The sequence below is a fragment of the Novosphingobium sp. PhB165 genome (assembly GCF_004341845.1).
In the GTDB taxonomy this organism is placed as follows: domain Bacteria; phylum Pseudomonadota; class Alphaproteobacteria; order Sphingomonadales; family Sphingomonadaceae; genus Novosphingobium.
The window spans coordinates 507122-559548 of the sequence record NZ_SLVB01000004.1 but is presented as its reverse complement, the minus strand read 5'-3'; the positions used below and the strand labels follow the sequence as shown (position 1 = coordinate 559548).

Here is a 52427-nt window from a genome sequence, read left to right as displayed (position 1 = left end):
CTGCCCATGCGCAGGGTGAAGCCGATGATGATCGTCCACACCCAGAGGCTCGCGAGCAGCAGGCCGACCATGATCGCCTGCACGACGATGTCGGCATCGAGGAACAGCTTGACCGGGTTCAGGTGATTGGAATCGCTGCCGATGGAGATGGCGGAGGCGAGCATTTCGAACGTCATTCTAGTCCTTCCGGGCCAGTCTTAAAGTCCTGCGAGGAGCTTTGGAGGATCTGGGCGAAGGCCTGTTGCCAGGCCTCGGGTTGCCTGCGCGGTCGTCCTTCAGGGCTGATGAACCCGACCTTTACCGTGGCTTCGGCAAGCCGGGTTTTTCCGCGCCGGGCGACCTGGCGCAGGGTGCAGCTCACCCGGCCGACCTGCAGGGCGTGGGTATCGATCACCACGCCGTCGCCAAGGCGGGCGGGCGAAAGGTAGCGGATGTTGACTTCCGCCACCGTGTAGAGCCCCTCACCCGATTCCAGAGCGGCGCGCTGGTCGATGTCGAGCAGGTCGAGCAGGTCCGAACGCGCGCGCTCGAACCAGCGGATGTAGTTGGCGTGATAGACCACCCCTCCCGCGTCGGTGTCCTCATAGAACACGCGCAGGGCGTAGCGATGCACCGGGCCGTCGAAGCTGCCGCTCTGGGGCCGGGGATCTGGAGATTGGGGATCGTCGCTCATCCGGGCGGTTGTGTAACGGCAGGGGCCCGCGCTGGGAACCCCAAGGGGGGAGATTGCCGTTCTGACGGCCTGGGACCGGGGTGAATTCCCCGGTTATCCCCCAAAAATCCTCAATCCGCGATCATCTGGAAGAACTGGCGACCGCCGAAGATGTGGACGTGCAGATGCGGCACTTCCTGATGGCCGTTGGTGCCCATGTTTACGAGCAGGCGGTAGCCCGGCCCGTCGAGTTCGAGCTGCCGGGTGACATTGCCCACCGAGCGCATGAAGCCCGCGATCTCGGCATCGTCGGCCTTGGCGGTGAAATCGTCCCACGAAACGTAGCGCCCCTTGGGGATCACCAGCACGTGGACCGGCGCCTGCGGGCGGATATCATTGAAAGCAAGCGCGAATTCGTCCTCGTAGACCTTGCTGCACGGCAGTTCGCCGCGCAGGATCTTCGCGAAGATGTTGGCATCGTCGTAGGGCTGACGGGGATCGATCGGCATCACTGTCTCCGCTGGTTCAGTCGTTGGGGCGGGCGGCCTTCTCGGCAATTCCCGAGATTCCCTCGCGCCGGTCAAGCTCGGCGAGAACGGCACCTAACGGTACATTGCGGGCACCTAGCAGCACCATGAGGTGAAAAATCAGGTCCGCCGCCTCTCCGGTGAGCGCCTGCGCGTCCTCGGTCAGTGCGGCGATCACCGTCTCGGTCGCTTCCTCGCCGAGTTTCTGCGCAATCTTGCCCAGACCCTTGGCGTGGAGCTTCGCCACGTAGCTGGACGCGGGATCGGCATCGCGGCGCGCGGCGATGGTCGCTTCGAGGCGGGCCAGAGTGTCAGAGCTGCTCATGGCGCGCAGCCATGCGCAAGCACGCGCGCCGGGTCAAGCGTGGCGGGCCCTCCGTCGCGGACCCGGACCTCTTAATCCTTGTCCTTGCCGCGCGAAAAACGGCGGCCGAGCCAGACCCCGGCGACGCCGATGCCCAGCAGCACAAGGCCGCTCGGTTCGGGCAGGACGGCAACGTCGGCAGCGAACGCGGGGCTGGGCGCAAGCACGGCCGCCGCGATCAGACAGAAATGGCAGGTCAAGCGCGGCAACGGGGGGACTCCGGCAATTCCAACAGGCTGCTAACGATTGCGGGCCCGCGGCCCGTCCGGCAAGCTGTCATGGGGCACCGTCCCGTTACGGGCCAGCTATTTAGCGAATGGTTACGATCTAACCCCGCGCCGGAAGCCCCGCCGCGCGCAAGGCGGCGTGCGCTTCCGAAATCGAGTGCTTGCCGAAGTGGAAGATCGAGGCGGCCAGCACCGCGCTCGCCTTGCCCTCGGTCACGCCCGCCACGAGGTGGTCGAGATTGCCGACCCCGCCGCTGGCGATCACCGGCACCGAGACGCTCTCCGCGATCAGCCGGGTCAGTTCGAGGTCGTAGCCGTTCTGCGTGCCGTCCCCGTCCATCGAGGTGACGAGCAGTTCGCCTGCGCCGTAATCGGCCAGCTTCACCGCGTGTTCGAGCGCATCGATCCCGGTCGCCTTGCGGCCGCCGTGGGTGAAGATCTCCCACTTGCCCGGTGCCACCTTGCGGGCGTCCACCGAGGCGACGATGCACTGCGAGCCGAACCGCTCGGCGATATCCGCCACCACTTCGGGGCGCGAGACGGCGGCGGAATTCACCGCCACCTTGTCGGCCCCCGCCAGCAGCAGCGCGCGGGCATCTTCCACCGCACGCACGCCGCCGCCGACGGTCAGCGGCATGAAGCAGACCTCGGCCGTGCGCTGCACCACGTCGAGCAAGGTGCCGCGCCCTTCGTGGCTGGCGGAAATGTCGAGGAAGCACAGCTCATCCGCGCCGGCCCTGTCATAGGCGCGCGCCTGCTCGACCGGATCACCGGCATCGATCAGGTCGACGAAATTCACGCCCTTCACCACGCGCCCGTTGGCAACGTCGAGGCAGGGGATGACGCGGATACGAACGGTCATGAAATCACCCTTGGGGCTTGATGATGAGATAGAGACTGCCGGCGATCCCCACCAGATAGACCGCCGCATTGAACGCGCAATAGTGCTGGAAACGGCGCGGATCGGTGGCCCGCTCGATCGAGACCGGATTGCGGCGACGGCTGAAGATCAGCAGGCGGGCCTTGCCCTCCCGCCAGTCCTGCACCGTCAGCCATACCGAATAGAGAAGCACGGCAAGCGCCATGATTCCCGCCACGCGCGCGTCGTTCATACCAGGACCACCAAGGCGGCGCTTATCGCGCTCACCCCTCGCGCTCGGCCATCTGGATGGCGGCGGCAAGGTCCAGACGCCCGTCGTAGAGCGCGCGGCCGGTGATGACGCCTTCAATGCCGTCGCGGGCGTGGAGCGCCAGCATGCGGATATCGTCGAGGCCCTTCACGCCGCCGCTGGCGATCACCGGCAGGTCGGTCTGGCGCGCGAGATCGACGGTCGCCTCGATATTGCAGCCCTTGAGCAGGCCGTCGCGGCCGATGTCGGTGAACAGCAGGCTGGCGACGCCCGCATCCTCGAACCGGCGGGCCATGTCGACGATCGAAACGTCGGAGACTTCCGCCCAGCCCTCGGTCGCGACCATGCCGTCGCGCGCGTCCACGGCGACGACGATGCCGCCGGGATATTCCTTCGCCATATCCTTGACGAACTGCGGGTCCTTCAGTGCGGCGGTGCCCATGACGATGCGGCTGACGCCGAGGTCGAACCAGCCTGCAACCGCTTCGCGGGTGCGGATGCCGCCGCCGAGCTGGACGTGGCCGGGGAACGCTTCAAGGATGGCTTCCACCGCCTCGCGGTTCTCGGCCCGGCCCGCAAAGGAACCGTCGAGATCGACCACGTGGAGGTATTGCGAGCCCGCCTCGGCAAACATCATCGCCTGCGCGGCCGGGTTGTCTCCGTAGACGGTGGCGCGGTCCATATCGCCTTCGGCAAGGCGCACGACCTGACCTTGCTTGAGGTCGATGGCGGGGAATACGATCATCTTGCGATCCTGAGGGTCTGAGGGCGGCGGATGGGCTTCGACAAGCTCAGCCTGAGCGGATTTTGGGAGTATTCCGGATTTCCCGGCAAAGCACCGCTTGCGTCCCGCTCAGGCTGAGTGCTGAGCCCGTCGAAGCATCGAAGCCCCCTGAGGCAAGGCGCGCTCACGGCTTCCATTCCAGAAACCGCGCCAGCAGCGAAAGCCCATAAGCCTGACTCTTTTCCGGATGGAACTGCACGCCCACGACATTGTCCTTCGCCACTGCCGCGACAAGGCCGCCGCCATGGTCGGTCATCGCCGCCACATGCGCGCCGTCGTCGGGCTGGAAGTGGTAGGAGTGCAGGAAATAGGCCTCGCCCGGATCGATCAGGCCCTGCGCCGGGTCCTTGCGGCCCAGCGAGACATCGTTCCAGCCCATGTGCGGGATCTTGATCGCGGGATCGGTGCGCTCGATCAGCTGGACTTGCCCGCCGATCCAGTCGAGCCCCTTGGTCACGCCATGCTCCAGCCCGCGCGTGGCGAGCAGTTGCATGCCCACGCAGATACCGAGGAACGGCGCGCCGCCCACGTGAACGCGCTCGTTCATCGCCTCGACCATGCCGGGAATGCCCCAGAGCCCTTCGGCGCAGGCGCGGAACGAGCCGACGCCCGGCAGCACGATGCGGTCGGCCGCGCGCACGACATCGGGATTCGCCGTGATCGCCACGTTCTCGGCCCCGGCCGCGTGCAGCGCGTTGGCCACCGAATGCAGGTTACCCGCGCCGTAATCGATCAGCGCCAGAGTCTGCCTGCCTCCCGTCATCCGGCCAGACCGGCCACGCTGTCGTCCAGGAAGCCCGGCGCCCATTCGATCACTTCGACTTCGGCAACGACGCCGGCCACGAAGGGATCGGTGGCGGCCAGCGCGACCATCGCCTCGCGGCTGTCGCCCTTGGCCAAAATGATGCCGCCTTCACGCGGGACCTTGCGGCCCCAGCCAACGAAGCGACCGGCGGCGTGGTTGGCCCGCAGCCAGTCCACGTGCTCGTCCAGCAGCGCATCGACCTGTTCGACGGGCGCGATGTAGCGCAGCGAGAAGATGAAGAGTGCCATTAGAGAGTGTCTCCGCCGAGAATGCCCTTGGTCGAGGGGATTGCCCCGCCCTTGCGCGGGTCCAGTTCCACCGCCGAACGCATCGCGCGGGCAAAGCCCTTGAAGATGCCTTCGCAGATGTGGTGGTTGTTGGTGCCGTAAAGCTGCTCGATATGGAGCGTGATGCCCACGGCCTGCGAAATCGAGTGGAACCAGTGTTCGACCAGCTCGGTGTCGAACTCGCCCAGCTTGGGCTGGGTGAATTCGGCCTTCCAGACCAGATAGGGACGCCCCGAAATGTCCAGCGAGACGCGCGAAAGCGCCTCGTCCATCGGCGAGTGGACATCGCCGTAACGGCCGATTCCCGCCTTGTCGCCCAGGGCCTGGCTGATGGCCTGGCCGATGGCGATGGCGCTGTCCTCGGTCGTGTGGTGCTGGTCCACGTGGAGGTCGCCCTGGATATGGCAGGTGATGTCGATCAGCGAATGGCGCGAGAACTGCTCGATCATGTGATCGAGGAATCCGATCCCGGTCGAGACGTCATAAGTCCCGGTGCCGTCGAGATTGACCGAGACCGCAATCTGGGTCTCGTGGGTCTTGCGATTGATCGAGGCGGTGCGCATGCGAAGGGCCTATAGACCTCTGTCGCACGGAATCAATTGTGCGCATGGCCGCCCGCGCAAGCAATCTTCGTTCCCGCAAATCATCCCCTGCACGGCCCTTCCCTCAAAACGACCTAGGGAAAACCCGACGGGTTATGCTATTTTATAGTCGAACATGCTTGACCGACCGGTGAAGCATAAGCACCTAGGGCGCGATGAACGATACGCCTCAAGACAGCCTGATCCCCTACGACGAGATCGTCCAGGAGGCCCTGCGCGCCGTCGTCGGCCGCGTGCTAGGCCAGGTCGAAGCCTCTGGCGGCAACCTTCCGGGGGGCCATCACTTCTACATCACGTTCAAGACCGGAGCGCCGGGAGTCTCGATTCCCACGGAATTGCGCGCCCGATTCCCGGACGAGATGACGATCGTGCTTCAGAACAAGTTCTGGGACCTTTCGGTGGGTGAACAGGGCTTTTCGGTCAGCCTCAGCTTCAACCAGCGGCCGTCGAATCTGGTGGTGCCGTTCTCGGCGATCACCGCTTTCGTCGATCCGGCGGTGGACTTCGGGCTCCAGTTCCAGGCGATCTCGGACGACGAGTTCGACGACGAACCCACCGTGGAACCCGGCAACGACGCGGAACGGGACGTCGCCGCGCGCATTACTCCCAGTGAAGACGGTTCGAACGTCGTTTCGGTCGACTTCGGGAAAAAGAAGTAACGCAGCGGGCCGGCAGCCCGGGAAGGCGAAACGATGGCCTCGGGTAAATTGCAGCGTGCGATCGAGGACGAAACGGAGCGGCGGGCCAACGGGGCCGTAGCCGCTCCCGCCGATGCTGCTACCGGGACCGCTCCCGAGGGCGGAAAGCCCAGAAAAAAGCGCCGGATCCGGGGCAAGGCGGATGACCTGCATGGTCCCAGCCCCAATCCTGCCACCAATCTCGTCATTGCCGATATCGCCCTGCGCGGGGGCGCCGCCATTGCCCGCCGCGCGGTGGAGCATGCGCTGCTGCGGCAGGACTATGCGCCGAAGAAGGCCGCATCGATCCTCAAGGGCCGCTCGCTCGGCGAATCGCTGGTTCAGGGCCTGCTTGCAAGAGTCGCACTGACTTCGGTGCCCGGCGCCATCGTGGTGGTGGGCGGGCTTGCCGCGAAAACACTCTACGATCGATCACGCGCCCGCAAGGCCCGGGCAAGGGGCGAACTGGCGCTGGCCGAGATGGCAGAGGACGGCAAGGAAGGCTGAGATTCGCCGCGGCACCGGCCCACTCCCCTCTTGATTTGCAAGTCATGCATCGGCATCGGGGTGCATGGTCAATTCTCCCGAAAACCCCGCCGATACGCTGGCCCGGCGCGGCCTTATGCTCATCATGTCCTCGCCCTCCGGCGCGGGGAAGACGACGATTTCGCGCATGTTGCTTGAGCACGATTCGCACATCTGCAACTCGGTTTCCTGCACCACGCGCCCGCCCCGGCCCGGCGAAGTCCATGGCAAGGACTACTTTTTCGTCTCGCAGGACGAGTTCGACCACATGGCGGACGAAGGCGAGTTCCTCGAATGGGCCACCGTGTTCGGCCATTCCTACGGCACCCCCAAGGCACACGTGAAAGCCGGGCTGAAGGACGGGCAGGACTACCTGTTCGACATCGACTGGCAGGGCACGCAGCAGCTCTACCAGAAGCTCGAACGCGACGTTGTCCGCGTGTTCCTGCTGCCGCCCAGCATCGATGAACTGCGCCGCCGCCTGACCGGGCGCGGGACCGACAGCGCCGATGTGATCGCCGCCCGCATGGAGCGCGCCCGCTCGGAAATCAGCCACTGGGACGGCTATGACTACGTTGTCGTCAACGACGATATCGAGGCCTGCTTCGAGAAGGTGAAGATGATCCTCGCCGCCGAACGCATGCGCCGCGCGCGCCAGACCGGCCTGATCGGCTTCGTCCGCGAGCTGATGAAGCCCTGACGTAAACAGCGGCGGAGGGGATGCTTATCACTCCCCCACCCTTCTTACTTGTCCTGCCCGGCCGCAGCTTCTAGGCGCGCGGACGAACAGAATTCAGGAGACGCGAACATGTCCGAACTCGAAACCGCGATCGAAGCCGCCTGGGATGCCCGCGACACCGTCACTCCCGCCAGCGCGGATGTCCGCAAGCTGGTCGACGAAGCACTCGGCCTGATCGAATCGGGCGCCGCCCGCGTCGCCGAGCCGGACGGCAACGGTGGCTGGAAGGTCAACCAGTGGCTGAAGAAGGCCGTGCTGCTCTCGTTCCGCCTGAACGACAACGCCCCCGTCGCCCACGGCGCCGGCGGTGCGCCTGCGTTCGACAAGGTGCCGGTGAAGTTCGACGGCTGGGCCGACGAAGACTTCCGCAAGGCCGGTTTTCGCGTGGTTCCGGGCGCCGTCGCCCGTCGCGGCACCTTCATCTCGAAGGGCGTCGTGCTGATGCCGAGCTTCGTGAACATCGGCGCCTACGTGGGCGAAGGCACCATGGTCGACACCTGGGCCACCGTCGGTTCCTGCGCGCAGATCGGCAAGAACGTGCACATCTCGGGCGGCGTCGGCATCGGCGGCGTGCTTGAGCCGCTTCAGGCTGGCCCGGTCATCATCGAGGACAACTGCTTCATCGGCGCCCGTTCGGAAGTGGCCGAAGGCGTCGTCGTCGGCGAAGGCGCAGTGATCTCGATGGGCGTGTTCCTCGGCGCCTCCACCAAGATCGTCGACCGCGCGACCGGCGAAGTCCACATCGGCAAGGTTCCGCCCTACTCGGTGGTCGTCCCCGGCTCGCTGCCCGGCAAGCCGCTGCCGGACGGCACGCCCGGCCCGTCGCTCTACTGCGCGGTGATCGTCAAGACCGTCGACGCGCAGACCCGCTCGAAGACCGGCATCAACGAGCTGCTGCGCGACTGATCCGCCTCAGCGCGAATTTCGAAAAGGCCGGATGCCGAAGCATCCGGCCTTTTTTATGTCCGAAACCCACGGAACGCCCCGTCTCTCAATGCGTTGAACACGCAATGTGGCCTCCGGTCAGAGAGGCCCACGAACGGGATTCGCATCCATGGACACAGGCGGTAAAGAGGCTCGCCATGAGGACATGCGTCGAAAACAGCAACTCCCGCGCGCCGAACCCATGCCGGCGGCGGTTCGCACGGTCCTGCTTCTCAGCTTCACGCTCTCCGTCGTCGTGCTTGCGGTAATCGGCGTGATCCACGCGATGCGGGTGCTGGACGAGTCCAACGAGCGCGCCGTCGAACAGGAAGACGGCCTTGACCAACCGGCCGCGCACAAATCGAAACCTTCCAAGACCTTGCTTTCGAGCGCCGGTCTAAATGGCTGACCTCGAACGCTTCATCGCGGCGCAGGCGGCCATTTATCCGGACATCGTTGCCGAATTGGAAAACGGCGCCAAGTGCAGCCACTGGATGTGGTTCGTGTTCCCCCAGATTGCCGGGCTGGGCCGGAGCGAGACCGCGCGCCGCTATGCGATTGCAGACCTTGCCGAAGCCCGCGCCTACCTCGCGCATCCGGTGCTGGGCGCGCGGCTGGACGAATGCACCGACACCATGCTCGGCTGGGCGGGCGAGCGCAGCGCGGCCGCCATCCTCGGCGAGATCGACGCGATGAAGTTCCGCAGTTCGATGACCCTGTTCGAAGCGGCGGCCGGGCCGGGGAAGACGCCCGGAAACGAGCGCTTCGCCCGCGCCCTCGATGCCTTCTGCGCGGGCCGCCGCGACGAGCGCACGCTGCACCTGATCGACCGGCCGCCCGCCGCCTGAAAACCGCGTGCGGGAACCCGGGAGCATGCACGCGCGTTTATCGGTCGGCCCATGATGCACTGTGGCCACTTGGCCCCGGCACACGCGCCCCATGTACATAGACTTGTACACTTCGGCAGCCCTTGAAGGCTGCCAGCCTGCGGGAGAGCCTTGATGCAACGCTTGGGCGAAGAAGTTCACCTCGACGACGACGAAGCCCGTTCGGGCAGCACGCCGCATGTGGTGCGGTGGATGTTGATATTCGGACTGATTCTGGCAGTTCTGGCGATGTCCGCGATCTGGATCAGCCGCGCGATCTGGGACCAGCCCCGGCAGGGCGACCCGGTGACCGCCGAGGAACATGCGCTGGGCAGCTAGCCTACTTTCCAAAATCGATGGGGAGCCATCCACGCCGTCGCCCCCCGCGAAAGCGGGCCCCCAGCTTTTTGCGATTCACGCAGAGACGCAGAGGGGGCGTGCGACATCGCCTTCTCTGCGTCTCTGCGTGCTTAAAAGGAAGCGGGGCCCCCGCCTTCGCGGGGGCGACGGGTTATAAGCTGCCGTTTTCCCGTTCGGAAAAACCGGGCCTGTTAGAATGTTGTCGGCGATTCAGTTGGCGGATCGCTGCGATGGGTTGCGGCGTACGCTTCGGCGGTCGCCTCCACTCCGTCGCCCCCGCGAAGGCGGGGGCCCCGCTTCTTGGCGACCTCGCGCCCTGCACAGAAGAAGCGGGATCCCCGCCTCCGCGGGGATGACGGGGTTTTAAATAGGCGACGGTTGGCGTGGGGCGGTCTTGAGGGGGCAGTCTTACGCTTTGCCCCCCTTCAGAACGTCGTCGGCGATTCAATCGGCGGATCGCCGCGATGCGCTGCCGCGTAAGCTTCGGCGGCCTTCATCACCCGCAGCATGTTGCCGCTCGAAATCTTCTCCAGATCGGCCTGCGAATGGCCCCGCCGCGCCAGTTCGGCGAAGAGTGCAGGATACGTCGAAACATCCTCCATGCCGACAACCGTGGTCTCCACCCCGTCGAAATCGCCGCCAAGGCCGACATGGTCGATCCCGGCCACGGCGATGATGTGATCGATATTGTCGGCAACGTCCTTGATCGTGCCGCGCGGCATCGGATGCGCGGTCTCCCAATCCTTCAGCGCCGCTTCCGCCGCCGCCGGATCGCCGATGTTGAGCGCGTCCTGCCGCGCCTTTTCCCCGGCGCGCGCGGCGAGCCACTGGCGCGTTTCCTCGACCACGTATGTCGGGAAGATATTGACCATGACGATGCCGCCATTGGCCGCCACCGCCTTCAGCACCGGGTCCGAGACATTGCGCGAATGGTGGTTGATCGCGCGCGCGTTCGAGTGGCTGAACATCACCGGCGCTTTCGCCACCGCCAAAGTGGCGCGCATGGTCGCCTCGCTGGTGTGACTGAGATCGACGAGAATGCCGATGCGCTGCATCTCGCGCACCACGTCGCGGCCGAAATCGGTGAGGCCGTCATGCTCCGGCTTGTCGGTGGCGCTGTCGGCCCAGGCGGTGTTCTTGAAATGGGTGAGCGTCATGTAACGCGCGCCCAGCGCGTACATCTGCCGCAGCACGCCGAGCGAACCGCCGATCGAGTGCCCGCCCTCCATGCCAAGCAGCGAGGCGATCTTGCCTGCCTTCATCGCCTTTTCGACATCGGCGGCGCTGGTGGCGAGCTGCATGTCCTGCGGGTATGACGCGATCAGGCGCTTGGCGACGTCGATCTGTTCCAGCGTCGCCTGCACCGCGTGCGGATCGTCGAGCGAGGCCGAGACGTAGACCGACCAGAACTGCGCGCCCACATGGCCCTTGCGCAGCCGCGTGAGGTCCGTGTGCATGGTCTGCCAGCCCTTGGCGGGATCGGCGGTATTCGTGGTGTCGCGGAAGTCGAACCCGGCCAGAATGTTCTTCCGACGCGCGCGCAACTGTTCCGGCACGTCGTTGTGGCCGTCCCAGACCGGCGCAGCGCGCAGCGCGGCCTCTGCCACTTGTTCGGGAGACGGCGCGGCCTGTGCCGCGATCGGTGCCATCGTCGCTATCGCCATCAGGGTGAGCGCCTTGCCCGCCCGCCGGAATTCCTTGCCCATCGCTTGCCGTTGCCCCCGTGTATCATTGTGCGAACCGACACGCAGAAAACGCCATGACGCGCCATTGTGCAAGTGCAGCAATAGTTAAAATCAGCAGCTTGGGATCAGTGAGGAAAGGTAAGGAAGAGCCGCCGGTGAAGGCGGAGCACGTGAGGCGACCCACTCATGCCCGATCACCCTGTCCACACGGTTCGCCCCCCGACGACCAGCAGACCAAGCACCGACGGCTCCCGTTAAAATGGCGACTCATCGCCATCCCCTATTCGCTTAACGCTTAGGTTTATTCCCTGCGCCATTGGTTAAATCACCACGGATTCCCCGCAAGATCCCTCGCGGATTAAATTCCTGTAATCGGGGAACCATAATTTGCGGACCTGCAAGAGGAGGCTTCCGTGCGAGGCCCTTTCCGGCCCTCCGCATCGCCCGGGCGGGTTTAGACCCCGGCTCCCCCTACCCCCGGCTTGATCACCCTTCCCATGCGGCCTAGCCCCGAGAAATGGGAGAGTTCGACTATATCGTGGTGGGCGGCGGCAGCGCCGGCTGCGTGCTCGCCAACCGGCTGAGCGCGGATCCGCGAAACCGCGTGCTCCTGCTGGAGGCGGGCGGGAAGGACGATTACGTCTGGATCCGCGTGCCGGTGGGCTATCTCTATTGCATCGGCAATCCGCGCACCGACTGGTGCTATGCGACCGAGGCCGAGCAGGGGCTGGGCGGGCGCACGCTGAAGTATCCCCGCGGCCGGGTGTTGGGCGGCTGCTCCTCGATCAACGGCATGATCTACATGCGCGGGCAAGCGGCGGATTACGACCAGTGGCGGCAGGCGGGCAATCCGGGCTGGGGCTGGGACGACGTGCTGCCCTACTTCACCCGCGCCGAAGACCATTTCGACGGGACGAGTGCCTACCACGGCTCCGGCGGCGAGATCCGGGTGGAAAAGCAGCGCCTGCGCTGGGACATCCTCGAAGCCTTCCGCACCGCCTGCGAGGAACAGGGCATTCCGGCGAGCCACGATTTCAACACCGGAGACAACGACGGCGCCGGTTTCTTCCAGGTCACGCAGCGCCGGGGCTGGCGCTGGAGCGCGGCCGACGCTTTCCTCAAGCCCGTGCGTACCCGCGCCAATCTCAAGGTGGAGACCGGCGCGCTGGTCGACCGGGTGCTGTTCGAGGGAACCCGCGCGGTGGGCATCGCCTATTCGGTGGACGGCCAGCCGCGCGAGGCGCGGGCGCTGGGCGAAGTGGTGCTGGCGGCGGGCGCCATCGGCTCGCCCGCGATCCTCGAACGCAGCGGCATCGGCGATGCCGCGCATCTCGCCGGGCTGGGCGTGGTGGCGCGGATTGATCGGCCCGAGGTCGGCGCCAATTTGCAGGACCATCTGCAACTGCGCTGCGCCTGGCGCGTCACCGGCGTCTCCACGCTCAACCAGCGGGCCGCCACGCTGTTCGGCAAGGCGCTGATCGGGCTGGAATATGCCCTGCGGCGCAGCGGCCCCATGGCGATGGCGCCCAGCCAACTCGGCGTTTTTACCCGCAGCGATCCGCACTATGCGACGCCCAATCTCGAATATCACGTCCAGCCGCTGAGTCTTGAGGCCTTCGGGGGGGCGCTCGATCCCTATCCGGCCTTCACGGCGAGCGTGTGCAACTTGCGGCCGGAGAGCCGGGGCACCACGCGCATCGCCAGCGCCGATCCCGCCGCGCCCCCGGCGATCCGGCCGAACTACCTTTCGACCGAGGAGGATCTTCGCGTTGCCGCGCAGGCGATCCGGCTGACCCGTGCGATCGTCGCCCAGCCCGCGCTCGCCCGCTACGCGCCCGAGGAAATGCGCCCGGGCGCCGATTTGCGCAGCGAGGAAGACTTGCGCCGGGCGGCCGGCATTATCGGCACGACCATCTTCCACCCGGTCGGCACGGCCGCCATGGGCCGCGTGGTCGACGGGCGGCTGCGGGTGACGGGGCTCGACGGGCTGCGCGTGATCGATGCTTCGGTCATGCCGACGATCACCTCGGGCAACACCAATGCGCCGACGATGATGATCGCCGAGAAAGGCGCGGAAATGATGCTGGCGGACGCGAAGGGCTGAGGGGCTGAGGGCTGAATCGTTCAGCTCGCGCATCTCCTACCGTCATCCCCGCGAAGGCGGGGATCCCGCTTTCTTGCGCTGCCGTTCAAAGAACAAGCGGGGTCCCCGCCTTCGCGGGGACGACGGGGACTGAGAGGGTTAAGCGAGGCGGCTGAGTCAGACCAGCAACGCCCGCGTACGCGCCACGATCTCGCCCACGTAGTCCTTCGCCGCTTCGTAGCCGATCGCGGCTTGCGGCAGGGTCACGTCGATGCCCAGCGTCTTGCCGCGCGGCAGGGCGTCGACGAATTCGCGCAAGGGCAGTTCGCCCTGACCCGGGATCAGGCGCGGGCTCTGGGTGTCTTTCTTCCCGTCCCCGAACGCGCCATCGCAGATGCGGACGTGGCCGACCAGCGCCGAGTCCAGCTCGGCGATCTGGCGCACCGAGCCGCCGGTGCGGAAGAAATAGAGCGCATCGATGGTAAGGCTCGCCTTGTCCTCCCCGATCTCGCGCACGAGCGTCAGCGCTTCGGGCAGGCTGCGCGTGGTCAGCACCGGCGCGAAGATGATCGAGAGGTCCATGCCCCGATCCCGCGCCATCGTCGCCAGTTCGGCCAGTTGGTCCCGCGCGCGCTCGCGTTCGAGGCCGTTGTCGTGCGCGCCCAGCCGCTTGGCGCCGAGTTCGGCATAGAGGTCGAAATCGGCCGCCCGGGCAGCCGGCGCGACCATGTCCGAGGCCGCCAGCCCTTCGCCCAGCTTGATGCAGATGCCGTTGTCCGCCAGCGCGGCCTTGACCTCGCGCCGCAGCCCCGCGTCCTCGCGCAGCGACCAGGCGGGATAGCCGGACTCGCTGCCCGGCACTTGCTCCAGCCCCAGCGAAACGCGCGTGCAGCCCAGTTCGGCGGCGAGCCGGATGTGCTCCACCGGTCCCATTCCGGCAACCGTGCGCGACTCGATACCGAGCGGATGGGGCATGATCGAATCCTCTCGTCCCTGATGGACCGTAACCTGTAACGCGGGCGCCGACGCGGGCTGTACAGCGGCCGGCGATTGCCCCCAATATCGCGCCCGAGACGCCATTGCACGCACGAAAGGCTTTCATGACAGAACCGGACGAAACGCCAGCCGGGATCATTGCCCGCCTCGGACTGGAACCCCACCCCGAGGGCGGCTGGTACCGCGAGACCTGGCGTGCCGAAGCCGCCGAAGGCGCACGGCCGACAGCCACCGCGATCCACTTCCTGCTTGAAGCGCACCAGCGCTCGCACTGGCACCGGGTGGATGCGGCAGAATTGTGGTTCTGGCATGCCGGTGCGCCGGTCGCGCTGTCTATCGCACCCGAAGATTCGGGCCCGGTCACCCGTACCGTACTGGGCGCACAAGTGCTGGAGGGCGAGGCGCCGCAAGTGCTCGTGCCGACCGGGCACTGGCAGGCGGCCGAACCGCTCGGCGGCTGGGCGCTGGTGAGCTGCGTGGTCTCTCCGGGCTTCCACTTCGGCGGCTTCGAGCTGGCCTCGCCCGGCTGGTCGCCCGGCTGAGTTAGCCTATCGAGCAGCCGCCGCCCTCGCTCGTCTTGGTGCCGTCGGGCCGATACCATGTCGCGATCGGGCCCGCCTTCTCGTCATAGTAGCAGACCGAGGAGACGCGGTTGGTCGCTGCGTCGACATGGACGGCGTAATTGCGCGCACCGCAGTTGTGGAGTTCGCAGCGCGACGCGGCGATCTCGTCGCCCACGCGCTTTACCGGCCCCACCGGCCCCTTCATCGCGGCAATGGCGGCGGCGGCCTTGGGATCGGTGACGGCAGCAGCCACGCCCGAGACCACCACCGGATCGTCAAAGAAAGCATGAGCGCCGACTTTGTCGAGCGGATAGGTGCCGATATAAACCGACATGTTCGCCTTGGAACGCGCGGCCGAAGTGGCGACTGGCGCAGCGGCGGGCGTGGCCGCGCCCGTCGCCATGGCCACCGGTTCGACCGTGGCGGCAACTGCGGTCGTGGCCGTGACCGCCGGTTCCTTGCTTCCGCAACCGGCCGCCAGCAGCAGCATCGCCGCCACCACGCTTGAGTGCCAGCTCAGTTCATATCCCCGGTTCAGGTCGTATCCGTGCAAATCGCGCATCGTCGTCTTCCGTGCGAAAGGATGGCCCGGCCTTAAGCCCCTGCCTCCTTTGGCAAACGTCGCCGATCCCCATCGGCTCCATCCGGAAGCGCGCCCCACACAAAAGAATATGCCTCCGCGCCTGTGACCCTGTCCAGCCGCACGCGCAGACCGGCAGGCCGCGCTAGCCCCGGAGGGCAGGCCGCAGGCGCAGCGCCATCATGATGATCAGCGGCCAGAACAGCGTGGCGATGGCATCGCCGATGGTGTCCGGCCAGCGCCATGACCCATGCGCGAGCCGATCCATATATTCGTTGGCCGCTTCGGCCACCGCCACCACCACGACCGGCCAGGGCGAGCTGAGTTTGCGGCGCATCAGAATCGCGGCGATCAGCCAGATCGTCAGGCCGGCATAAGTATGCGCGAACTTGTCGGGCTGGGGGCATAACGAGACAATCCAATCGATTGCCCGCTCATATTGGTGAACCAAGTCCATGGCGCGGACTTATGCTGCAAGGCACCATCGCGGTCCAGTGCGGACCGTCGCGTCCTGTGCACGGCCGGTGCTCGGCAGTGATTGGAGGCCCGCCCCCGTTTCCGTTCAGACCTTGCGTTGCAGCTTTACCAGCGCGCGGTCGATGGCATCGCGCGCGGCGGCATCAAGATTGCCCGATACCACCCGGTAGACGATCCGCCGCCCTTCCAGCGAATAGGCCACTGTCGCCATGTCGTCATTGAAGCTGGACAGATAGAGAGCGGGCTTGCGCTGGATAAGGGCGAGATCGTCCGCCCGGGGAACCAGAGTGTCGCGCAGGAAATACGCGCCCGTCATCGCATCGGGATCGACCGCGCCGGCTGCAGCGGGCAGCGGCTGCTCCAGGCTCTGGGCCGGACTCTGGCCCGGCCAGACCAGCGCCAAAGCCGCCAATCCTACGTGAAATGCCGTCAGGAATTGCTTCATGACACCATCCTCTTCCAGTGACGGTGCCGTCAGGCGGCCCGCCTTATCCGAACCCCGGACGATAACAGTCGATTAAGCAAACCCCAAGCGCTCAAGAGCCGGTGGGGCGATATCGGGATCCCGCGAAATTCCGCCGAATTTCGCCGTGGAATGCCGCTGCGTTCCATCGGGCCAGACCACTGTCATGACTCGGCCGCCTTTTCATGCGACACATCGCGGCCCGCGCATCGCGCCGGGCAGCACCGAAAGGACCTCCCCGATGACCACCAATTCCGCTTCCGCCCGCTACGAAGGCCTCGGCAAGGAAGGCAAGGGCTCGATTTCCACGCGTTCGGGCGTGCTTTCCAGCCAGCCCTACGGTTTCGGCACCCGCTTCGAAGGCAAGCCCGGCACCAATCCCGAGGAACTGATCGCCGCTGCCCATGCCGCCTGCTTCACCATGGCCACGAGTTTTGTCCTAGCGCGCGAGGGCTTTGCCGAAGGGACGCTGGACACCCAGTGCACGATCACCCTCGATCAGGCCGACGGCGGTTTCGCGGTGACCAAGTCGGCGCTGGTGCTCAAGGGCGCGATTCCCGGCATCTCGGCGGAAGATTTCGCCCGATTCGCCGAGGAAGCGGAGAAGAACTGCCCGATTTCCAAGCTGCTCGATTGCGAGATCACGCTGGAAAAGTCGCTCGAAGGCTGACGCGATGGCGTGCGGGGGGCTGCCCCAGAGCATTTTCAAGTCAGGTGGGATCACCTGACGACTCGGAAAATGCGGCAAACAAAGAATAAACAGAGCATGATCCGAAGGGATCATGCTCTGGCGGCCTCCCTCATACTTCGGGGGCGCTTACGGAGTGGGGTCGACCTGTACGCCCTTGATGGCCTTGTCTTCGGGCCATCCGCTCTCGGCGCCTGCGGTGGCTCCGCCGATCTGGAACTGCCGGTCCTCGATGATTCCCGATTCGGCCGCCGAGCGTGACGGTTCGCCGGGCTTGGTGATCTTGGCCGGATGCTGGTCGCTCCACGCGCAGCCCTTGCGGACTTCGTCTCCCACGCGCAGCAGGGCATTGAACGGATAGCGCCGGTCCGACATGCCATCGCTGCACGGCCCGGGCTCGATCGCGATCGTGTATTCCTTGTCCAGCAGCGTGCCGCTGAATGAAACCCCGCCGCGCCCGGCGAAGCGGGCCACGGAGACCTGGTCGCCGCCCGGCCGTTCGGGCGTACGATAGGTGAGGAGATTGTTGCGAATCTCTGCATTCCAGAACGGCTCGGTGCCGACCACGCGAATCCGCTCGGCAACGGCAATCCCGCTCCATGGCTTGTGATCGTCGCGGTCGCCCGGAACGCCGTGTCCGGCATCGTTGCCGCCATGGCAGGCGGCGAGAAGCAGGCAGCCCAGCGTGGCCGCCGGGAGGCTGGTTTTGATGCGGCGCGGCATGCAAGTCACGGAACCCATTGGCATCCTGAGAGCGTAACCGGGGTCAGCCACCGCCGCAAGAAGGAACGATTGCAGCCTCTGCACGCTGTCCGGAATAGCCAAAAACCGGGGGACGTTGGCCTCGCAAGCCGCAATTTTTTCTCCGGCCGGACGCTTTTCGCCCGATGTTGTCTAAGCGCATAACTTGTCGGAGTTTTTCCACTATGTTGCGTTTTCCTCAACATAGGTGGCATCTATTGCCATTGCGAAAAGGGGGCCTCCCATCCATGTTGCACTGCAACAAGAGGTTGGATGCCCCTTAGGCGATCTCCTTCCTCACCAGTTAGGGATTTTGCCATGTTCAAGACGATCTTTGCCGGTGGCGCCGCCATCGCCGCTGTTGCCCTGGGTGCCGTTTCCGCTCACGCCGAAGACGCCCGCGACTTCCAGCACGACGGCGTGCACTACAACTACACCACTGCCCAGAAGGGCAACGTGACCGTGATCCAGGGCACCGCTTCGGGCCAGGTTCCGTTCCGCCTCTACGTGAGCGGCAACCGCGTGACCGGCACCTACAACTCGCGCAATGTCGATTTCCGTCTGGCCGATGCGCGCAACGCGCTCGCCGGCGCTGCCGACAAGAGCAACTGATTTCGCGGCGGCCGGGCTTTGGCCCGGTCGCGGTGAATGAAACGAAAAGGGCGCCGCCCCGGCCGGGGCGGCGCCCTTTTCGTGCGCGCAGCTCGGGACGGCGCCCTCGCCCCTAACGGAAATGCGGCATCAATGCCGCTTGCCCAGGATCGCCGCGTGGCTGACAAGGCGGACCTCAAGGTCTCCGCCCGGCTCGATCCCGTGCTGCGCGCAAAGCCGGTCGCGCAGCGCCTCGATGGCCTCTTCGTCGCTGCCTTCGGGCAGGGGGTAGCGGGCGATCACCACGCCGTCCGCCGCATCCACCACGCTGAAGTGGCTCGACATGCAGGAGGCGGCCAGCGCGTCGAGATCCAGACCCTCGGCCAGATTCCAGACTTTGCCCTCTCGCGATCGGATCTGCTTGCGGCAATGGCGGCAGGTGCAGAGGATCGATCCGTCCTCCTCGCGCTCGCGGCGGCCGTCGGGCTGGTGCACACCCCGGTACCAACAGGGTGTCATCGCAAAGGAATCGCGCCGCGTGTACATCTGCTAAAATAGCCTCATGGGTATGGCTTAACCGTCTCATAATCCTGATTGCCGGATCGTTACCGGCACCCTCCGGGGAAATACGCAGATGCGCGTTTCGCCGTTCACCGCCCTCCGTTCACCGACCGGACAGGGCAGACTGTCTAGGCGGCGCGCGGGAAGCGGCGGAATCATACGGGACGTGAGTGACGATGGGTGCGGGTAAGTGGATGGTTCTCCTGCTGGTGGCAGGCACGGGTACGGGCTTCGTCGCTGGCGGCATGGCGGCGGGCGGCATGCGGCAACTGACCGAGCGGTTCGCCCCGCACGACAATGCGGCACCGCAGGGCTATGTGGCGTTCAACGCCGGTCCCGACAGGTCACGCAGCGACAGCGCGATGGCGGAGCGCCATGTCTATAACGATCAGGAAGGCTATCCGCTTGAAGGCAACGACGGCGACGAATACGCCTATGCGCCCCAGCCGGACGGTCCCGCCTTCCGCGCGGCCCCTGCTCCCGGCCAGATCGTGATCCTGCGCGGAGACGGTTGGCAAGGTCCGGACTGGCAGAGCGACGATGGATCGGACGACAGCAATTATGCGCAGGCCGCGCCGCGTGGGCGGGCCTATGCGCCCTCACCGCAATACGCCCCTCAATATGCGCCCGACCGGCAGATGCGTGCGCCCGCGCCCGCCGGACCGCCGGTTCAGGACGCCGCTTCGGCCGCCGCCGCCCGCGCCCGCGCCGCTGCGGACGACGTGACCGCCGCCGAGCACGGCACCAGTTAAGCCAGCGTCAGGAAGATCTCGGCCTCGATCACCCACTCGCCGCCGAGTTCGCGCCACTTGGCGCTATAGCTGCCCGAAGCGACCATGGCGCCCGCAGCGTCGAGGCCCTGCCAGCGGCCATGCTCCATGGCGATGGGCTCGACCGGCGATATCTCCAGCCGCTCCGGCGTGCGCACATAGACCATGCGCCCTGCGGCAGCGAATTCGCGGCGCCAGACTTTCACTTGCCCCATGCGTCCGGCGATCACCGCGCTGTCGGTGCCGGTCACCATCACGCAGTCGCGCGCGAGAATCGGGCCGATCGCGGCGGCATCGCCCTCGGCAATGGCGCGGTTGAACGCGGCGCGGCGCGCGCGGATCGCGAGTTCGGCGGAAGCGCTCATGGAACCGCTCATGGATGGGCCGGATTCGCCGCCTGCGAACCCACCACGGTGTTCCAGCGGCGCACGGTCCAGCGCTGCACCAGCCCCTCCGTCACATAGGGATCGGCCGCGGCGAATGCCTCGGCCGCTTCCGGTCCCGCGCCTGCGAACAGCAACATGGCGGCATCGACCGGATCCTCGATAGCGCCGCCCAGCAGCAGTTCGCCGCGCTCGGCGGCGGCCCAGGCCAGCGCCAGATGCGCGCCGCGAAATTCCGGGCGCCGGTCGAGATAGTCGGCGGCGAGGTGATAGGTGAGCAGATAATGAGCCATGCGCGCCCTTCTGCCACCGGCCGCTGCGCAGTTCCAGCGCCACGGAATCCGGGCGTTCCAAGGCATCCCCAGGAAATCGGAACGCGCCCCGTTAACCTCGGGTTACAAAACCCGCGTCCATGGGGTAGAGAGCGCTCGGACCGCCCGGTCCACATAAGGGATCTGCACCTAGAAAATGGCCAAGAATACCGGCCGGAGCCGCTCGTCCGGCGGGCCCTCCTCCTCGAATCCGAAAGAATCGTCGTTCTTCGGTCGCCTCGTGCGGCGCGTGCTCGTGTGGGGGGGAGCGCTGACGTTGCTGGCCGCCATCGGCATCGGCACCGCCGTTGCCGTGACGATGAGCCAGTTGCCCGCTTTCGACGCCCTCAAGAGCAGCCAGAACGGCCAGATGATCGTCGTGCGTGCGCGCGATGGCAGCGAACTCGTCTCGCTCGGGCCGAGCTATGGCAAGTGGCTGTCCTATAACGAGATTCCGCCCGTCATGCGCGGCGCCATGGTTTCGGTTGAGGACCGCCGCTTCCGCGATCACGTCGGTGTCGACGCGCTCGGCCTTGTCCGCGCGGTCTATGTCTCGCTGACCACCGGCGGCCGCGCCAAGGCGACCTCCACGATCACCCAGCAGCTCGCGCGCAACGTGTTCCTGAACAACAGCCGCTCGATGGGCCGCAAGGTGCGCGAAGCCGTGCTGGCGCTGGCGCTGGAGCGCAAGTTCACCAAGGACCAGATCCTCGAACTCTACCTCAACAAGGTCTATTTCGGCGGCGGCGCCTATGGCATCGACGCGGCCAGCCGCAAGTTCTTCGGCCACCCGGCCACCGAACTCTCGACCGCCGAGGCCGCGATCATCGCCGGTCTGGTGAAGGCGCCTTCGAACTATTCGCCCACGGCGGACCTCGATGCGGCCAAGGGTCGCGGCGAAGTCGTGCTGGGCCTGATGGTCAAGAACGGCGCGATCACGCAGGAAGAGGCCGACAAGGCGGACATCGCCGATGTCGCCGTGAACCATGAAAAGGGCCAGAACTCGGTCCGCTACTTCACCGACTGGGCCCTCCCCCAGCTCGACACGCTGCTGCCCGATACCAACGAGCCGATCGAGGTCTGGACCACGCTCGACCCGAAGATGCAGCAGGCCGCGACCAGCTCGATCGCCGCCAATGCGCCGCAGGGCGCACAGGGCGCGCTGGTCAGCCTTGACCGCGACGGTGCCGTCCTGGCCATGGTCGGCGGCACCGACTACGTGAATTCGAACTATAACCGCGCCACCAATGCCGTGCGCCAGCCCGGCTCTGCGTGGAAGCTGTTCGTCTACCTTTCCGCGCTGGAAGCCGGCTACACGCCCGACGACCGGGTGATGGACGAACCCGTCACCATCGACGGATGGAGCCCGCAGAACGACGGCCGCAACTTCGCCGGCCAGATCGACGTGCGCACCGCCTTCGCCTATTCGAAGAACACGGTGGCCGCGCAGCTCGGCAACGAAGTGGGCTTCGGCACCGTCGCCTCGATGGCGCGCCGCTTCGGCATCAGCACCCCGATCAACACCAAGCCCGCGATGGTGCTTGGCACGTCGGAAGTGCGCGTGATCGACATGACGCGCGCTTTCGCAGCGATCTCGGCAGGCGGCACCTCGGTCGAGCCTTATGGTATCGTCAAGGTCACCACCACGTCCGGCCAGGTGCTCTACGAGCACAAGTCGGTGCGCGGTCAGGTCCTCGTGCCGCCGAACGTCGCTGCCGGCATTACCGACCTGCTGCAGACCACCGTTGCCACCGGCACCGGCCGCGCCGCGCAGATCGGCCGTCCGGTCGCAGGCAAGACCGGCACCACCAGCTCGAACAAGGACGGCTGGTTCCTCGGCTTCTCCAGCGGCATCACCACCGGCGTATGGATGGGCCGCGACGATGCCCACCCGGTTCCCGGCCTCTCCGGCGGCCACGCCCCGGCGCGCGCCTTTGCCGATTACATGAAGGTCGCCGTCGCCGGCCGCCCGGTCGAGCAGTTCCAGACCGAGGTCAAGCTGCCCGAATGGCAGCTGGAACCCGACGACGAGGCCCTGCAAGGCAGCCCGGACGACTACTATTACGTCGACGAGAACGGCAATGTGGTGCACCCCGGCGCGAACGATCAGGGCGACGGCCAGCCGCGCTACGAAGACGGCACCGTCGGCCCCGGCCCCGGTCCGGGCACGCCGCAGATGCCGGACTACGGCCCCGGCGGCGCTGCCGCTCCGGGAGCGGCGCCGGGCTCACCGCCCGAGCGCGCGCCGCGCGCACCGGGGGGCGGCGCTCCGCCGGCCGCCAACGATGACTTCCTCAGCCGCGCCACCGGCCGCCCCGCGCCGGATGACAGCGCACGCGGCGGACAGGGATCCGGCGCCGCGCGGCCCAGCGCGACCCGAACGCCCTCTCCGGTGCGTACACCGGGCGTCTGAGGCCGATCGATACGAGAAAGGGACCGGATTTCCGGTCCCTTTTTTGTTTGGGCGTGAGGCTGAATGCGCCCGCACCCTTCTTGCGAAACAAAACCGCGTCGTCCCCGCGCAGGCGGGGACCCCGCTTTTCTTGAGGCGTAGCGAAAAGGCAGCGGGGCCCCCGCCTTCGCGGGGGCGACGAGGTGCTATTGGTCCACCGTATCTACCGCATTGCTGCCATGGGGCGTGCCAGTTTCAGCCGCTCCCCCGCAACACCCCAAAACCTCAGCCCTCATCCTCGGGCTTGAAGTCCAGCGAGGCACTGTTGATGCAGTAGCGCAGGCCCGAGGGCCCGGGACCATCCGGGAACATGTGACCAAGGTGGCCTTCGCACTTGGCGCAGCGCACTTCGGTACGGACCATGCCGTGCGACACGTCCCGGTGCTCGTCAACCGCCTCGGCGTTGACGGGCGCGGTGTAGCTCGGCCAGCCCGAGCCCGAATTGTACTTGGTTTCCGACGAGAACAGCGGCGCCCCGCAGCCGGCGCAGAAGTACATGCCCTCTGCCTTGTTGCTTTCGTATTTGCCGGTGAAGGCGCGCTCGGTCCCGGACTGGCGCAGCACCTGGTACTGCTCGGGGCTCAGCTTTTCGCGCCATTGTTCTTCGGTGAGATGGATCTTGTCGGTCATCGGCTTCTCCTTGCGCCCGAATATGGGAGAAGCGGCCCCCGCTTTCCAGTATCCCTTCCTGTCTCGGAGCGGTTTACAGCGTCGCGTAGAGCGCCAGCATCCGCTGCCACGCCTTGTCCGCCGCGTCCGGGTCCCACGAGGGGGAATCGGGCACGCACCAGCCATGGTCGGCGGGATAGACCTCCACTTCGGCAGCGCGGTTCGCAGCCTCGGCGGCCTGTTTCAGGTCGGTCTTCTGGTTGGGCTGGCTGGCATCGTCGTTGCGGGCGATGGCGAAGAGGAACGAGGCCTGCGTCTTTGCGATCAGGCGGTGCGGGCTGTCGGGATCGGCCGTGACCAGCCCGGCGCCGTGGAGCGAGGCGGCGGCGCGCACATGGTCCGGCTCGGCAGCGGCGGCGCGCACGGTGAAGGGGCCGCCCATGCAATAGCCGTTGCTGCCGATGCCGCGCTTGGTGTCGACCGCCGGATCGCCCAGCAGGAAGGCGACATAGGCCCGCGCATCGCGCGTGATCGCCTCGGGCTTGAGCGCGGCGCGCAGCGGGGCGACCTTGGCCTGCCCCTCAGGCGTGCGGTAGTCCGAGAAGCTCTCGAACGTCGGGGCCGGGCCGCCGCGATAATAGGGGTTCACGCATAGCACCGCGTAGCCCTCTGCCGCGAGCGTGCGGGCCATGATCTTCATCGCCTCGCGCAGGCCGGCAATGTCGGGCCACATGATGATCCCGGGATGCGCGCCCTTGCCGGGATGGACGAAGAAAGCGTCGGCCACACCGTCGGTGGTGGTGATCGAAACCATCTTCTCCTTGACGCCGCTGCCGCCGGTCTTGGGCAGGATGCTGCCCCCCGTGCACCCGGCCAGCGCGGCGCTGGCGCCCAGCGCGGCAAACGTGCGGCGGTCGAGCCCGCGGCGTTTCAGGTTCTCGTCTTCGGCCAGAGCGGTGAAGTCGTCACACATCGAACGGATGCTCCATAGTTACCCGGCCGCAGTTGTTTTCGGGATGGAATTCAGGCTAGCGACCATCATGACGCATGGCGAGTCCCCTCCTTCACGAAAGGCACGGAATCGATGGACGACCCCAAGGACATCGCCTGCTGGCAGCGCATCGACGCGCGCCTCACCACATCGGGCAAGCTGGTCGAGGGTGATCCGGGCCGGTTGGCCGCGCTGGGCGTGCGGCGGGTGATCAACCTTGCGCTGGCCGACCATCCCGATGCCCTGCCCGGCGAGGCGGCCGAGCTGGCGGCAGTCGGGATCGATTACGTGCACATTCCGGTCCCCTTCGACGCGCCGGGCGAGAGTCACTTCGCTGCCTTCGAAGCTGCGATGGCAGACGCGGGAGAGGTGCCGGTGCACGTCCATTGCATCTTCAACTGGCGGGTTTCCGCCTTTCTCTATCGCTGGAACCGCACGCGGGGCATGCCAGAAACCGAGGCCCGCGACCTGATGCGCGTCCAGTGGGAGCCGGAGACGAATTCCCACAACGACGCGCCCGTCTGGGCACGCTTCATCGCCGGGGATTAGGGGACGCTTCGCGGAGTACGGTGAGACTCTCTCTCCCTCTCCCTCTCCCTCTCCCTCTCCCTCTCCCCACCCACTCCGCTCATCCTGAGCTTGTCGAAGGATGGACACCTCGCGCCTCGCCCGCAGGGGCTTCGACAAGCTCAGCCTGAGCGGGTGAAGGAGATGACGGGGCGACCCGGAAGCCAGCGCCGCGCCCTACAACGGGCGCCTTCAGCTCAGGACCAACGCAGGAACGCCACTCGCGCACTGGGTGGATGCCGCATTCGCCCAGTTGGCCGGGTGCTGGCAGCCAACTCCACCAGCCGCCTAGGCAGCGCCGGGGAAATTCAGTTCGATATTCACGGCGTTGGGATCGACCAGGAATATCTGCGCCAGACCCAGCGAGGGATGCTCCATCGCCCGGTGCGGCACGCCCATCTCCTCTATCCGCGCGCGCATTTCGGCAAAGCCGGTGCAGCGCAGCGCCACGTGGTGGAGCGCATTGGTCGGCAGCCCCGGAACATAGCCATCGTAGCGTTCCCGGGCCGTCGTGCGGTCGACAAGGTGGACGATGGCATTGCCCGCCGAATCGCGCATCCAGTAGCCGGCGATATGCGAGGCCACCGTCGAGTTGGGGCTGCGCGTCAGGCCCAGCAGGTCCTCGTAGAACCGCGCGGTGCCTTCAAGGTCCTCGGTCAGGACATTGACGTGATCGATACCGCTGACCTGCATTGCAACCTCTCCTATCCTCTGAACACCACCGTGCGTGCGCCATTGAGCAGGACGCGATCTTCAAGGTGGAGCCGCACGGCCTCTGCCAGCACGCGCCGTTCGATGTCACGGCCCTTGCGCACCATGTCCTCGGGCGTGTCGGCGTGAGTCACCGCTTCCACATCCTGATGGATGATCGGCCCTTCGTCGAGGTCTGCCGTGACATAATGCGCCGTGGCGCCGATCATCTTCACCCCGCGCGCATGCGCCTGATGATAGGGCTTGGCACCCTTGAAGCCCGGCAGGAACGAGTGATGGATGTTGATGCAGCGGCCCGAAAGGAACGCCGCCATCTCGTCCGAGAGGATCTGCATATAGCGCGCCAGCACCACCAGTTCGGCGCGCGTCTCGTCCACCAGCGCGCGGACCTGCGCTTCCTGCGCGGACTTGTTGTCCTTGCTGACCGGCAAATAGTGGAACGGCAAGTCGCCGATCATCGCCGAATCGATCGCCTCGCGCGGGTGGTTGGAGACGATGCCCACCACGTCCATCGGCAGCTCGCCGATGCGCAGGCGGTAGAGCAGGTCGGCCAGGCAGTGATCGAACTTGCTGACCATCAGCAGCACGCGGCGCGGCCGGTCGCGGCGGGTCATCGACCAGGCCATGCCGTATTCGTGCGCGATGGGGCCGAAGCCCTCGCGCACTTCCTCGCGATCGGCCGAACCGGGATCGAAGGCCACCCGCATGAAGAACTTGTCTTCATCCAGGTCGTTGAACTGCTGCGCCTCGATGATGTTGCCCCCCGCTTGCGCGAGGTAGCCGGTCACCCGGGCAACGATGCCCGGGCGATCGGCGCAGGACAGCGCGAGGATCAGCGGTTCTGCCATGGGTCGATCCTCAGGCCGCAGCGCGGTTGGAAAGCGCGGTCTCGGATTCGGCCATGAGCGCGGCGATGATGTCCGTCACCGGCTCTTCCTTGCTGACCATGCCGACCGACTGGCCCGCCATGATCGAGCCGTTCTCCACGTCGCCGTCGATCACCGCGCGGCGCAGGGCACCGGCCCAGAAGTGCTCGATCTTGAGCTGGGCCTCACCCATGTCGACCTCACCGGCGTCCAGCAGGCGCGCCACTTCGATCTGCTTGGCGGTGAATTCCTCGGTGCCCTTGTTCTTCAGCGCGCGCACCGGGATCACCGGCAGGCGCGGATCGACCTGCACCGACGCCACGGCATCGCGGGCCGAAGCGCGGAAGAAGGCCTTCTTGAAGTCCGGATGCGCGATCGATTCGGTGGCGCAGGCAAAACGGGTGCCGAGTTGCACGCCCGCCGCGCCCATTTCGAGATAGCCGGCCATCGCCTCGCCCCGGCCGATGCCGCCCGCCACGAAGACGAGGTGATCGCCGGCGAGCGCGGGCAGGATTTCCTGCGCCAGCACCGAGGTCGAGACCGGGCCGATGTGGCCACCGGCTTCCATGCCCTCGATCACCAGCGCGTCCGCGCCGGAGCGCAGCAGCTTCTTGCCCAGCGCCAGCGTCGGCGCGAAGCAGATCACCTTGGCGCCCGATGCCTTGATCGCTTCCACGCTGCCCTTGGGCGGAATGCCGCCCGCGAGCACAACATGGCTGACCTTGTGCGCCGCGCAGACCTCGATCAGGTCGAACAGCTGCGGGTGCATGGTGATGAGGTTGACACCGAAGGGCTTGTCGGTCAGGGCGCGCGTGGCCGCGATCTCCTTGTCGAGAAGATCCGGGTTCATCGCCCCGCAGGCGATCACGCCGAAACCGCCGGCATTGCTGATCGCCGAAACCAGATTGCGTTCGGACACCCAGGACATGGCGCCGCACAGGATCGCATATTCGCTGCCGAGAAATTCGCATCCCCGCGCCATCAGCGCAGAGGTCTTATTGGTGGCGGCCATCGAAGCTCCCATAGCCCGCATTCATGAACGAACGAGCGCCATAGGGTGCGGAAACGCGCGGCACAAGCCGCGCCTTTGCGAACCTTCCGCCATCACGCCCTTCCCCAACCTCCCTTGAACGATCCAACCACCGGACCCTTGCACGGTATGACCAATGCCCCCCGTGGCGCCCTGCGCCAGCCTTCCATTCTCTTCCTCCTCGCCCTGGTGGTGATCGCGGGCGTCGCGCTCGCCGCCACAGTGGTCGCGCGGCCGCATGTCGCCGCGACCGGCATGACGGCCACGCCCCGTTTCGCCAGCCTTGCCGATGGCGACCGCAAGGCCTTGCTCGACATCGAGATCATGGCAAGCAACGTCGCCGCGCGCCTCGACGGCACCAGCGAGGATCGCCAGCTTGCCTTCGTGCAGCTTGGCGTGCTCTCCGCCTCGGTCCACACGCTGGACGCGGGCGTGCCCGTCAGCCTGCGCCGCCATATGGCCGAGCAGGTCAGGCTGGCGCACGAAGCCGTCAAGCAAGGCCATACGGATGCGGCAGCGACCACCCTGCGCGAACTCAGCAGCCATCTCGCGTCCGGCCGGGCGGTTTAGGAATTTTCGCGAGGCTTGATCTCGTCGCCCGGGGGTGAGACCCATGGGCGATGGATGTCCGCAGCCTCTACCAAGCCAAGCTGACCACGGCCGACATGGCGGTGCAGGCGCTCGAAAGCGACAGCGACCTTGCCATGGGCATGGCCGTGGGCGAGCCGCCGGCACTGCTGGCCGCCATCGCCCGCCGGGCCGAGGCCGGCACGCTGCGCGACCTTCGGGTCTGGTACCTGCTCTCGCAAGTCCATGCCGGATCGACCATCCTGCGGCGCGACCTGCTGGGTGCCATCCGCCCGCAATGCCTGTTCATGAGCGGCATCGAACGCGCGCTGATAAAGGCCGACCCGGCGGCCGAGGCGCTGATCGACTTCGTGCCCTGTGCGTTCTCCGGGTCCGCGCGCCTGCTGCGGGACGAGATCGAACTCGACGCCTGCGTGCTCACGGTCTCGCCGATGGATGCGGACGGCTATTTCAGCTTCGGCGCGGCGAACGACTATACATCGGTGGCCGCGCATTGCGCCCGGATCGTGATCGTGGAGGTCAACCCGGCAATGCCGCGCGTCGCCTGCCCGCGCCCGCTCCACATCTCCGAGGTAACCGCCATCGTGGAAAACCACGTCCCGCTGCTCTGCTTCGGTGAGGCGGCGGGATCGCCGGAGGACGAGGCGATTGCCGCCTCCATTGCCGAGCTGATCGATGACGGCGCCTGCCTGCAGATGGGCATCGGCAACCTGCCCGCCGCGGTCTGCCGCCGCATCGGCAATCGCCGCGATCTTGGCATCCATACCGAACTGCTGACGCCCGCGATGGCCGGGCTGGCCCAGTCCGGAGTCGTCACCAACCGGCTCAAGACCACGCAGCCGGGCCTTACCGTCTATTCCTTCGCGATGGGGGATGAGCCGTTCTACCGCTGGATGGACGGCAATCCCGAGGTCTATTCGATGCCGGTGGACGTGGTGAACGCCCCTGCCGTGATCGCGCTCAACGACAAGGTGGTCTCTGTCAACGCGACGATCCAGGTGGACTTGCAGGGCGCCTGCAATTCCGAATTCATGGGTGGGCGGCAGTTCTCCGCCGCCGGTGGCCAGCTGGATTTCGTGCGCGGGGCCTATGGCTCGAAGGGCGGCGTTTCAGTGATTGCCTGCCGCTCTACCGCGCTGGGCGGCACGGTGAGCCGCATCGTGCCCAAGCTGGACGGGCCCGTGACGACGCCGCGCAACGATGTGCACTGGATCGTCACCGAGCATGGCGCCGCCAACTTGCGCGGCAAGTCCCTGCGCGAGCGGGCGGAGTTGCTGATCGGGCTGGCCGATCCGAAGTTCCGGGACGAGCTGGCCAAGGCGCTCTAACCTTATCGCTGCAAAGCAGACTTAGCCTCAAAACAGACTTAGCCTAAAACACCCGTCGCCCCCGCGAAGGCGGGTGCCCCGCTTTCTGGTTTCACGCGGAGACGCGGAGACGCGGAGAGATCGTGCAGCAGTCCACCGTTCTCTCTGCGTCTCTGCGTCTCTGCGTGCTGAAATAAGAACAAGCGGGGTCCCCGCCTTCGCGGGGACGACGAGGTGGTTTTGGTTATCCTTGCGCTCAAATCGGGGCTTGCGCCTAAATCGCCATCGCCCCGAGCCGCTCGACCCAATCCGCATGGCGCTTCTTGAGTTCCCGCCCCAGCCCAAGGCCGAGTTCCTCGGCATCCAGAACTTCCAGCACCTCGAACGCAAAGGCGTCCGCTCCATGCGCGTTCCATGCCTCCTGCAACGCGCGCTGCGGCGTCGTGCCCTGTCGCAGCGTGAACGACAGCCGGTTCCAGATCGTCGCAAGATCCGGCGCGCGGCCGACCCAGGCCTCCCCGCTCGCCGTGCAGCGCAAGGCGTAGACGCCCGGATCAACTTTGCGTTCGCGATATTCGGCAATGGCGGCCTTGCGGTCCTGACGTTCCATGGTTCGATTCCCTATCGTATTTTCACCCGGATAAATTGACTCGCACGCAAATTCAATTTACCCGGGCAAAAATATTGTCAGGACCCACGATGACCCAGACTTGCACCGCCTTCATCGGCACCACCCGCGCCGCGCGCGGCACGCCCGCCGAACTGATCGGCGCCCTGCACGGCCGCGAGCAAGGCGTGCTCGTGTTCGACGATGCCACCGGCCGCCCGGTCGATCTCGACTGGCGCGGCGTCGCCGCTCCTGCCCCCGAAGAGAGCGAAGCCCCGCGCCGTCGCGGCCGTCCGAAGCTAGGCGTGGTCGCCCGGGAAGTGACGCTGTTGCCCCGGCAGTGGGACTGGCTGTCCCAGCAGCCCGGAGGCGCCTCGCAGGCGCTGCGCCGCCTTGTCGACGAGGCCCGCAAGGCCGACCACGGCCGCACCGCGCGGCGCATGGCGCACGAACGCGCCTACCGCGTCATGTCCGCGCTCGGCGGCGACCTGCCTGGATTCGAGGAAGCCAGCCGCCTGCTCTTCGCGGACAGGCTGGAGGATTTCGCCAAGGCCCTCGCTCCGTGGCCCGGCGATTTACGTGATCACGTGCTCGAACTGGCCCAGCCCTCACTGGAAGACTGATACGAAAAAGGCGGCGCTCACCGCGCCGCCTTTCTCTAATTCACACTATTCCGACCGCTCACCCTGAGCTTGTCGAAGGGTCAGGCCGCAGCGTCGAGCCCGTAAGCCGTGTGCAGCACGCGCACCGCCAGTTCGGTCTCGTCGGTGTCGATCAGGACCGAAACCTTGATCTCGCTGGTCGAGATGGCGATGATATTGATCCCGCGATCGGCCAGCGTCTTGAACATGGTCGAAGCGACACCCGCATGGCTGCGCATGCCGACGCCGACGACGCTGATCTTCGCCACGCTGCTGTCGGCGATCATGCGGTAATAGCCGATGGCTTCCTTGCGCTCTTCCAGCAGCGCCTGCGCGCGGACGAGGTCGGCCTGCGGCACCGTGAAGGTGACGTCGGTCTCGCCCTTATCCTTGGCGACATTCTGGATAATCATGTCGACGTTGATGTTCGATTCCGCGAGCGGCGCGAAGATCGCGGCCACGGCGCCCGGACGGTCGGGCACGCGGGTAAGGGTAACCTTGGCTTCGTTCTTGTCAGCGGCGATGCCGGTGATCAGCTGGCGTTCCATGTCGCTTCCTTCAAGTTCTTCGTCGCTGACGATCATCGTTCCGGGGAGGGTGTCGGCCGCAGGGGCATTCTCGTCAATGAACGAGGACAGCACCTGAACGCGCACGTTCTCCTTCATCGCGAGGGAGACCGAGCGGGTCTGCAACACCTTCGAGCCGACCGAGGCCAGTTCGAGCATTTCTTCGTAAGTCACCAGCGGCAGCTTGCGTGCCTTGGCAACGATGCGCGGGTCGGTGGTGTAGACGCCGTCGACATCGGTGTAGATGTCGCAGCGGTCGGCCTTGACCGCCGCCGCCACGGCCACCGCCGAGGTATCCGAACCGCCACGGCCCAGCGTGGTGATGCGGCCATCGGGCGAAACGCCCTGGAAGCCCGGGATCACCGCGATTTCACCGGCAGCCATCGAGGCCAGCAGGGCGTCCGAATCGAAGTCTTCGATACGGGCCTTGGCATGGGCGTCGTCGGTCTTGATCGGCAGCTGCCAGCCGAGCCACGAGCGCGCCTTGCAGCCCATCGCCTGAAGCGTCAGCGCCAGCAGCCCCGAGGTGACCTGCTCGCCCGCGGCCACGACCACGTCGTATTCCGCCGGATCGTAAAGCGCATTGGCCTCGCGGCAGAAGTTCACGAGACGGTCGGTCTCGCCCGCCATCGCCGAGACGACGACCGCCACTTCATGGCCCGCTTCCTGCTGGCGTTTGACGATACCCGCCACGCGCCGGATTCGCTCGGTGCCGGCCATCGACGTGCCGCCGAATTTCATCACGATGCGTGCCAAGGTCTGGTTGCTCCCCATCAGGATTGTGCGCATGACGGATGCGCGTGTGGATAACGGTCGGGCGCGCTGTTAGGGGGGAGTCATGGACAATGCAACTGCTTCGAACACGCCTTCCGGCGCAACAATCGATCCGAAGGAAGCGGCGCACTTCGGCGCCATGGCCGCCGAGTGGTGGGATCCGAAGGGCTCCTCGGCCATGCTCCACCAGCTCAACCCGGTGCGCCTGGGCTTCATTCGCGCCGCGATCGATACGCATTTCGGCGCCGATTCGCGCGCGTTGAAGCCGCTTTCCGGCAAGCGCGCGCTCGATGCGGGCTGCGGTGCCGGGCTGCTCTGCGAACCGCTCGCCCGCCTTGGCGCGGCGGTGACGGGCGTGGACGCGGCGGCGGAGAACATCGCTGCGGCAAGCGCCCATGCCGAGGCGATGGGCTTGCCGATCGATTACAAGCACGGGGAACTGGGCGCGCTGGGCCTCTCCGGTTTCGACCTCGTCTGCTCGCTGGAAGTGATCGAGCATGTGACCGACAAGGCGCTGTTCATCGGCCAGCTTGCGGATGCGCTGGCGGACGATGGTCTGATGCTGCTCTCCTGCCCCAACCGCACCGCCGCCTCGCGCCTGCTGCTGGTCGAGGCGGCCGAGCGGCTGGGGAAAGTCCCGCGCGGCACGCACGACTGGAACCAGTTCGCGACGCCCGACGAACTGCGCGAACTTTGCGAAGGGGCAGGTCTGGTGATGGGCGAGCCGAAGGGCATCGCCTGGTCGCCGACGCGCGGGCTGCACTTGTCGGACGATCTTTCGCTGAACTTTATCGTGACGGCGCGGAAGGGCTGAGGCCTCCAAATTCCTCCCCTGCAAGGGGAGGGGAACCGCCCGAAGGGTGGTGGAGGGGTGTAACGCTCTCGCCATGGCGCGCCATCGAGAGGCTGATACCCCTCCGTCAGCGCTCCGCGCTGCCACCTCCCCTTGCAGGGGAGGATCTGGAGCCCGCGCTCTAACTCGATTACCCGCTACATCTCGTCGTCCCCGCGAAGGCGGGGACCCCGCTTGTTCTTGCGTCGTGGGGAAAAGGAAGCGGGGCCCCCGCCTTCGCGGGGGCGACGGGACTGCTGTTAGAACTTCTTCGGTTAGAACTTCTTCGGTTAGGGCTTCGGCGTTTACGGCCCTACGCCTGCAAGAAGCTCCCCGATAGCCGCCCGCACCTGAGCCTCCCGCTCCTCCCACGAACCGCCGATCCGCGTGAACGAGACTCCCGCCCGCACCAGCATCTCCTCGGCCAACCCGGCAAAGCGCGCCCGCGCCTCGTCGGTGCCGAAGAACCGCGTACCATCGTCCCGCCACGGCACGTCGGGCGAGAACAGCAGGTAGTGATCCGCCTTCGGGTAGTTCATCAACACATCCGGCACCTCGCCGAACAGCATCTCGGCCCAGGCGGCGGTCATGAGCTGATCGGTATCCAGCACCAGCAGCGGCGGACGCGCGGCCATCGCCAGCCGGTTCTCGTCCGCCTGCCCCTCGGCAATGGCGAGCAGGTCGGCCATCGTCAGGTCGGTCCCACGCTCCTCGCAGTACGTGCGGCCATACTCGGGCACCCACGGATGGCCGAGCCGCGCGGCGAGCACCGACTTGCCCGTGCTTTCCGCCCCGTGGAGGCAGACCGTGATCATGCGATGGCTGCTGCCGCTTCCCGCTCGCGCTCGCGCGCGTTCTGGGCCTTCTCGGCAGCGATCCACTCGCGCAGGCCCAGCACCGACATCGTCAGCATGACCAGATAGAGCACCACTGTCGGCCAGAGATCCTTGTAGACGTAGACCCCGATCGACCCCAGATCGATGGCGATCCACAGCACCCAGTTCTCGATCCGGCGATAGGCCAGCAGGACCTGCGCGGCGATCGAGGCCCCGGCGATGGCGGCATCGGCATAAGGCAGCGAGGCATCGGTGAACTTGTGCATGACCCAGCCGAGGTTGAGCGTCAGCGCCACTGTCGCCACCAGCCAGAGCATGCGGCTGAACACGTCGAGCCGGCGCACCGGCACCCGCGTTTCGCCCCCTCCCGCACGCACCCAGAGCACCCAGCCCCAGACCTGCGCGGCCAGGAAGAACACTTGCAGCCCCGCCTCGCCATAGAGCTTGGCCTCGAAGAACACGAAGAAGTAGAGCGCCACCATGGCGATGCCGAACGGGAAGTTCCACACGCTGCGCCGCACCAGCAGCGCGATGTTGGCAAGCCCCAGCCCTGCCGCAATCCATTCGACCGTGTTCATCGTCGCCCCTTCAATCGTCCCTTCAATGTGCAGTCCCGACTCCGCTCAGCCGGACCGCACTCGGGTAAATCCATTCGTTCAGGACAGCGCCGCGTCCCATTCGTCCTGCTTGAAGCCCACCAGCAGCCCGCCCGGATATTCGACGACCGGGCGCTTGATGGTGCTCGGCTGCGCCACCATGATGGCGATGGCCTTCGCCGCATCGAGGTCGGCCTTGTCCGCCTCGGGCAGCTTGCGGAAGGTAGTACCCGCGCGGTTCAGCAGCTTTTCCCAGCCCGCCTCTGCCACCCATTTTTCGAGCCGGGCCGGATCGGCGCCTTCCTTCTTGTAGTCGTGAAACGTGTAATCCGTGCCGCGCGCGTCCAGCCAGTTACGCGCCTTCTTGACGGTGTCGCAGTTTGGAATCCCATACATGGTTAACGTCATGTCACGTCCCTTAATCCCAAGACTGGCAAATTTGTGGCCCGTTAGAAGAAGCGAGCGTCTTGCAAACAAATCGCATCGACAAGACCAAAGACATGCTCCGCTAGCGGCGTTCCGACAATGTCTTCTCGCCGCAACACACCACTCACCAGCTCACTTTTGGCAAACGTTCGATCAGCGGCATCGATGACCATGAACGCGGGAGGCTGATCTTCGGATTCACGATACAACAACGATGCGGCCACTCTATCCTTGGATGTTGTACCGTCTCCCCAAGCGCCAAGCACGAGATCGAGATGGGCGCCCGGCTCGTCAAGATGACCTGCGGTCCAATGCATCCAATAGGCAGCAACCGTAGATTCGCCGTGGTGGACCAAACCCCAAACGCTGCGGCTTGCTTCCCCACAGCAATCACAAAGACCGCCACTTTCATCAAGCAGTTCGACGGCATAACCAGCTGTCGTATCAGACATGATCACGAACACCCGCTACGAGGAATTCCGTCTACAACCGTTGCATTCTGCTCGCAGTTGGGGATGCCGTAGAATTCAAGGCTCACGAGTCGGTTTCCCTTTCGAAGTGGCGCACTCGCGGCTCGTTGCAGGCGAAGAGTGTATAGTTCTGGTAATAATGCTCGCGGCCCTTGCCCTGCACTTCGGCGTGGGCGGCCACGCGCCGCCAGGCCAGCGCGGCGGCTTCGTCCGCCCATTCGGACAGGGCGATCACTTCGCCGTCGTCGCCGGTGTAGCTCTTGAAGGCGAGGAAACCGGGCTGTGCGCGGGCCAGCACCTCCATCGCCTCGGCATCGGCGGAATAGGCTGCGGCATCGATATCGGCACGCTTGCGATTGCGGAATACGACCAGGAACATAGCCCGCTCATGGCCTCTCGCGGCGCATTCGGCAAGCATGTGACGCGCCGCGCATGCTGGACAAACCGAAGATTGCGCGCCAGAGCGCGAGGCCATGAGCGTGAACACTTTCGGCCGTCTTCTGCGATTCACCACCTGGGGCGAGAGCCACGGACCGGCCATCGGCGCCGTCGTCGACGGGTGCCCGCCGGGGCTTGCCATCGATGAGAGCGTGATCCAGCCCTTCCTCGACGCGCGCCGCCCCGGCCAGTCGAAGTTCACCACCCAGCGGCAGGAGCCGGATCAGGTCCGCATCCTTTCGGGTGTGTTCGAGGGCAAGACCACGGGCACACCGATCAGCCTGATGATCGAGAACGTCGACCAGCGCTCGAAGGACTATTCGGACGTCGCCAAGGCCTATCGCCCGGGCCATGCCGACTATGCCTACGACGCCAAGTACGGCTTCCGCGACTATCGCGGCGGCGGCCGCAGCTCGGCGCGAGAGACCGCCAGCCGCGTAGCGGCGGGCGGTGTGGCGCGGCTGGTGATCCCGGAAGTGACGATCCAAGCATGGGTCAGCGAGATCGGCGGCGACGCGATCAACGGGAGCGTCCGCCGGCAGCTAATCGAAACGGTGGCCGGCTATAACAAGCTGACGGACGGCTCGCCCTGGCCAACGATGCAGGAAAACCCGTTCTTCTGTCCCGACCCCGAAGCCGCGAAGCGCTGGGAGAAGATCGTCGACGATGCACGGCTTGCCGGCTCCTCAGTCGGCGCGGTGGTCGAATGCGTTGCCACCGGCGTTCCCGCCGGCTGGGGCGCGCCGCTCTATGGCAAGCTCGATGCCGATCTGGCCGCCGCGATGATGGGTATCAATGCGGTGAAGGGCGTGGAGATCGGCGACGGTTTCGCCGCCGCGCGCCTGACCGGCGAGCAGAACGCCGACCCCATGCATCCGGGTGCGAATGGCCCCGAGTTCAGCGCCAACCACGCGGGCGGCATTGCTGGCGGGATTGCGACCGGCCAGCCGGTGGTGGTGCGCGTGGCTTTCAAGCCGACCAGTTCGATCCTCACCCCGCAGCCCACCATCACCCGCGAGGGCGAGGCGACCGAGCTGTTCACCAAGGGCCGCCACGACCCCTGCGTCGGCATTCGCGGCGTGCCGGTGGTGGAGGCGATGATGGCGCTGGTGCTGGCCGATCACAAACTGCTCCATCGCGGCCAGTGTGGCTGATTTCGCGAGGCTGAAGTGATCGCCCTTCGCTCAGAGCAGGACGGCGACGCCGCAGCCATTGGCGCGCTGGTGACCGCCGCCTTCCTTGGCGCCGAGCATTCGAGCGGTACCGAAGCCGCCATCGTCGACGCCCTGCGCGCCTCTGGCATGCTCAGTGTCTCGCTGGTGGCAGAGGAGGATGGCCTGATCGTCGGCCATGTGGCCTTCTCGCCCGTCACTATGGATGGCACGGATCTGGGCTGGTTTGGCCTCGGCCCGGTGGCGGTCAGCCCGGATCACCAGAGACGCGGCATCGGCGCCCGGCTGATCGAGGCCGGCCTTGCGCGGTTACGTGACGCCGGTGCGCAAGGCTGCGTGGTGTTGGGCGATCCGGCCTATTACGCCCGCTTCGGATTCGAGATCGATCCCGCCCTCGTCTATCCCGGCGTGCCGGCCGAGTACTTCCAGCGCCTAGTCCTGGCGGGGGCCGCACCTACAGGCAAAGTCGCCTATCACCCGAGCTTCGCCGCAAGCTGACCTTCCTCCCCTGCAAGGGGAGGGGGACCGCCAAAGGCGGTGGAGGGGTATCCCCCTCTCGATAGCATGACACCCCTCCGTCATCGCTTCGCGATGCCACCTCCCCTTGCAGGGGAGGATCAGTAAAACGTCAATCGCCAGCTTCGTTCGTTATAGGCCGTCTTCGCGGTCCGAAAGCCAATCTCGATATGTCGTCCGCAAGTGTTCCACGTCGCCGTCGGAGCTGGGAAACAGGTCGAAACCTCCATCATAGGGCGCGAAGATGCCTCCGGTTTCACGACTGATCCAGAGGACATAGGCAGGACCATCGTCCGCGACCGCAGCGATTTCAGCATCGAACGCCCCGCTTATCCATTCTTGCTCTCGGACATAGTACCGCCAGACCGGCTCATATTCTTCTTCCTCGTAGCTCCCGATGAACTCTCCGTGCCCTTCCGCTTCGTCAGCCCGGGCTTGCACGATCCAGCATAGCATTCCCGCGCTGAGTAGCGCCGTTCCGAGAGCGTTCGCGCGCGACAGGATGATGGCGCGCTCTGCGGCATTTTCAGCATATCGCTTGGCCCCGGGCAGAGCATGAAAGCGCACCCACGGAACTGCCGTCTCGCGCAATTTCCAGCCCATCGGCTCGACTTCGGGATGCGCGCGGATCCAATGTTTCAGGAATGAGCCTTGGGTCGCCTCGGATGATGGTCGCAGCATGCCCCCACGATATAGAGGGGAGAGCAGCTTGCCACCCAAATCCGAAATCCTCGCAAAGGCGGCGAGGATGTTTTCAAATACTGCCGTTCACGTCACCGCCCTCTCCAAACCGCTCAGGCTGAGCTTGTCGAAGCCCCCGCGGGCGTGGCGCGAAGCCTCACATCCTTCGACAGGCTCAGGATGAGCGGCGGTGGAGTTCGCGGTATCCGCCCTTAATCCAGCTTCGCGTCCGCCAGCGGCGCTGTCCGCGCCTCCAGCCTACCCTCGCCGCGATAGACCAGCGCGCAGCTTGCGCTGCCGGCGCAGAACTGTTGCACCGGCGCCAGCGCGCGGGCGCCGTAGCGGTAGGTCAGCTTGCCTTCGGTGATCTCGAACCCGGAAATGTCGCGGATGCGGTGTTCGTGCGCGAACATCACCGCGTGGCCCTGCTTTACCGGCGCCCAGAACGACCACTGATCGTAAAGGCGATGGTGATAGCGGAACTTCATGTCGCCATCCGCCCGGTTGTCCAGCGAGGTGGGCCAGCTGTTGCAGGCGGCCAGCGATGCGCAGGCCGCTGCCAGCAGCGCAAGTCGTATCGTCTTCATGCCTCCCCCTAAACCCTCTTTCCGCATCGCCGCACGGATTTTCGCACGCGCGAGCATTTTATCGACAGAAACGTTCAATTCATCGTCAGTGATCGATCAATCCGATCAACCCAATCGGATCAACACCCTACACATCGGCGCCCCGTCCGCCTATCTCGGTCCTCGAAGTTCAACACCCAATCGAGGGAGAATACATCCATGGGTATCATCGGCAGCACCATCAAGCCTTTCAAGAACACCGCTTTCCAGGCCGGCAAGGGCTTCTTCGACGTCACCGACGCCGACATCGCCGGCAAGTGGGCCGTGTTCTTCTTCTACCCCGCCGACTTCACCTTCGTCTGCCCGACCGAGCTGGAAGACCTGGGTGAACAGTATGCCGCACTGCAGGGCATGGGCGTGGAAGTGTACGGCGTTTCGACCGACACGCACTTCAGCCACAAGGCCTGGCACGACACCTCGGACAAGATCGGCAAGATCCAGTACGCGTTCCTGGGCGACCAGAACCACGCGCTGACCGAAGCCTTCGGCGTTCTGCGCGAAGATTCGGGCCTGGCCGACCGCGCCACTTTCGTCGTCGATCCCGAAGGCGTCATCCAGATCATGGAAATCACCTGCGAAGGCGTTGGCCGTAACGCTGTCGAACTGGTCCGCAAGATCAAGGCTGCCCAGTACGTCCGCGCCAACCCCGGCCAGGTTTGCCCGGCCAAGTGGGAAGAAGGCGGCGAGACCCTCGCTCCCTCGCTTGACCTCGTCGGCAAGCTCTAAAAACTACGCGATCCCACGGGTCGCGTGCTGAAGGTGCGCGGCCCGGGGCCTCCCTCCCCCCGTGCCGCGCCCCCATGCCCCAAGCTATGGCGCGCCGGTGAGGAACCTGTCCCCGGGCCGCCCCTTTCGTCACACTGATTTCAAAGGACCTGACTCATGCTCGACGCCGCTCTGAAGCAACAGCTCTCGCAATATCTCGCCATGCTGCGCGAGCCGATCGAGCTCGTCGCCTCGCTGGGCGACGATGCTAAGTCCGCTGAGACCCGCGAGCTGCTGACCACCATCGCCTCGCTCTCGGACAAGGTTACCGCCACTTTCGACGGCGACGATGCGCGCCGCCCCAGCTTCATTGTGCGCCGCGCTTCGGACGCCAGCGCCTGGGTGCGCTTCGCCGGTGTGCCGCTGGGCCACGAATTCACCTCGCTTGTCCTCGCCCTGCTGTGGACCGGCGGCCATCCGCCCAAGGTCTCTGACGAGACGCTGGAACAGATCCGCAATCTGGAAGGCAGCTACGAGTTCGAGATGTACTTCTCTCTCTCCTGCCACAACTGCCCGGACGTGGTGCAGGCACTGACGCTGATCGCGCTCAACAACCCGCACGTGAACGCCACCCTGATCGAAGGCGGCGCGTTCAAGGACGAGGTAGAGGGTCGCGGCGTCATGGCCGTGCCTGCCGTGTTCCTGAATGGCGAGATGTGGGGTTCGGGCAAGATGGGCGTGGAGGAAATCCTCGCCAAGCTCGACACCGGCGCCGACGCCAAGGCGGCTGCCAAGCTGGCCGAGAAGAAGCCGTTCGAAGTGCTGGTGGTCGGCGGTGGCCCCGCCGGGGCCTCGGCCGCGATCTACACCGCGCGCAAGGGTTTCAGCACCGGCATCGCGGCCGAACGCTTCGGCGGTCAGGTGCAGGACACCATGGGCATCGAGAACTTCATCTCGGTCCCCTACACCGAAGGCCCGAAGCTGGCCGCCGCGCTGGAAACGCACGTTGGTGAATACGACATCGACGTGATGAACCTGCAGCGCGCCGAAAAGCTGATCCCGGCCAAGGAACTGGGCGGCTATCACGAGGTGGTCTTCGCCAACGGCGCATCGCTCAAGGCGCGCTCGCTGGTGCTGACGACCGGTGCCCGCTGGCGCAACCTCGGCGTCCCCGGTGAGGCCGAGTACAAGAACAAGGGCGTGGCCTACTGCCCGCACTGCGATGGCCCGCTGTTCAAGGGCAAGCGCGTGGCGGTGATCGGCGGCGGCAACTCCGGCGTGGAAGCGGCGATCGACCTTGCCGGGATCGTCGGCCACGTCACCCTGATCGAGTTCGACGACAAGCTGCGCGCCGACCAGGTGCTGGTGGACAAGCTGCGTTCGATGAAGAACGTGAACATCCTCACCAGCGCCCAGACGGTAGAGGTTACGGGTGACGGCGAGAAGGTGAACGGCCTGCACTACAAGGACCGCGCAAGCGGTGTGGAGCACAAGGTCGAGCTGGAAGGCGTGTTCGTCCAGATCGGTCTGGTGCCGAATACCGAGTGGCTGAAGGACAGCGGCGTGGCGCTCTCGCCCCGCGGCGAGATCGTGATCGACGACAAGGCGGCGACCAACCTGCCCGGCATTTTCGCGGCAGGCGACGTGACCACCGTGCCGTACAAGCAGATCATCATCGCCATGGGCGAGGGATCGAAGGCGGCGCTGTCCGCGTTCGACTACCTGATCCGCAACGAGGCGCCGGTCGCGGTTCTCGAACCGGCCTGAACATAGAATACCCCCCGAGCAAGCGGGCGGGCGCCGAGAGGTGTCCGCCCGTTTTCGTTTGTGCGTTTGAAATTAAGCGGACCGCGCGGATACATTCGGGAGACCTTTGACACGGCAAAAGCCGTAAGCTTGTGCCAAGGGTTGCTATTCCGACATCATCGCCATTGCAGACCTAGCCACTCGTCAATAGACTGGCGTCATGCGGCCATTGGTCACTGCGCGCCTCCTTCTCGCTCCCCTGACTGTGGAAGACGCACCTGCAATTCAGAGTGCCTTTCCGAAATGGGAAATCGTCCGATGGCTGGATACTACGATACCGTGGCCATATCCAAATGATGGCGCAGAGTCTTTTTTGAAGAACGTTGTGCTCCCTGCGATGCAAAGTGGCGTCGAGTGGCATTGGAGCATCAGGCCGCGGGATCAGTCTGACGCTTTAATCGGTGTCATTAGCCTCAGGGACAAGGCAAACGATAACCGTGGCTTCTGGCTTGATTTGGATTGGCAAGGGCGCGGGCTCATGACGGAAGCAAGTAATACCGTCACTGACTTCTGGTTCGAAACGCTCGGTCGGGATGTGCTACGGGTGCCAAAGGCCGTGCATAATCACGCTTCCAGACGCATCTCGGAAAAGCAGGGCATGCGCGTAGTTTCCTGTTTCCAAAAGCCGTTGCTCTCAGGTGTGCACGACATGGAACTTTGGGAAATTGGTCGCGACGAGTGGTATGATCATAGCCGTCCGAGCGGCACCTAAAACGTCCGCTCGCCAGCGAGATCAGCCATTCGGCGCATGCCCCCATGCTGCAAACGCGGGCGTCCTCAACATCTGCCCGTTCCAACAATCGTTTCGATTCCGCTCAGGCTGAGCTTGTCGAAGCCCCCGGCGACGTGGCGCTGATCCAACATCCTTCGACAAGCTCAGGATGAGCGGGGGGTGAGGAGGATCAGCAGCATGGGTGGGAAGAACCATGGCGGCTTCCCCCTCAAATCCCGCAGTTCCCACCTTCGGAAATACCTGCCGAAACCGAACAGCGAATTGGGAAGGCGTAGCTGGCGACTAAGGAGTTTTACGGGCGCTCTAATTTTTCGTTCGCCGCGTTCGAGAAAATCCCGCACCTGAAAGAATATTGTTGCCCGCGCGCCACAGCATCTCGCTAATATTTCACATTATTTACAATGTCGCAGAATTCTGTTGCGCGGCAACATGACGCAAGTGACGCTCCCAAGTACCCGATTTAGGGGACAATCTTGAGGGGTCGTTACATGAATATGCGTAACTTCCATTTGCATTGCAGCATTGCCGCACTCACTCTCGGGGCACTGGCCATGCCCGCTACCGTCCAGGCACAAGACACCGCATCGGACAACGGTCTGGATGCTCCCGCGCAGGCCATCATCGTCACCGGATCGCGCATCCGCCAAAACCCGCTCGATAATCCGAGCCCGGTGGTCACGGTCAGCAACGAAGATGTCGCCCGATCCGGCCTCTCCTCCATCGCCGACATGCTGCAACGTCTGCCCAGCGCGGCGGGCGGGCTCAACACCAAGGTCAACAATTCGGGCAATATCGGCAATCCGCAGGACGGCGGCGGCGTCGGCGCGGGCACCAGCGAGATCGATCTGCGCTACCTCCTCGCCAAGCGCACGCTCGTGCTGGTGGACGGCATGCGCTACGTGAACGCCACGGCCGCAAGCGGCATTCCCTCCACGGTCGACCTCAACACCATTCCCGCCAGCCAGATCGAGCGGATCGAGGTCCTGCAATCGGGCCAGTCGCCGCTCTACGGCTCGGACGCCATCGCCGGTGTCGTCAATATCATCACCAAGTCCGAGCAGGACGGCCTGCGCGCCTCGGGCCAGTTCGGCACCTACCGCCAGGGCGACGGCCATACCCAGGACTACAATGTCAGCTACGGCGTCAAAGGGCCGACCACTTCGGTGGTGTTCGGCGCCAGCTACGTGAAGCAGGACAAGGTCAGCACCGCCGACCGCTCGATCTCGCAGTTCCCCAATCCCGGCCAGACCTCCTGTCTCGACCCGCGCGGCGGCTGTTCGTCCGCAGCGGTGAACGGGCGCATCGTCTTCAACGAAGGCAATCCCTCGCTGCCCGCGGGCGGCAGCATCACTCCGCGCAACCCGCCGCTGACCACGCAGGGCGTCTATGACCCGACGCTGGTGGGCGGTGACTTCCGCGCCTTCACCGATGCGGACCGCTTCAACTTCTCGCCCTACAACTACTTCCTGACGCCGCAGGAGCGCTATGGCGCCTGGGTCAGCGCCAAGCAGGAGTTGACCTCCAACATCACCTTCCGCGCGAAGATGGTCTACAACCATCGCAATTCGCAGAACCAGGCGGCGTTCCTGCCGCTCTTCGTCGGGCCGGACGCGGGCAATGGCAACTTGCTCGACACGGTCTCGATCGACGCGACCAACCCCTACAACCCCTTCGGCATCACCCTGAACTCCGGCGCGAACGGACAGCCGGCGACTTACAGCTTCATCGCCCGCCGCCTGGTCGAGGCCGGGCAGCGGACCTACACCCAGCACGTCGACACGATGACGGCCAACGCATCGCTGGACGGCAGCTTCCATATCGGCACGCGCAAGTTCTACTGGGACGTGAATGCCGCGTTCGGCTGGAACGACGCGAACCAGACCTTCACCGGCAACGTCAACGCGGCGAAAGTGGCGCAGGCGCTGGGCCCGCTGGCGGACTGCACCGGGGCCTGCGTACCGCTCAACCTGTTTGGCGGCGAAGGGTCGATCACACCGGCCATGCTCGACTACATCTCGTTTACCGAGCATGACCGGTCGAGCCAGCGCATGCAGGACTACACCGCCAACGTCACCGGCGATCTGTTCGACCTGCCCGCCGGGCCGGTCGGCATGGCCGTCGGTTACGAGCACCGCTACCAGTTCGGCTCGTTCACGCCCGATCCGATCATCCAGGCAGGTCTCGGTGCCGACATTCCGGCACAGGCGGCAGCGGGCAGCTACAATTCGGACGAGTTCTACGGCGAACTGCGCGTCCCGATCCTGAAGGACACGCCGTTCTTCCAGCAGCTCGAAGCGGACGGCGCGGTGCGCCATGCCAACTATTCAACCAGCGGATCGAGCACCACGTTCACCGCGACCGGCCTGTGGAAGCCGGTGTCCGACCTGCTGCTGCGCGCGTCTTATGCCGAGGGCTTCCGCGCTCCGGCGATCGGCGAACTGTTCGGCGCCCAGTCCCGTGCGGACGCGCCGATCAACGACCCCTGCACCAATGTCGACGGCTCGCTCTGGCAATCCTCGCAGACCGTGCGGAACAACTGCATCGCCAACGGCGTGCCCGCAAGCGGCAGCTATCAGGAACCGCAAGGCGGCCAGATCGGCACGCTGACGGGCGGCAACGACACGCTGAAGCCCGAAACCAGCAAGACCTGGCTATTCGGCGGCGTCTACAGCCCAGCGTGGGCGCGCGGCGGGTTTGCCCGCAACCTCAGCCTTGAAGTCAATTACTACGACATCAAGGTGAACGACGCGATCTCGGCGATCAACCCGCAAGTCACGCTGTCCCGCTGCGCCGAACTGGGCGATCCCACGGCCTGCGCCAATGTGATCCGCACGCCCAGCGGCATCATCTCCCGCGTGGTCGGCCTGCTCCAGAACATCGGCGGGATCCGCACGCAGGGCATCGACATCAGCCTCAACTACACCTCGCCTGAAACCGGCGCGGGCACCTTCGGCCTCTCGTTCAACGCCAACCGGCTGCTCAAGTATACCGAGACGTTCCCGACCGCGGATGGCTCGGCCACGATCAGCTACAAGGGCACCACGCGCGGCTTCCCGGACCAGTCCTATCCGGAATTCAAGGGCACCGGCATCCTGTCGTGGTCCTACGCCGGGGTCGATGCCTCGTTCACCGGCCGCTACATCGACAGCGTGGTGGAGAGCGACGGCCACAAGATGGGCGACCGTTTCTACGGCGACATCCAGCTCAGCTACACGCCGAGCTTCATGGACAGCGCGCTCACGTTCACGGTGGGCGTGATCAACCTGTTCAACACCGATCCGCCGGCCTGCAACACCTGCACCGGACCGAACTACGATCCGACCACGTATGACGTGCCCGGCCAGTTCGGCTACTTGCGCGTCTCGGTGAAGATGTAACGAGCCTGTTCCCCGGCGCGGGAGTTCCTTCCGCGCCGGGGAACGGTTGACGACAGACGGGGCCGGACCAGCCCGGCGCCCCGACGCAAATACAGTCGCGGTCCCCATGCTCCCACCCTCGTCATTGCGAGCGCAGCGAAGCAATCCAGGGCGGTTTGCGCTCGCTCTGGATTGCTTCGCTGCGCTCGCAATGACGAAAGGTTGGGAGGATGCGGAAGGTCCGGCCCCGCCCGGGCTCAGCCCGGATCGGCCCTCGGCCTCCGATTACCGGCGCTTCTTCAACACCACATAGAGCGCGCCCTGCCCGCCATGGCGGCGATGCGCGCCGCGTACGGCGACGATGTCGAAAGCATGTTCGCTCGCCGCCAGCCAGTCGGCAATCTTGGCGCGGATCGCGCCGCGCGCGGTGCCGCGATCCATGGCGTCGACCGGGCGCGGCTTGCCCGTCACCACCAGCACCACCCGCGCGCCCATCGACTTGGCCTGCGTCAGCCCGTGCATCAGCCGCAGATAGGCCTGATCGAGGCTCGATCCGTGAAGATCCAGGCTGAAATCGGGCGCCAGCGTGCCCTTGGCGATGCGCTTTTCCCACGAACCGTCGAGCTGGAGCGCCCCCGGCCCGGCCGGTTTGGGCGGCGCCGGTTTCGGCGCGAGCGGCGGCGGGACGCGGCCCTTGACCTTCTTCGGCGGCGGCGCGGCAGGCGCCGCTATGGCCTTCGCCTCCACGAGTTCGGCAGGCGCAGGCGCAGGCCGACGCTTTTCGAGCGGCGTCACCGTCCGGGCGACTTGCGCCCAGACTTGTGCTTCCTCCGCTGTCAGTCGTCTTCCCGGCCTTCTCATCTGCGCCTTCTTATCCGATCACGGCTGCAAACGCGCGAGCGTACCCTTGGGCACCAGCACCAGCGCATCGCCGCGACCGCTCATGCCACCAGCCGTCAGGCGTGCCTGATCGCCCGCGCCCCAGAACGTATCGAAGCGGTTGGCGCCCTTGATCGCGCCGCCGGTATCCTGCGCGATCCATAGCCCGCTGGCCTCGCCGCGATCCAGCCCCAGCCAGACCGGCGCGCCCAGCGGCACGAACTGCGGATCGGCCGCGACCGAGGCATGCGCGCGCACCGGCACGCCCAGCGCGCCGAGCGGCCCGGCGCCGGTCAGCTCGCGGAAGAACACCCACGACTGGTTGCGGCGCATCAGCACATCGCCTTCCACCGGATGATCGTGGATGTACTGGATGATCCCCTGCATCGAGCCCGGATATTGGCCCGGCCCGGTGCCCACCAGCCCGCTGTCGCGCATCACCGCGCCGATGCCGGTATAGGGAAGCCCGTTCTGCCCGGCATAGCCGATCCGCATCACGGTGCCGTCGGGCGCGCGCAGGCGGCCGGAGCCCTGAACCTGAAGGAAGAAGAATTCGACCGGGTCATGAACCCAGGCGATCTCCAGCCCCTTGCCCGCCAGCGCGCCGTCCTCGATCTGCGCGCGGTCGAAATAGGGCACGAACAGCCCGTTCTCGTCATAGCGGCCGAGCGGCATCTGGCCCTTGGCATTGGGCTGGGCATCACCCGGTCGCGCGCGGACGAGGTCGGCCGGCATGCCGTAGACCGGCACTTCGTAGCCCGGCAGGTGCGTGCGCGATCCGGCGATCTCGGGCTCGTAGTAGCCGGTCGCGAAGCCGCGCCCGTCGCCTACTTTCACGGCCTCGAAATAGGTCTGGAAGAACTGCACGGCGGTGCCCGGCCAGGTGGTGGCAGCGGTGCAGGCGGTCTGCCAGTCGCCGGGACGGGTCAGGCCGCTGGCGTCGGTACGCTTCGAAACGCTGGGGCAGCTTTCGCGGAAAGAGGCCAGCGCGGCGGCGCCGTCGGCCGCGCCTACCGGCAGGTCGGTGATCGGCGGCCCCGCGCGCACGCCCAGCGCGACGGCATTGGCCGGAGGCGGCGTCCCGGGAGGCGTTGTGGACGGCAAGGTCGGCGAGATCGGCGGGCGCGACACGCTGCCGGGGCCCGCACCGCTGGGAACCACTTGCGCGCAGCCGGACAGCAGCACGCCATAGAGCAGCGCCCCCGTGAGCGCGCCAAACCGGACGGGGAAACTCTTCCTCCGCGTCATCCCTGCTGCCTGCAAGATCGTCCTCCGCACCCCGAAAGGCCCCAAAAAAGCCCTAAAAACAAAGGGGCCGGACCTTTCGGCCCGGCCTCTCAATCCTTGTGGGATCAGGTCGTTGAAATCAACCGCCCTTGCGGCATTCCGTGACGGAAGCGAGTCGGTTGAACCTCGGAATCCGGAGCGTCAGCCCGCGTCCGTCTCGTCGAGCAGCCAGTCGGGGCCAGTGGCATCGACGTGGCGGCTGAAGGTCCAGATGTCGACGGCCTCGATGGCGTCATCCAGCGATCCTGCGATCACGTGACCTTCGGCATCGCGCGTGACGGCGGCAATGTCCGAACGGAAGCGAATGGTGATGCGGGCAAGGCCGTTATCGACCCCGGCCGCCGAAATCGCCGCTTCCTCGATCCGGATCAGGCGATTGTCGAGCGTTTCGCCCGCCGCCAGACGCGCATCGATGGCGGCGCTGAAGCTGTCATAGACATCGCCGTCGCAGAGCGAACGCAGTTCGGCCTTGTCGCCCTTCCAGAAGGCTTCAAGGATCAGGCGGTAGGCGCTGCGCGCGCCTTCGAGGAACGCGAAAGCATCGAAACGACGGTCGGCATTGGCGATTTCGCCAAGGCCACGCTCCACCGAAGGCGGGGCGAGCGGCATTTCGCGCTGACGCGGTGCGAAGGGCTGGCGATCCGTCGGCTTGGCGTCGGGCTTGGCCTCCGCCTTGGACTGCACGGGGACGCGCGGCGCACCGGGCTGGCCCTGGCGGCCTTCGAAGCGTCCCTGGATCGGCTCTTCCTCATGCTCGGCGCGGCGGCCGAGTACCGAATAGAGCCGCAGGCCAAGAAAAGCTGCGATCATGGCCAGGATCACGATTTCCGGTGTCACGTTCCTTTGTCCATCCTTTGCTTGGACGCTATATTTTCGGATGCTGCGCGCCTTGGACAGTGCGGGCAAAAGACGAATCGCCCGCATCCGCGAGAAGTCGGGCACGCGCCCGGAAGCGTCATCATAAACCCAGATAGGTACAGTTTACAAATGAACAACGCGTGAGCGCGGCAATCGGGGATTTTTTTCGCCGAAACGCCCGCCGCGGCGGTTCCTTTGCGGTAAAGCTCTGCGACTAACGCCCGAAACCGGCCCGACCTTGCCCAGTATGCCGTGGGCAATGGCCGCCTGCCTCGGCGAATCGCGGTTAAAACTGCGCAACAAATTCGGCCCCGCGCCTTTCCCAGCCTGCGAAAATGCTCTAGGCGCCCCGCCAGACTTCATCCGTATCCTTATAGACGGGACACAATCGAAATGGCCGACGAAGGCAACGTCATCTCCGACATCAACCTCGGCACCGGCGAGGACAACGCGCCGACCGCCGGCATCATCTCGCAGTACGTGAAGGACCTCTCGGTCGAGAATCCGAACGCGCCGCAGAGCTTCTCGTGGCAGGCCGCGCCGCAAGTCGACATCCAGTTCAACATCGGCGCCCGCCCGATCGACGGCGAAGTTCACGAAGTCGAACTGAAGATCACCGTCGCCGCCAAGGCCGACGAAGGCACCGCCTATGTCGTCGACCTCAGCTACTGCGCGCTGATCGGCATGCGCAATCTTGATGAGCCCAGCATGCACGCGTTCCTCTACGCCGAAGCGCCGCGCATCATCTTCCCGTTCGCCCGTCGCGTCGTTGCCGATGCCGTGCGCGATGCCGGTTACCCGCCGCTGATGCTGGAGCCGATCGATTTCAACGGCCTGTACTTCCAGCAGCTCGCCGCCCGCCAGCAGGCCGAGGCCGAAGGCATGGGCGAGCCGGTCGGCCACGCCTGAGGCTTTCGCCGCAGTGACTTCAAGGCCCGTCCGCTCCCATCCCGCAAGGGCCACGGGGCGGGCGGGCCTTTTGGCGTTTCGGCCATCGACGAACCGCCCCTGATTTTGCAGTTGAATTCTGAAGGACCCATCCGGGGATGAATCTCACCAAGGCGCTTGCCGGTGTCGGCGGCCTGACCCTCGCCAGCCGAGTCCTGGGGCTCGTGCGCGACAGCCTGTTCGCCCGCTTCGTCGGCGCCGGTTTCGCGTCGGACGCCTTCCTGATCGCCTTCCGGCTGCCGAACATGTTCCGCGCGCTCTTCGCGGAAGGGGCTTTCGCCTCGGCGTTCATCCCGATGTTCAACCAGAAAGTCGCGGACAAGGACGGGCCGGGACTGGCGGCCGGCATCACTTTCGCCGAACAGGCACTTTCCGTGCTCCTGCCGATCCTGATCGTGATGACAGTGATCCTGGAAGCCTTCGCTTGGCCGGTGACGCTGATGCTGTCGGGCGGTTTCAACGGCGTCAATCACGAGCAGTTCGCCTTCGCGGTTGCGCTCAGCCGGTTCACCATTCCCTATCTGGCGCTGATCAGCGTGGTCTCGCTGCTGGGCGGCATCCTGAATTCGCTCAACAAGTTCTGGGTCAACGCCGCCGCGCCGATCCTGCTGAACCTGACGCTGATCGTGGTCCTGCTGGGCTTCCACTCCAGCGATCCGCTGGTGACGGCCCGCAATCAGGCCATCGGCGTTACGGTATCGGGCGCGCTGCAGCTCATCTGGCTCTACTTCGCCTGCCGCGCCAACGGCGTGTCGATGCGTCTGCGCGCGCCGGTCTGGAACCCTGACGTGAAGCGGTTGATGGCGCTGATCTGGCCCGCTGCCGCCGGTGCCGGAGCCGTGCAGATCAATCTTGTCGTCTCGACTTTCCTTGCCGCCACGTTCCTCGCCCATGGCTCGGTGACTTATATCTACATGGCGGACCGGCTGAACCAGCTTCCGCTCGGGCTGATCGGCATCGGCCTTGGCACGGTGCTGCTGCCCACGATCTCGCGCCAGCTCGGCGGCGGGGACGATGCGGCCGCCATGGACACGCAGAACCGCGGCATGGAACTGGCGCTGCTGCTCACCTTGCCCGCCGCGGTCGCGCTGATCGTCTGCGGCCAGCCGATCGCCGCCGCGCTGTTCGGCTATGGCAAGTTCGACGCGAACGACGTTGCCCGCACGGCCGAGGCGCTTGCCGCCTTCTCGATCGGCCTGCCGAGCTACATCCTCGTCAAAGTGCTGACGCCCGGCTTCTACGCCCGTCAGGACACCCGCACGCCGGTCCGCTACGCGATGATATCGATGGTCGTGAACCTCGTGCTCAACCTTGCGCTGATCGCACCGCTTCAGCACATGGGCCCGCCGCTGGCGACGGCCATCGCCTCCACCGTGAATGTCGCCATGCTTTATTGGACGCTGGTGAAGCGCGGTCATTTCCAGTCCGACGCCCGGCTCAAGCGCCGGGCCCCTCGCCTGACGCTGGCCGCCATCGCGATGGGCGTGGCGCTGTGGTACGGGCAGGACCAGCTTACGCCCTATCTCCACGGGACATGGCTGGTGCGCGGACTGGCGCTGGCGGCTCTGGTTTCGGCGGGCGGCGTTGTCTACGCGCTGGCAACTCTGGTGACGGGCGCCTTCACCCGCGACGATCTTGCGCTGCTGCGTCGTCGCAAGGCGGCGTAGAACGCACAGAATGGGCCTCTTCGGCAGCTATACCATTAAACTCCGTCGCCCCCGCGAAGGCGGGGGCCCCGCTGCCTTTTTGCCCAGCCGCGAGAACAAGCGGGATCCCCGCCTCCGCGGGGATGACGGAGTAGGTATTGGCTACCGAGGGCACGCTCTTCCATCCACGCGCAGGTATGCTATGAGCCACGGCCATGCAGGACCTTTCGCACCCGAAGTCTGCCGAAACCCGTCGCCTCTCGTGGCGATGGCGGAGTGTCGCGCGCGTTTCGCGCTGACCCTGCCTGCATGCGCGCCCCGACGGGCGCACCATCCACACACAAACGACAACCCATAAATCGCGAAGGACGCGTCCATGCGTATCGTCTCCGGCATTCAGCCCACCGGCAACCTGCACCTCGGCAACTACCTGGGCGCCATCCGCAACTGGGTCTCGATGCAGGACGATGCCGCCGCCAGCGGCGGTGAATGCCTCTACTTCCTGGCCGATCTCCACGCGATCTCGATGCCGCACGTGCCCGCCGACCTTTCGGCCAACACGCGCGAGATGGTTGCCGCGCTGGTCGCCTGCGGGATCGATCCCGATCACTCGATCCTGTTCAATCAGGCACAAGTCCCGCAGCATGCCGAGCTGCAATGGCTGCTCAACGGCACCGCGCGCATGGGCTGGCTGAACCGCATGACGCAGTGGAAGGACAAGGCCGGTAAGAACCGCGAAGGCCAGTCGGTCGCGCTGTTCACCTATCCGGTGCTTCAGGCCGCCGACGTGCTGATCTATCAGGCCACCCACGTCCCGGTGGGCGAGGACCAGAAGCAGCACCTCGAACTCGCGCGCGACATCGCCCAGAAGTTCAACAACGACTTCTGCGCGGAGGACGCGCCGCTGTTCACGCTGCCCGCGCCCTTCATCCCGCCCGAGGCCGCCCGCATAATGAGCCTGCGCGACGGTTCGTCGAAGATGAGCAAGTCGGACCCTTCCGACATGAGCCGCATCAACATGACCGACGATGCCGACACCATCATGCAGAAGGTCAAGAAGGCCAAGACCGACCCCGAGCCGCTGCCCTCCGAAAAGGCCGGCCTCGAAGGCCGTGCGGAGGCCAATAACCTCGTCTCGATCTATGCGGTGATGGCGGGAACCACGGCGGACGACGTGCTGGCGCAGTTCGGCGGTCAGGGCTTCGGCTCGTTCAAGCCCGCACTGGGCGAACTGCTGGTCGAGAAGCTGGCACCGATAAACGCGCGTTTCGTCGAACTGCGGCAGGACCGCACGGCGCTCGACGCAATCCTCCGCAAGGGCGCCGAAAAGGCCCGCGCGCTGGCGATCCCGACACTGGAAAAGACATACGACGCGCTCGGGCTCGTTCGCCGATAAGGCGTGGGGGCGCTTCCGGCGCCCCCTTCCCCTAACCTTCCAGCCCCAGCAACTTCGCGCGCCGCCGAACCCATGGCGCGGCCAGTGCCGAGACTTCACCAAGCGCTTCCAGCCCCTCGGGGTCCCGCTTGTGGTCGCCCGCGATCAGCA

General features: G+C 65.7%; 65 protein-coding genes (2 of these 65 running past the window's edge). 27 read left to right on the top strand and 38 right to left on the bottom strand.

What is annotated here, in order from left to right; genetic code table 11:
* The 11 genes from tolQ to hisB all read right to left on the bottom strand — a co-directional run.
* Positions 1-176: the 5' end (the start) of a protein TolQ gene (gene tolQ, locus EDF56_RS14280; RefSeq protein WP_132388463.1), read on the bottom strand. It extends 535 nt beyond the left edge of the window; only the first 176 of its 711 coding nucleotides appear in the window; the start codon lies at positions 174-176; its stop codon lies beyond the left edge, outside the window.
* The gene (locus EDF56_RS14275; RefSeq protein ID WP_132388461.1) at positions 173-673 is read right to left on the bottom strand and encodes a YbgC/FadM family acyl-CoA thioesterase; all 501 of its coding nucleotides are present in this window, start codon (positions 671-673) and stop codon (positions 173-175) included. Before EDF56_RS14275 ends, tolQ begins: the two co-directional genes overlap by 4 nt.
* Positions 674-783: 110 nt before the next feature.
* Entirely contained in the window at positions 784-1161 is a 378-nt protein-coding gene (locus EDF56_RS14270; RefSeq protein ID WP_132388459.1) for a histidine triad nucleotide-binding protein, read from the bottom strand.
* Between the two features lie 16 nt (positions 1162-1177).
* A complete protein-coding gene (locus tag EDF56_RS14265; RefSeq protein WP_132388457.1) occupies positions 1178-1504 on the bottom strand; it encodes a phosphoribosyl-ATP diphosphatase in 327 nt (108 codons plus the stop codon).
* 71 nt (positions 1505-1575) lie between these two features.
* Positions 1576-1752, bottom strand: coding sequence for a PEP-CTERM sorting domain-containing protein (locus EDF56_RS14260; RefSeq protein WP_243652594.1), 177 nt, complete (start codon positions 1750-1752; stop codon positions 1576-1578).
* A gap of 118 nt (positions 1753-1870) precedes the next feature.
* Entirely contained in the window at positions 1871-2632 is a 762-nt protein-coding gene (gene hisF, locus EDF56_RS14255; RefSeq protein WP_132388455.1) for an imidazole glycerol phosphate synthase subunit HisF, read from the bottom strand.
* A 4-nt stretch (positions 2633-2636) separates the two neighbouring features.
* Positions 2637-2882 (bottom strand): hypothetical protein, encoded by a 246-nt coding sequence (locus tag EDF56_RS14250; protein WP_132388453.1) that lies wholly within the window; start codon positions 2880-2882, stop codon positions 2637-2639.
* Between the two features lie 31 nt (positions 2883-2913).
* Positions 2914-3645, bottom strand: a complete 732-nt coding sequence (gene hisA, locus EDF56_RS14245; RefSeq protein WP_132388451.1) for a 1-(5-phosphoribosyl)-5-[(5-phosphoribosylamino)methylideneamino]imidazole-4-carboxamide isomerase — start codon at positions 3643-3645, stop codon at positions 2914-2916.
* Positions 3646-3808: 163 nt separating this feature from the next.
* Positions 3809-4447 carry an imidazole glycerol phosphate synthase subunit HisH gene (gene hisH, locus EDF56_RS14240; protein WP_132388449.1) on the bottom strand — a complete coding sequence of 213 codons (639 nt, stop codon included), beginning with the start codon at positions 4445-4447 and terminating at the stop codon, positions 3809-3811.
* Complete coding sequence (locus EDF56_RS14235; protein ID WP_132388447.1) at positions 4444-4737, bottom strand: YciI family protein; 294 nt, start codon at positions 4735-4737, stop codon at positions 4444-4446. The genes hisH and EDF56_RS14235 overlap by 4 nt, the downstream gene beginning before the upstream one ends.
* Positions 4737-5339: an imidazoleglycerol-phosphate dehydratase HisB gene (gene hisB / locus EDF56_RS14230; RefSeq protein WP_132388445.1), complete on the bottom strand. Its 603-nt coding sequence runs from the start codon at positions 5337-5339 to the stop codon at positions 4737-4739. Before hisB ends, EDF56_RS14235 begins: the two co-directional genes overlap by 1 nt.
* A 194-nt stretch (positions 5340-5533) precedes the next feature.
* Here hisB and EDF56_RS14225 point away from each other — a divergent pair, with 194 nt between their 5' ends.
* The 7 genes from EDF56_RS14225 (at position 5534) to EDF56_RS14195 (ending at position 9448) form a co-directional block, all read left to right on the top strand.
* Entirely contained in the window at positions 5534-6037 is a 504-nt protein-coding gene (locus EDF56_RS14225) for a ClpXP protease specificity-enhancing factor SspB (protein ID WP_132388443.1), read from the top strand.
* A 33-nt stretch (positions 6038-6070) separates the two neighbouring features.
* Entirely contained in the window at positions 6071-6562 is a 492-nt protein-coding gene (locus EDF56_RS14220) for a hypothetical protein (RefSeq protein ID WP_132388441.1), read from the top strand.
* Positions 6563-6626: 64 nt separating this feature from the next.
* Positions 6627-7280, top strand: a complete 654-nt coding sequence (gene gmk / locus EDF56_RS14215) for a guanylate kinase (RefSeq protein WP_132388439.1) — start codon at positions 6627-6629, stop codon at positions 7278-7280.
* 108 nt (positions 7281-7388) lie between these two features.
* Positions 7389-8225 carry a 2,3,4,5-tetrahydropyridine-2,6-dicarboxylate N-succinyltransferase gene (gene dapD / locus EDF56_RS14210; protein WP_132388437.1) on the top strand — a complete coding sequence of 279 codons (837 nt, stop codon included), beginning with the start codon at positions 7389-7391 and terminating at the stop codon, positions 8223-8225.
* Positions 8226-8445: 220 nt separating this feature from the next.
* On the top strand, positions 8446-8652 hold the full coding sequence (locus EDF56_RS14205) for a hypothetical protein (RefSeq protein WP_165912189.1): 207 nt from the start codon (positions 8446-8448) through the stop codon (positions 8650-8652).
* The gene (locus tag EDF56_RS14200) at positions 8645-9091 is read left to right on the top strand and encodes a DUF1810 domain-containing protein (protein ID WP_132388433.1); all 447 of its coding nucleotides are present in this window, start codon (positions 8645-8647) and stop codon (positions 9089-9091) included. Before EDF56_RS14205 ends, EDF56_RS14200 begins: the two co-directional genes overlap by 8 nt.
* A gap of 153 nt (positions 9092-9244) precedes the next feature.
* Positions 9245-9448 (top strand): hypothetical protein, encoded by a 204-nt coding sequence (locus EDF56_RS14195; RefSeq protein ID WP_132388431.1) that lies wholly within the window; start codon positions 9245-9247, stop codon positions 9446-9448.
* A 446-nt stretch (positions 9449-9894) separates the two neighbouring features.
* On the opposite strand, the gene EDF56_RS14190 is transcribed toward EDF56_RS14195, so the two are convergent.
* Positions 9895-11175 carry a dipeptidase gene (locus EDF56_RS14190; RefSeq protein WP_243652593.1) on the bottom strand — a complete coding sequence of 427 codons (1281 nt, stop codon included), beginning with the start codon at positions 11173-11175 and terminating at the stop codon, positions 9895-9897.
* Positions 11176-11671: 496 nt separating this feature from the next.
* Here EDF56_RS14190 and EDF56_RS14185 point away from each other — a divergent pair, with 496 nt between their 5' ends.
* On the top strand, positions 11672-13258 hold the full coding sequence (locus EDF56_RS14185; protein WP_132388429.1) for a GMC family oxidoreductase N-terminal domain-containing protein: 1587 nt from the start codon (positions 11672-11674) through the stop codon (positions 13256-13258).
* Positions 13259-13414: 156 nt separating this feature from the next.
* Here the strand turns inward: EDF56_RS14185 and EDF56_RS14180 are convergent, their stop codons facing one another.
* Complete coding sequence (locus tag EDF56_RS14180) at positions 13415-14212, bottom strand: TIM barrel protein (protein WP_132388427.1); 798 nt, start codon at positions 14210-14212, stop codon at positions 13415-13417.
* A 125-nt stretch (positions 14213-14337) separates the two neighbouring features.
* Between EDF56_RS14180 and EDF56_RS14175 the strand changes: the two genes are divergently transcribed.
* A complete protein-coding gene (locus EDF56_RS14175; protein WP_132388425.1) occupies positions 14338-14775 on the top strand; it encodes a cupin domain-containing protein in 438 nt (145 codons plus the stop codon).
* Between the two features lies 1 nt (position 14776).
* On the opposite strand, the gene EDF56_RS14170 is transcribed toward EDF56_RS14175, so the two are convergent.
* From EDF56_RS14170 to EDF56_RS14160, 3 genes are all read right to left on the bottom strand, one after another.
* Positions 14777-15358, bottom strand: a complete 582-nt coding sequence (locus EDF56_RS14170) for a hypothetical protein (protein WP_132388423.1) — start codon at positions 15356-15358, stop codon at positions 14777-14779.
* 163 nt (positions 15359-15521) lie between these two features.
* A complete protein-coding gene (locus EDF56_RS14165; protein ID WP_132388421.1) occupies positions 15522-15833 on the bottom strand; it encodes a hypothetical protein in 312 nt (103 codons plus the stop codon).
* Between the two features lie 105 nt (positions 15834-15938).
* Complete coding sequence (locus EDF56_RS14160) at positions 15939-16298, bottom strand: hypothetical protein (protein WP_132388419.1); 360 nt, start codon at positions 16296-16298, stop codon at positions 15939-15941.
* 259 nt (positions 16299-16557) lie between these two features.
* On the opposite strand from EDF56_RS14160, the gene EDF56_RS14155 reads away from it, so the two are divergent.
* Complete coding sequence (locus EDF56_RS14155) at positions 16558-16986, top strand: OsmC family protein (RefSeq protein ID WP_132388417.1); 429 nt, start codon at positions 16558-16560, stop codon at positions 16984-16986.
* A gap of 147 nt (positions 16987-17133) precedes the next feature.
* Here EDF56_RS14155 and EDF56_RS14150 read toward each other — a convergent pair whose 3' ends face one another.
* Positions 17134-17751, bottom strand: a complete 618-nt coding sequence (locus tag EDF56_RS14150) for a hypothetical protein (protein ID WP_207904700.1) — start codon at positions 17749-17751, stop codon at positions 17134-17136.
* Positions 17752-18063: 312 nt separating this feature from the next.
* On the opposite strand from EDF56_RS14150, the gene EDF56_RS14145 reads away from it, so the two are divergent.
* A complete protein-coding gene (locus EDF56_RS14145; protein WP_132388415.1) occupies positions 18064-18357 on the top strand; it encodes a hypothetical protein in 294 nt (97 codons plus the stop codon).
* Between the two features lie 129 nt (positions 18358-18486).
* Here EDF56_RS14145 and EDF56_RS14140 read toward each other — a convergent pair whose 3' ends face one another.
* Positions 18487-18831 (bottom strand): hypothetical protein, encoded by a 345-nt coding sequence (locus EDF56_RS14140; protein ID WP_243652592.1) that lies wholly within the window; start codon positions 18829-18831, stop codon positions 18487-18489.
* A gap of 236 nt (positions 18832-19067) precedes the next feature.
* Between EDF56_RS14140 and EDF56_RS14135 the strand changes: the two genes are divergently transcribed.
* A complete protein-coding gene (locus EDF56_RS14135) occupies positions 19068-19649 on the top strand; it encodes a hypothetical protein (protein ID WP_132388411.1) in 582 nt (193 codons plus the stop codon).
* Here EDF56_RS14135 and EDF56_RS14130 read toward each other — a convergent pair.
* Positions 19646-20032, bottom strand: coding sequence for a nuclear transport factor 2 family protein (locus EDF56_RS14130; RefSeq protein ID WP_132388409.1), 387 nt, complete (start codon positions 20030-20032; stop codon positions 19646-19648). The two genes, EDF56_RS14135 and EDF56_RS14130, sit on opposite strands and share 4 nt — an antisense overlap.
* Positions 20033-20040: 8 nt before the next feature.
* Positions 20041-20343: a YciI-like protein gene (locus EDF56_RS14125; RefSeq protein ID WP_132388408.1), complete on the bottom strand. Its 303-nt coding sequence runs from the start codon at positions 20341-20343 to the stop codon at positions 20041-20043.
* Positions 20344-20518: 175 nt separating this feature from the next.
* On the opposite strand from EDF56_RS14125, the gene EDF56_RS14120 reads away from it, so the two are divergent.
* Positions 20519-22774, top strand: coding sequence for a PBP1A family penicillin-binding protein (locus EDF56_RS14120; protein ID WP_132388406.1), 2256 nt, complete (start codon positions 20519-20521; stop codon positions 22772-22774).
* A 264-nt stretch (positions 22775-23038) separates the two neighbouring features.
* Here EDF56_RS14120 and msrB read toward each other — a convergent pair whose 3' ends face one another.
* Both msrB and EDF56_RS14110 read right to left on the bottom strand, forming a co-directional pair.
* On the bottom strand, positions 23039-23443 hold the full coding sequence (gene msrB, locus EDF56_RS14115) for a peptide-methionine (R)-S-oxide reductase MsrB (protein ID WP_132388404.1): 405 nt from the start codon (positions 23441-23443) through the stop codon (positions 23039-23041).
* Positions 23444-23516: 73 nt separating this feature from the next.
* Positions 23517-24395 (bottom strand): dienelactone hydrolase family protein, encoded by an 879-nt coding sequence (locus tag EDF56_RS14110; protein ID WP_132388402.1) that lies wholly within the window; start codon positions 24393-24395, stop codon positions 23517-23519.
* 111 nt (positions 24396-24506) lie between these two features.
* On the opposite strand from EDF56_RS14110, the gene EDF56_RS14105 reads away from it, so the two are divergent.
* Positions 24507-24962: a sulfur transferase domain-containing protein gene (locus tag EDF56_RS14105; protein ID WP_132388400.1), complete on the top strand. Its 456-nt coding sequence runs from the start codon at positions 24507-24509 to the stop codon at positions 24960-24962.
* Between the two features lie 306 nt (positions 24963-25268).
* On the opposite strand, the gene EDF56_RS14100 is transcribed toward EDF56_RS14105, so the two are convergent.
* From EDF56_RS14100 to EDF56_RS14090, 3 genes are read right to left on the bottom strand one after another with little or no spacing between them, the layout of a single operon-like run.
* Positions 25269-25673: a VOC family protein gene (locus tag EDF56_RS14100; RefSeq protein WP_132388398.1), complete on the bottom strand. Its 405-nt coding sequence runs from the start codon at positions 25671-25673 to the stop codon at positions 25269-25271.
* A gap of 11 nt (positions 25674-25684) precedes the next feature.
* Entirely contained in the window at positions 25685-26539 is an 855-nt protein-coding gene (gene purU / locus EDF56_RS14095) for a formyltetrahydrofolate deformylase (RefSeq protein ID WP_132388396.1), read from the bottom strand.
* A gap of 10 nt (positions 26540-26549) precedes the next feature.
* Positions 26550-27569 carry a nitronate monooxygenase gene (locus tag EDF56_RS14090; protein WP_132388394.1) on the bottom strand — a complete coding sequence of 340 codons (1020 nt, stop codon included), beginning with the start codon at positions 27567-27569 and terminating at the stop codon, positions 26550-26552.
* A gap of 147 nt (positions 27570-27716) precedes the next feature.
* On the opposite strand from EDF56_RS14090, the gene EDF56_RS14085 reads away from it, so the two are divergent.
* Both EDF56_RS14085 and EDF56_RS14080 read left to right on the top strand, forming a co-directional pair.
* A complete protein-coding gene (locus EDF56_RS14085; RefSeq protein WP_132388392.1) occupies positions 27717-28157 on the top strand; it encodes a hypothetical protein in 441 nt (146 codons plus the stop codon).
* Positions 28158-28207: 50 nt separating this feature from the next.
* Positions 28208-29503, top strand: a complete 1296-nt coding sequence (locus EDF56_RS14080) for an acetyl-CoA hydrolase/transferase C-terminal domain-containing protein (RefSeq protein ID WP_132388390.1) — start codon at positions 28208-28210, stop codon at positions 29501-29503.
* Positions 29504-29756: 253 nt separating this feature from the next.
* Here the strand turns inward: EDF56_RS14080 and EDF56_RS14075 are convergent, their stop codons facing one another.
* Entirely contained in the window at positions 29757-30092 is a 336-nt protein-coding gene (locus tag EDF56_RS14075) for a GIY-YIG nuclease family protein (RefSeq protein WP_132388388.1), read from the bottom strand.
* 89 nt (positions 30093-30181) lie between these two features.
* Here EDF56_RS14075 and EDF56_RS14070 point away from each other — a divergent pair, with 89 nt between their 5' ends.
* Positions 30182-30712: a DUF2239 family protein gene (locus EDF56_RS14070; RefSeq protein WP_132388386.1), complete on the top strand. Its 531-nt coding sequence runs from the start codon at positions 30182-30184 to the stop codon at positions 30710-30712.
* A gap of 80 nt (positions 30713-30792) precedes the next feature.
* Here the strand turns inward: EDF56_RS14070 and EDF56_RS14065 are convergent, their stop codons facing one another.
* On the bottom strand, positions 30793-32037 hold the full coding sequence (locus EDF56_RS14065) for an aspartate kinase (RefSeq protein WP_207904711.1): 1245 nt from the start codon (positions 32035-32037) through the stop codon (positions 30793-30795).
* A gap of 97 nt (positions 32038-32134) precedes the next feature.
* On the opposite strand from EDF56_RS14065, the gene ubiG reads away from it, so the two are divergent.
* Positions 32135-32884 carry a bifunctional 2-polyprenyl-6-hydroxyphenol methylase/3-demethylubiquinol 3-O-methyltransferase UbiG gene (gene ubiG / locus EDF56_RS14060; RefSeq protein WP_132388384.1) on the top strand — a complete coding sequence of 250 codons (750 nt, stop codon included), beginning with the start codon at positions 32135-32137 and terminating at the stop codon, positions 32882-32884.
* A gap of 323 nt (positions 32885-33207) precedes the next feature.
* On the opposite strand, the gene EDF56_RS14055 is transcribed toward ubiG, so the two are convergent.
* The 5 genes from EDF56_RS14055 to EDF56_RS14035 form a co-directional block, all read right to left on the bottom strand.
* Complete coding sequence (locus tag EDF56_RS14055; RefSeq protein ID WP_132388382.1) at positions 33208-33717, bottom strand: ATP-binding protein; 510 nt, start codon at positions 33715-33717, stop codon at positions 33208-33210.
* The gene (gene pnuC, locus EDF56_RS14050; protein ID WP_132388380.1) at positions 33714-34316 is read right to left on the bottom strand and encodes a nicotinamide riboside transporter PnuC; all 603 of its coding nucleotides are present in this window, start codon (positions 34314-34316) and stop codon (positions 33714-33716) included. The genes EDF56_RS14055 and pnuC overlap by 4 nt, the downstream gene beginning before the upstream one ends.
* A gap of 78 nt (positions 34317-34394) precedes the next feature.
* Positions 34395-34742 carry an ArsC family reductase gene (locus EDF56_RS14045; RefSeq protein ID WP_132388378.1) on the bottom strand — a complete coding sequence of 116 codons (348 nt, stop codon included), beginning with the start codon at positions 34740-34742 and terminating at the stop codon, positions 34395-34397.
* 41 nt (positions 34743-34783) lie between these two features.
* Positions 34784-35224 carry a hypothetical protein gene (locus EDF56_RS14040; protein ID WP_165912188.1) on the bottom strand — a complete coding sequence of 147 codons (441 nt, stop codon included), beginning with the start codon at positions 35222-35224 and terminating at the stop codon, positions 34784-34786.
* Between the two features lie 70 nt (positions 35225-35294).
* Complete coding sequence (locus EDF56_RS14035) at positions 35295-35609, bottom strand: antibiotic biosynthesis monooxygenase (RefSeq protein ID WP_132388374.1); 315 nt, start codon at positions 35607-35609, stop codon at positions 35295-35297.
* 94 nt (positions 35610-35703) lie between these two features.
* Between EDF56_RS14035 and aroC the strand changes: the two genes are divergently transcribed.
* Together aroC and EDF56_RS14025 are read left to right on the top strand one after the other, a co-directional pair.
* Entirely contained in the window at positions 35704-36822 is a 1119-nt protein-coding gene (gene aroC / locus EDF56_RS14030) for a chorismate synthase (RefSeq protein ID WP_132388372.1), read from the top strand.
* Between the two features lie 15 nt (positions 36823-36837).
* Positions 36838-37338: an N-acetyltransferase gene (locus tag EDF56_RS14025; protein ID WP_243652591.1), complete on the top strand. Its 501-nt coding sequence runs from the start codon at positions 36838-36840 to the stop codon at positions 37336-37338.
* Positions 37339-37488: 150 nt separating this feature from the next.
* Here EDF56_RS14025 and EDF56_RS14020 read toward each other — a convergent pair whose 3' ends face one another.
* Both EDF56_RS14020 and EDF56_RS14015 read right to left on the bottom strand, forming a co-directional pair.
* Positions 37489-38076 carry a hypothetical protein gene (locus EDF56_RS14020; RefSeq protein ID WP_132388370.1) on the bottom strand — a complete coding sequence of 196 codons (588 nt, stop codon included), beginning with the start codon at positions 38074-38076 and terminating at the stop codon, positions 37489-37491.
* Positions 38077-38249: 173 nt separating this feature from the next.
* A complete protein-coding gene (locus EDF56_RS14015; protein WP_132388368.1) occupies positions 38250-38624 on the bottom strand; it encodes a hypothetical protein in 375 nt (124 codons plus the stop codon).
* Positions 38625-38822: 198 nt separating this feature from the next.
* Here EDF56_RS14015 and ahpC point away from each other — a divergent pair, with 198 nt between their 5' ends.
* The 4 genes from ahpC (at position 38823) to EDF56_RS13995 (ending at position 45284) form a co-directional block, all read left to right on the top strand.
* Positions 38823-39389 (top strand): alkyl hydroperoxide reductase subunit C, encoded by a 567-nt coding sequence (gene ahpC, locus EDF56_RS14010; RefSeq protein ID WP_132388366.1) that lies wholly within the window; start codon positions 38823-38825, stop codon positions 39387-39389.
* A gap of 156 nt (positions 39390-39545) precedes the next feature.
* Positions 39546-41135 (top strand): alkyl hydroperoxide reductase subunit F, encoded by a 1590-nt coding sequence (gene ahpF, locus EDF56_RS14005; protein WP_132388364.1) that lies wholly within the window; start codon positions 39546-39548, stop codon positions 41133-41135.
* A 199-nt stretch (positions 41136-41334) separates the two neighbouring features.
* Positions 41335-41886, top strand: a complete 552-nt coding sequence (locus tag EDF56_RS14000) for a GNAT family N-acetyltransferase (RefSeq protein WP_132388362.1) — start codon at positions 41335-41337, stop codon at positions 41884-41886.
* A 572-nt stretch (positions 41887-42458) separates the two neighbouring features.
* Positions 42459-45284, top strand: a complete 2826-nt coding sequence (locus EDF56_RS13995) for a TonB-dependent receptor (RefSeq protein WP_243652590.1) — start codon at positions 42459-42461, stop codon at positions 45282-45284.
* A 264-nt stretch (positions 45285-45548) separates the two neighbouring features.
* Here the strand turns inward: EDF56_RS13995 and EDF56_RS13990 are convergent, their stop codons facing one another.
* The 3 genes from EDF56_RS13990 to EDF56_RS13980 all read right to left on the bottom strand — a co-directional run bounded on the left by EDF56_RS13990 (position 45549) and on the right by EDF56_RS13980 (position 48266).
* Positions 45549-46124 carry a Smr/MutS family protein gene (locus tag EDF56_RS13990; protein ID WP_132388358.1) on the bottom strand — a complete coding sequence of 192 codons (576 nt, stop codon included), beginning with the start codon at positions 46122-46124 and terminating at the stop codon, positions 45549-45551.
* Positions 46125-46142: 18 nt separating this feature from the next.
* Entirely contained in the window at positions 46143-47390 is a 1248-nt protein-coding gene (locus tag EDF56_RS13985) for a murein transglycosylase A (RefSeq protein ID WP_132388356.1), read from the bottom strand.
* A gap of 180 nt (positions 47391-47570) precedes the next feature.
* Positions 47571-48266, bottom strand: coding sequence for a Tim44/TimA family putative adaptor protein (locus EDF56_RS13980; protein WP_132388354.1), 696 nt, complete (start codon positions 48264-48266; stop codon positions 47571-47573).
* A 414-nt stretch (positions 48267-48680) separates the two neighbouring features.
* On the opposite strand from EDF56_RS13980, the gene secB reads away from it, so the two are divergent.
* From secB to trpS, 3 genes are all read left to right on the top strand, one after another.
* Complete coding sequence (gene secB / locus EDF56_RS13975) at positions 48681-49196, top strand: protein-export chaperone SecB (RefSeq protein ID WP_132388352.1); 516 nt, start codon at positions 48681-48683, stop codon at positions 49194-49196.
* A 137-nt stretch (positions 49197-49333) separates the two neighbouring features.
* Positions 49334-50902 (top strand): murein biosynthesis integral membrane protein MurJ, encoded by a 1569-nt coding sequence (murJ, locus tag EDF56_RS13970; RefSeq protein ID WP_132388350.1) that lies wholly within the window; start codon positions 49334-49336, stop codon positions 50900-50902.
* 355 nt (positions 50903-51257) lie between these two features.
* The gene (gene trpS, locus EDF56_RS13965; RefSeq protein ID WP_132388348.1) at positions 51258-52277 is read left to right on the top strand and encodes a tryptophan--tRNA ligase; all 1020 of its coding nucleotides are present in this window, start codon (positions 51258-51260) and stop codon (positions 52275-52277) included.
* A 31-nt stretch (positions 52278-52308) separates the two neighbouring features.
* On the opposite strand, the gene EDF56_RS13960 is transcribed toward trpS, so the two are convergent.
* Positions 52309-52427: the 3' portion of an MOSC domain-containing protein gene (locus EDF56_RS13960; RefSeq protein WP_132388346.1), read on the bottom strand. It continues 562 nt past the right edge of the window; 119 of the gene's 681 nt are visible here — the last part of the coding sequence; its start codon lies beyond the right edge, outside the window; the stop codon is at positions 52309-52311.

What these genes read in the sequence shown, in the direction of transcription:
- EDF56_RS14275 (WP_132388461.1), bottom strand. Translation starts at nt 673, where the DNA reads ATGAGCGACGATCCCCAATCTCCAGATCCCCGGCCCCAGAGCGGCAGC.
- EDF56_RS14270 (WP_132388459.1), bottom strand. Translation starts at nt 1,161, where the DNA reads ATGCCGATCGATCCCCGTCAGCCCTACGACGATGCCAACATCTTCGCG.
- EDF56_RS14265 (WP_132388457.1), bottom strand. Translation starts at nt 1,504, where the DNA reads ATGAGCAGCTCTGACACTCTGGCCCGCCTCGAAGCGACCATCGCCGCG.
- hisF (WP_132388455.1), bottom strand. Translation starts at nt 2,632, where the DNA reads ATGACCGTTCGTATCCGCGTCATCCCCTGCCTCGACGTTGCCAACGGG.
- EDF56_RS14250 (WP_132388453.1), bottom strand. Translation starts at nt 2,882, where the DNA reads ATGAACGACGCGCGCGTGGCGGGAATCATGGCGCTTGCCGTGCTTCTC.
- hisA (WP_132388451.1), bottom strand. Translation starts at nt 3,645, where the DNA reads ATGATCGTATTCCCCGCCATCGACCTCAAGCAAGGTCAGGTCGTGCGC.
- hisH (WP_132388449.1), bottom strand. Translation starts at nt 4,447, where the DNA reads ATGACGGGAGGCAGGCAGACTCTGGCGCTGATCGATTACGGCGCGGGT.
- EDF56_RS14235 (WP_132388447.1), bottom strand. Translation starts at nt 4,737, where the DNA reads ATGGCACTCTTCATCTTCTCGCTGCGCTACATCGCGCCCGTCGAACAG.
- hisB (WP_132388445.1), bottom strand. Translation starts at nt 5,339, where the DNA reads ATGCGCACCGCCTCGATCAATCGCAAGACCCACGAGACCCAGATTGCG.
- EDF56_RS14225 (WP_132388443.1), top strand. Translation starts at nt 5,534, where the DNA reads ATGAACGATACGCCTCAAGACAGCCTGATCCCCTACGACGAGATCGTC.
- EDF56_RS14220 (WP_132388441.1), top strand. Translation starts at nt 6,071, where the DNA reads ATGGCCTCGGGTAAATTGCAGCGTGCGATCGAGGACGAAACGGAGCGG.
- gmk (WP_132388439.1), top strand. Translation starts at nt 6,627, where the DNA reads ATGGTCAATTCTCCCGAAAACCCCGCCGATACGCTGGCCCGGCGCGGC.
- dapD (WP_132388437.1), top strand. Translation starts at nt 7,389, where the DNA reads ATGTCCGAACTCGAAACCGCGATCGAAGCCGCCTGGGATGCCCGCGAC.
- EDF56_RS14205 (WP_165912189.1), top strand. Translation starts at nt 8,446, where the DNA reads ATGCCGGCGGCGGTTCGCACGGTCCTGCTTCTCAGCTTCACGCTCTCC.
- EDF56_RS14200 (WP_132388433.1), top strand. Translation starts at nt 8,645, where the DNA reads ATGGCTGACCTCGAACGCTTCATCGCGGCGCAGGCGGCCATTTATCCG.
- EDF56_RS14195 (WP_132388431.1), top strand. Translation starts at nt 9,245, where the DNA reads ATGCAACGCTTGGGCGAAGAAGTTCACCTCGACGACGACGAAGCCCGT.
- EDF56_RS14190 (WP_243652593.1), bottom strand. Translation starts at nt 11,175, where the DNA reads ATGGGCAAGGAATTCCGGCGGGCGGGCAAGGCGCTCACCCTGATGGCG.
- EDF56_RS14185 (WP_132388429.1), top strand. Translation starts at nt 11,672, where the DNA reads ATGGGAGAGTTCGACTATATCGTGGTGGGCGGCGGCAGCGCCGGCTGC.
- EDF56_RS14180 (WP_132388427.1), bottom strand. Translation starts at nt 14,212, where the DNA reads ATGCCCCATCCGCTCGGTATCGAGTCGCGCACGGTTGCCGGAATGGGA.
- EDF56_RS14175 (WP_132388425.1), top strand. Translation starts at nt 14,338, where the DNA reads ATGACAGAACCGGACGAAACGCCAGCCGGGATCATTGCCCGCCTCGGA.
- EDF56_RS14170 (WP_132388423.1), bottom strand. Translation starts at nt 15,358, where the DNA reads ATGCGCGATTTGCACGGATACGACCTGAACCGGGGATATGAACTGAGC.
- EDF56_RS14165 (WP_132388421.1), bottom strand. Translation starts at nt 15,833, where the DNA reads ATGGACTTGGTTCACCAATATGAGCGGGCAATCGATTGGATTGTCTCG.
- EDF56_RS14160 (WP_132388419.1), bottom strand. Translation starts at nt 16,298, where the DNA reads ATGAAGCAATTCCTGACGGCATTTCACGTAGGATTGGCGGCTTTGGCG.
- EDF56_RS14155 (WP_132388417.1), top strand. Translation starts at nt 16,558, where the DNA reads ATGACCACCAATTCCGCTTCCGCCCGCTACGAAGGCCTCGGCAAGGAA.
- EDF56_RS14150 (WP_207904700.1), bottom strand. Translation starts at nt 17,751, where the DNA reads ATGCCAATGGGTTCCGTGACTTGCATGCCGCGCCGCATCAAAACCAGC.
- EDF56_RS14145 (WP_132388415.1), top strand. Translation starts at nt 18,064, where the DNA reads ATGTTCAAGACGATCTTTGCCGGTGGCGCCGCCATCGCCGCTGTTGCC.
- EDF56_RS14130 (WP_132388409.1), bottom strand. Translation starts at nt 20,032, where the DNA reads ATGAGCGCTTCCGCCGAACTCGCGATCCGCGCGCGCCGCGCCGCGTTC.
- EDF56_RS14125 (WP_132388408.1), bottom strand. Translation starts at nt 20,343, where the DNA reads ATGGCTCATTATCTGCTCACCTATCACCTCGCCGCCGACTATCTCGAC.
- EDF56_RS14120 (WP_132388406.1), top strand. Translation starts at nt 20,519, where the DNA reads ATGGCCAAGAATACCGGCCGGAGCCGCTCGTCCGGCGGGCCCTCCTCC.
- msrB (WP_132388404.1), bottom strand. Translation starts at nt 23,443, where the DNA reads ATGACCGACAAGATCCATCTCACCGAAGAACAATGGCGCGAAAAGCTG.
- EDF56_RS14110 (WP_132388402.1), bottom strand. Translation starts at nt 24,395, where the DNA reads ATGTGTGACGACTTCACCGCTCTGGCCGAAGACGAGAACCTGAAACGC.
- EDF56_RS14105 (WP_132388400.1), top strand. Translation starts at nt 24,507, where the DNA reads ATGGACGACCCCAAGGACATCGCCTGCTGGCAGCGCATCGACGCGCGC.
- EDF56_RS14100 (WP_132388398.1), bottom strand. Translation starts at nt 25,673, where the DNA reads ATGCAGGTCAGCGGTATCGATCACGTCAATGTCCTGACCGAGGACCTT.
- purU (WP_132388396.1), bottom strand. Translation starts at nt 26,539, where the DNA reads ATGGCAGAACCGCTGATCCTCGCGCTGTCCTGCGCCGATCGCCCGGGC.
- EDF56_RS14090 (WP_132388394.1), bottom strand. Translation starts at nt 27,569, where the DNA reads ATGGCCGCCACCAATAAGACCTCTGCGCTGATGGCGCGGGGATGCGAA.
- EDF56_RS14085 (WP_132388392.1), top strand. Translation starts at nt 27,717, where the DNA reads ATGACCAATGCCCCCCGTGGCGCCCTGCGCCAGCCTTCCATTCTCTTC.
- EDF56_RS14080 (WP_132388390.1), top strand. Translation starts at nt 28,208, where the DNA reads ATGGATGTCCGCAGCCTCTACCAAGCCAAGCTGACCACGGCCGACATG.
- EDF56_RS14075 (WP_132388388.1), bottom strand. Translation starts at nt 30,092, where the DNA reads ATGGAACGTCAGGACCGCAAGGCCGCCATTGCCGAATATCGCGAACGC.
- EDF56_RS14070 (WP_132388386.1), top strand. Translation starts at nt 30,182, where the DNA reads ATGACCCAGACTTGCACCGCCTTCATCGGCACCACCCGCGCCGCGCGC.
- EDF56_RS14065 (WP_207904711.1), bottom strand. Translation starts at nt 32,037, where the DNA reads ATGAAATTCGGCGGCACGTCGATGGCCGGCACCGAGCGAATCCGGCGC.
- ubiG (WP_132388384.1), top strand. Translation starts at nt 32,135, where the DNA reads ATGGACAATGCAACTGCTTCGAACACGCCTTCCGGCGCAACAATCGAT.
- EDF56_RS14055 (WP_132388382.1), bottom strand. Translation starts at nt 33,717, where the DNA reads ATGATCACGGTCTGCCTCCACGGGGCGGAAAGCACGGGCAAGTCGGTG.
- pnuC (WP_132388380.1), bottom strand. Translation starts at nt 34,316, where the DNA reads ATGAACACGGTCGAATGGATTGCGGCAGGGCTGGGGCTTGCCAACATC.
- EDF56_RS14045 (WP_132388378.1), bottom strand. Translation starts at nt 34,742, where the DNA reads ATGACGTTAACCATGTATGGGATTCCAAACTGCGACACCGTCAAGAAG.
- EDF56_RS14035 (WP_132388374.1), bottom strand. Translation starts at nt 35,609, where the DNA reads ATGTTCCTGGTCGTATTCCGCAATCGCAAGCGTGCCGATATCGATGCC.
- aroC (WP_132388372.1), top strand. Translation starts at nt 35,704, where the DNA reads ATGAGCGTGAACACTTTCGGCCGTCTTCTGCGATTCACCACCTGGGGC.
- EDF56_RS14015 (WP_132388368.1), bottom strand. Translation starts at nt 38,624, where the DNA reads ATGAAGACGATACGACTTGCGCTGCTGGCAGCGGCCTGCGCATCGCTG.
- ahpC (WP_132388366.1), top strand. Translation starts at nt 38,823, where the DNA reads ATGGGTATCATCGGCAGCACCATCAAGCCTTTCAAGAACACCGCTTTC.
- ahpF (WP_132388364.1), top strand. Translation starts at nt 39,546, where the DNA reads ATGCTCGACGCCGCTCTGAAGCAACAGCTCTCGCAATATCTCGCCATG.
- EDF56_RS14000 (WP_132388362.1), top strand. Translation starts at nt 41,335, where the DNA reads ATGCGGCCATTGGTCACTGCGCGCCTCCTTCTCGCTCCCCTGACTGTG.
- EDF56_RS13995 (WP_243652590.1), top strand. Translation starts at nt 42,459, where the DNA reads ATGCCCGCTACCGTCCAGGCACAAGACACCGCATCGGACAACGGTCTG.
- EDF56_RS13990 (WP_132388358.1), bottom strand. Translation starts at nt 46,124, where the DNA reads ATGAGAAGGCCGGGAAGACGACTGACAGCGGAGGAAGCACAAGTCTGG.
- EDF56_RS13985 (WP_132388356.1), bottom strand. Translation starts at nt 47,390, where the DNA reads ATGACGCGGAGGAAGAGTTTCCCCGTCCGGTTTGGCGCGCTCACGGGG.
- secB (WP_132388352.1), top strand. Translation starts at nt 48,681, where the DNA reads ATGGCCGACGAAGGCAACGTCATCTCCGACATCAACCTCGGCACCGGC.
- murJ (WP_132388350.1), top strand. Translation starts at nt 49,334, where the DNA reads ATGAATCTCACCAAGGCGCTTGCCGGTGTCGGCGGCCTGACCCTCGCC.
- trpS (WP_132388348.1), top strand. Translation starts at nt 51,258, where the DNA reads ATGCGTATCGTCTCCGGCATTCAGCCCACCGGCAACCTGCACCTCGGC.